This is a genomic window from Shimia abyssi, assembly GCF_003014475.1.
In the GTDB taxonomy this organism is placed as follows: Bacteria; Pseudomonadota; Alphaproteobacteria; order Rhodobacterales; family Rhodobacteraceae; genus Shimia; species Shimia abyssi.
The window spans coordinates 111086-168315 of the sequence record NZ_PYGJ01000003.1; the positions used below are offsets into that span (position 1 = coordinate 111086).

Consider the following 57230-nt stretch of genomic DNA (forward strand, 5'->3'; position numbering starts at 1 on the left):
GAAAGGAAATAGTATGGCGATCTCAGATGAGAACAAGCATATCGAATGAAGCTTGGATCCGTCGTTTCTGGACTTCTTGATCAGCTCGCAGCCCCCCCGGAGCTCTTGATAGTATGGTTCAGGGACACATCAATGATCGTGAAAAATATGCCTAATACGAGCTGGGCAAGGCAGACGCGGCATCCTTGCCTTCAACTATCGACGCTCACTCGGATTCAAGCCAGAATGGAAAAGAGCGGAATGCTGCCCCTTAACAAAATGCCGATCCCCAACGTGGGATAGAAAGATGGAAATCCTTCACTTCGAAAAAGCGTGTCGCTTTCGTTCGCACAGTCATGCAAAGCAATGGCTCTGGCGTCGATTGGCTGTCGAATTTGATCGGGCGCTCTGAACCCCTGCTGGCTATGACGCGGTTCAACACTCGGCCAAAATCTTGCCGCCAAAACCGGCCAGCACAATGACACTCGGAAAAACTGCTGCGTGGATCAGAGCCACGCCGAATCAGCATCATGCAATTGGGCGAAATCAGGTCAAACCCAAAACACTAGGCCGTATTGCTAATGTTTGGTTCAAACCACTATGACGCAGGTTTTCAAACGGATGGCGAACGCATTAATTGGGGTGTGGATGACGTACGTAAGTTGGTCCGCATTGAGGGCAGTTACACGGTTGCAAATTGGCCTTTAAATTATTGATTTTATTGCTTTATGGAAGGGCTCAAACATCTCATTACCCAACAGAGTTTTCCAAGTGCGTCCCATTTTGGGCGTGCTCTTTGTTGGGGTGGCCGGTTGTTGGGGTGGCCGGGGCGCGGTCGGGATTAGACCTGACCTGTTGAGAACTTGTGGGGCGATATACCAAAGCGTTCGCGGAAGCGTTTGGAGAAGTTACCCGCGCTTTCATAACCGCAGGCTACGGCCACATCGATGACGGGCATATCGGTTTCTGCCAACAGGATTCGCGCGCGGTAAAGGCGCAGATCCTGAAGAAAACGGCGCGGTGTGGTGTTGAGATGAGTGCGAAACAAACGCTCGATCTGGCGGCGGGACACGCCGAGCGTATCGGTAAGCTCGTCCAGATCGATGTCTTCTTCGAGGTTGGTTTCAAAGTGGTGAATGATACTGAGCAGTTTTTCGTTGCGTGTGCCCAGCGTGGCGGAGGTGGAGCTTTGCTGGCGTTCTGTTTCAGACCGCTGCACAGAGTGTAGGCACATATTGAGAATCGCGCGGGCCAGTTCACCACCGTGCCGTTCAAATATCAGCTTGATGAACAGATCAGTTGCCGCAGACCCGCCTCCGCAGGTCATGATCCGCTCATCAATGGCGTAAAGCTGCTCGACCGGGGTGAGATCAGGGAAATGCTGGCGGAAGGGGGGGATGTTCTCCCAATGGAGTGTGAACGTTCGCCCAGACAGAATTCCGGCGCGGGCGAGGGTATATGCGCCTGTGCACAGCCCGCCAACGGTGCGCCCGGTGCGCCATTGCAGGCGAATCCAATCGGCCGTTTTTTGACCCGAGTTCAGTTCGGGTTCGACACCTGAGCAAACAAATATTCGGGCGTTAGGAGGTGTCTCTCCCAGTGGGCTGTCGATGCCGATTTCAATCCCGTTCGAACAGCGCACATTGGCACCGGTTTCGGAGACGGTTGTCCAGCTATAGAGAGTTTGCCCGGTAAGCTGATTTGCCATGCGCAGAGGTTCGATCGCAGAGGTGAACGCCAGCATGGATAGATTGTGTTGTAGGGCAAAAACAATTGGTTCAACCGAATCGACACTGGGAATCGGCACGTGGGCGACGCCTTTGGGGACGATAGGAATTACCATGATGCACGCGTATCCATTGTGGAACTAAGGGCAAAAGAATAGCGAATGAAAAAACCTGCGCAAGCGGTGCAAAAAGCTATTGCACGCCCTGCGGCAAGACGCTATTTGCTGCCCCAACGGGTCGTTAGCTCAGTTGGTAGAGCGCTTCGTTTACACCGAAGATGTCGGGAGTTCGAGCCTCTCACGACCCACCATTTCCCCCGTTAAACGAGATAGCATGTCACGTATAATCTTGTACGCGTTCGACCTTGCAACACAGGCGTATCTATCAATGTGCTTGCCGTTATTAGCGCAAAAAGAAATGGCGACGCAAAGCGCCGCCATTGCAGAATTCTCGGTTGATCCGGTGGATCAGGAAGCAGGTGCGCAGGCGACCGAACCAGTTTCGGTGGTGACCAGTGCGTACCCAACATCGCAGCTTGCGTTGCCGGCTTTGTCAAAGTTCGGCTGCAGGTAAATTGGCGCAGGCTCTTCCTGTTGCGCGCACGCAGCAAGAGTTACACCAGCGATGCACAGAGCAGCATAGATTGGTTTCATGACAGCAAATCCTCGTTCGAAAAAATTGTTTTGCCATCACATTTGATCACACTTTTTTGCATATGCAAAGAGGGGTGTTCCCTACGTCATCCCGGAAGTGGAAAATTGCGAAATTTTCTTTGATCTGTCGGCTTATATCCGCTTGACGTGCCTGATAGCTCGGCATAAACCACGGCTCACGCTGACGGACGTTGTTCGACAGCAGGCAGCGGGCGGTTGTAGCTCAGTTGGTTAGAGTACCGGCCTGTCACGCCGGGGGTCGCGGGTTCGAGCCCCGTCAACCGCGCCATAGCTGCCAATCCCCGGTCCGGGGACCGCAAGGAAACGGATCACGCCGAAAGGCACCAGAAAGAGATGTCGAAAGACATGATGCGCGGTTGTAGCTCAGTTGGTTAGAGTACCGGCCTGTCACGCCGGGGGTCGCGGGTTCGAGCCCCGTCAACCGCGCCACTTTCTCCTCACTTGATCTTTGAAGCAGGCGAAAAAGTGGCGTTTTGGGGCGCTGGTTTTGGGCCGACTGTCTTTGGATTGTCACCCTGGGGTCAATTTTAGGGCCGTTTTTACACATATGCCGGACTTTGGATCGCAGTGATTCCGTTGTTTGGGGCCTAGTATGCCGACGCCGTATTTGTCCGAGCTGAAATATCTGGGTGGGGCCAATCTGGACTTCATCGAGATTGCTGTGGATGCGGGAACGGATGTGTCTGACATCGTTGTGACGGTGTATCGCGCCAATGGCACTGTGCGATCCACAAACGCGTTATTGACGTTAACGTCGACAAACGCGGGACGAGACATCTACGTCATCAATACCGCTACGTCGCCCACGTTCAACGGTTTGTCCAAGTCGGGCGGTGTTTCTCTGAGTGAGAATGGGACTGTGTTTCAGTTTGTGTCGTTTGACGATGCGGCACCGATTGTCGCGACGGCGGGACCCGCGGATGGAATCACGTCTGATCAGATCGGTATGGCGGGCGCGGGAGAATCGCTGGAGACGCTGGATGGCGGCGCCAGTTATCAGGTGCAAACGGACCCAAGCGAAGGAACGATACCCTGTTTTCTTGGCGGCACCTTGATCGAGACAGAAGATGGACCGGTTCCGGTTGAGCGGCTACGCGCAGGGGGGCGGGTGCGTGATGCGTTTGGGGGGTTTTTGCGTGTGCGACAGGTTTTGTCCCGTCAGGTCACGCTGGCGAGCGCAATTTGCAACCCGCGCTTGCGACCGGTTCGGATTGCGGCTGGCGCGCTGGGGCCGGGAGTGCCGGAACGGGATCTATTTGTGTCGCGCCAGCATCGGGTGTTGGTTCAGTCCAAGATTGCAGAGCGCATGTTTGACGCGCCACATGTGTTGATTGCTGCGCATCGGTTTCTCGAGGCAGACGACGTGGATCTGGCGCCTGTGACGCGGGAGTTTCGATATTACCATTTGTTGCTTGAGCGTCATGGTGTGGTGATTGCGGACGGTGCGCCCTGCGAGAGCTTTCTGATTGCGCCCGGGTCGATGGGGGCGATTTCGCGGGATGCTCGTGCAAAGGTGATGAAGGAATTTCCGAAAGCTCGGCACGCGGGGTATTGCGCGAAGAGTGCCGCGATGGTGCCTGACGCGCGGCGGCAAAAGCGGCTGGTCCAGCGGCATTTGAAAAACCGGAAAGCTTTTGTGAATGGCGAGCTGGTGCAGCGGCGGCAGATTGAATGCACGGCGTGATGTCACGGTAATACATAGGTTTGCGGTTCTAGCCGGGTTTCCCTGTTTAAATCGAACACTGTTTTAATCGGATTAAGCCGCGTTTGTTCACGAGTTGAATTTTGGTGCTGGTTTATGGATTTTAACGCAGTCATTCGGCTTTTGGATGGTGCTGTTGAAAGTGTTCGGAAAACCTTGGGACGGTGTTGATGATTTCGTAGGTCCCGTTTGTTGCGTTCGCCCTAATCGCCGAGAATTTGTTTTCGGGTCAGTTTCTACCAGGTACAGGCGTTGCCGCCATTCAAAGAGAGCTGGATTCACGTGCGGGCAACGCTGGTTTATCTGCTTAAGCCCCTTTGGGCGACCTTCCTGAAATTGTTGGTGATCCTGTTGCTTGCGCTCATTCTGCTGATTGCCCTCGGCGACGCGCGATGTGGCGCTGTCGTGCGGTCGACCGGGTTATTCATAACGTTGTGTCTGTTGGTGAGCAGTATTCCGGGGCTTAGGCTGGCAGGAACGCTTTGAGCGCGTCGCTTGTTTCCTTTGGAAACTGATCTATGAAGAAGTGGCCGCCAGGCATGGGTTTGGCGGTCATGTTGGCAAGGCGGGGCGCCCAGGTGGCAGGCACGTCGTACATTTTGCCCATTGCGCCGTCTGCTCCCCAAAGGACCAGCGAAGGGCACGTGATCTGTGTGTGCAGATCGGCGGCGTCCAGTGCAAAATCAAGGTCAATCGTGGCACGATAATCGTCGCACATGGCACGTGTGGTTTCCGGCAATCGCCATGCCGTTTGGTAGGCGGCGAGCTGTGTCGGGTCAAAATCCTGCGCCGTGGCATGGCCCCAACCAGTCAGGCAACTGAGGTAGTACGCATCGGCATCTGACAGGATCATGCGTTCGGGGGCTGGTTCAGGCTGGGCCAGAAAGAACCAGTGATAATAGGCGTGCGCGACATCCTTGCGCAGTTCGTTGAGCAGGTGATGGGTGGGAACGATGTCCATCAGAGTGAGGCTGAGCACGCGGTGGGGGGCATCAAGGGCCACCCGGTGCGCGGTGCGAGCGCCCCGATCATGGCCGACAAGGTGAAAGCGCTCAAAACCCAGATGCGCCATGAGCGCCAGTTGGTCCGCGCCAATCTCGCGGAATGTATAGTTTTCAATGCCGCGTGGTTTTGAGCTGTCGCCATAGCCACGCAGATCGGCAAGGACCAGTGAGAATTGTCCCTTGAGAATATCTGCAACATGTTTCCAGAGCGCGTGGGTCTGTGGATACCCATGTAACATAAGCACAGGGGGACCATCGCCCAAGATGCGGTAAGCGATAATCTGGCCGTTGACTTCGGCAAATGCGACGTCTGATTGGTCGAACATGGGCTCTCTGATAGGCGTGGTATGCAGGGACAATCGCCCCTGCAGGTTGATTATGATTAACGCGTCAATGCGTCCAGAATGCGCGCCCAGCTTCGCGTGCCTTTGTGAAAGCTTTCGACATCGTATTTTTCGTTGGGCGAGTGAATCTGGTCGTCGTCGCGGCCAAAGCCGATCAGCATGGCGTCAACACCAAGGATATCCTTGAAGTAGCCCGCAATAGGGATCGACCCACCGCAGCCGACATAGGCAGCAGGGCGCGGCCATTCGTTGGTCAGCGCTTTGCGCGCCTTTTCAAAGGCTGGATCGTCGATCGACATCTGCGAGGCGGGTGCGCCCTTTTCGGTGCGATATTCGACGCTGAACCCGTCTGGCAGGTTCTCTTCGAGGTAAGTGCGGAAAGCTTCGCGGATCTTGTCGGGGTCTTGTTGACCGACGAGGCGGAAGGAGACCTTGGCCGAGGCCTGACTGGGCAGGACGGTTTTAAAGCCGTCGCCGGTATAGCCGCCCCAGATGCCGTTTACATCACAGGTCGGGCGCGACCAGATTTGTTCGAGCGGGGTGCGATCCTGTTCACCAGCGGCGCCGGTCAGGCCGACATCACCGAGGAATTTGCCGTGGTCAAAGCCCAGCCCCTGCCATTGGGCGCGCACGTCGTCGGGCAATTCGGGGACGTCATCATAGAAACCGGGCAGGGTGACTGCGCCGGTATCGTCGTGCAGACCCGCGAGGATTTTGTTCAGAACCCGGATCGGGTTCATCGCGATGCCACCATACATGCCCGAGTGCAGATCGCGGTCGGGACCGGTGATGGTGAAATCTTCGCCCAAGAGACCACGCAGCATTGTGGTAATGGCGGGCACCGCGCTTTCAAAGAGGCCGGTGTCACAGATCAGGGCGATGTCGGTGGTCAGTTCTTCGGTATTTTCTTGCATGAAGGGCACGAGGGAGGGGGAGCCGGATTCTTCTTCACCTTCGAAAAAGAAGGTGATCTTGCAGGGCAAGACGCCATATTCGGCTTTCCACGCGCGGCAAGCTTCGACAAAGGTCATCAGCTGGCCCTTGTCATCTGAGGAGCCGCGCCCGCGGATTACCTGACCCGCGGCCGTGTCTTCCAGTGCGGGATCAAACGGGTCGCGATCCCAGAGATCAAGCGGGTCAACGGGTTGCACATCATAGTGCCCGTAAAACAGCAGATGCGGGCCACTGGCCTCGGCGGGGCCGTCAATGTGGCCAACAACCATCGGATGGCCCGGCGTCTGGCGTTTTTCTGCGGTCACGCCAAGGCTTTGCAGATCGGCCACCAGCCAATCGGCGGCTGTCTGGCAATGATCTGCAAAGGCGGGGTCGGTCGAGATCGAAGGGATTCGCAGCAGGTCGAGCAGGCGGTTGATGGCCTGAGGCATATCCTGGTCAATACGGGCGAGTACGGAATCAAGCGACATTGTGTCTCCTTTGAAGGGTTTACGAAAGCCTATCACCCCGTAAAATGGTGTCCAGAGTACGTAAATGTGTGCGTCAAATTGATTGATATGTGTCAATGTGATGACCCGAGACAATTTGGTATCTGTTCAAGTCAAGATGCATGCGATAGTGAATTTCGAGTGCGAACATGTCTCCAGGGACACTCCGTGCCAGAACAGCGGCGCGGTAGGGAATAACAAGGAAGCGAATACGTGGATTACACGGCCAAACTGGATGTTGCCCTGAACCGTCTTCATGAAGAGGGACGTTACCGCACGTTTATTGATATTGAGCGTGAAAAGGGCAATTTCCCGCACGCGATGTGGACCCGTCCGGATGGGTCAAGGACGCCTGTGACAGTTTGGTGTGGCAACGACTACCTTGGCATGGGCCAGCACCCTGTTGTTCTGAACGCAATGCATGAGGCGCTGGACGCCACGGGTGCGGGCTCTGGCGGGACACGCAATATTTCGGGCACAACCGTGTACCACAAACGTCTTGAGGCCGAGCTGGCCGATTTGCATGGCAAAGAAGCCGCATTGCTGTTCACCAGCGCCTATATCGCGAATGACGCAACACTAAGCACGCTGCCCAAGCTGTTTCCCGGACTCATTATCTATTCGGACGCGCTCAACCACGCGTCAATGATTGAGGGTGTGCGCCGCAACGGCGGTGCCAAGAGGATTTTCCGCCATAACGATGTGGCGCATCTGCGCGAATTGCTGGAGGCTGATGATCCGGCCGCGCCCAAGCTAATCGCGTTTGAATCTGTCTATTCGATGGACGGCGATATTGGCCCCATTGAAGCGATTTGTGATCTGGCCGACGAATTTGGCGCGCTGACCTATATTGACGAAGTACACGCGGTGGGCATGTACGGCCCGCGCGGCGGCGGTGTGACGGAACGTGATGGACTTGCGCATCGTATCGACATTATCAATGGCACGCTGGCCAAGGCGTTTGGCGTGATGGGCGGCTATATCGCCGCGTCCGAGAAAATGTGTGACGCGGTGCGTTCTTATGCGCCAGGGTTCATCTTTACCACGTCATTGCCGCCCGCCGTGGCGGCAGGGGCTGCGGCCTCGGTTGCGCATCTTAAGACTGATCAGTCACTGCGCGACCGCCAACAGGAACAGGCCAAAGTTCTCAAGCTGCGGTTAAAGGGCATGGGCCTGCCGATCATCGATCACGGCACCCATATCGTGCCGGTGATAGTTGGCAATCCTGTGCATACCAAGGTGCTGAGCGACATGCTGTTGGATGACCACGGTATTTACGTACAGCCGATCAATTTCCCAACTGTTCCACGCGGTACAGAGCGTCTGCGCTTTACCCCATCGCCTGTGCATGGGCCGGGCGAAATGGACAAGCTTGTCTGCGCAATGGATGTGCTTTGGAGCCATTGTGCGCTGAATCGTGCCGAATTAGCAGGCTAAACACGCCCCAGGCTGTAAGAATCGTTGCGATATGGTATCTTGCCACTAACAAAGGGACCGATCCGAATCGTGGGCCCAACATGTAGGGCACGATAGCGGGTTGGCAGAGCGATGGGGCGTTAGGCATGATTGGGCGCAAGACACAGCGCGAATCTGAAGTGGTTGAAGTCGAACCCAAGGGGTTTGACGATTTCGAATTGCGTCTTGGGGACACGATGCGAGGCGAGCGGGCCACTCTTGGTAAATCGCTTTTGGACGTGCAACGCGAACTGCGAATACGCGCGTCTTATATCTCTGCCATAGAAAATTCCGATCCGACTGCCTTTGAAACGCCTGGCTTTATTGCAGGGTATGTTCGATCCTATGCGCGCTATCTGGGAATGGATCCGGAAGAGGCATATGACCTGTTTTGCGAAGAGAGTGGCTTTGTCACCGCGCATGGCATGTCTGCCGAGGCGTCGACCATTCGCAAGTCTGAGCCGGTAGCGCCGGTTATGGGGCAGGACCCGTTTGCCTCGCCCAATATGCCGTTCACCCCGGTACACGAATCCATCCTGTCGCGGATCGAACCGCGCGCAATCGGCTCATCTCTGGTATTGGTCGCACTGATCGCAGCGATTGGCTATGGCGGGTGGAGTGTTTTGAACGAAATTCAACGCGTGACGTTGGCGCCGGTCGAGCAAAAGCCCGTTGTGCTGTCGGATCTTGATCCGGTCGCTGCTGCGACACAGGTAAGTGATGTCGAGGCGCCGGCGGATGGGGTGACACGTTCGGCTGGCGTATTTACGCCGCCACAGGACAGTCTTGATCGTCTTTACCGTCCTCAGGCGCTGGATGTTCCCGTGCTTGTGTCGCGTGATGCGCCAATCTCGCAATTGGACCCGGACAGTGTGGGTGTTTTCACGCCCGATGCGCCTTTGTTGATCGCTGCGCAATCCACGCCGGATGCGCCCATAGCCGCTCAGCCCAAAGTGGTTGAAGATGACGCGCCGGAGTTGGTTCTGATGGCGGTGCGTCCGGCTTGGGTGCGTGTACGTGCGGCGGATGGCTCGGTTCTGTTCGAAAAGATTTTGGATGCAGGCGAAGAATACGTTCTGCCCGCAACTGAGGCACCGCCGACACTGCGTGCGGGGATGTCGGGTTCACTGTATTTCAAGCTGAATGGTGAATTGTTTGGACCGGCGGGCACCGGCACCAACACGATCCGCGATCTGGCGCTGGACAATGAAGCGCTTAAGGAAAACTATGCGGTGGCCAACATGGACACCGATCCTGAATTGGCCCGTATCGTGGCTCTGGCCGCGGCCGCGGACGTGGTTGTGACGGAAGAGTAAGCACCTTTCCTCTCGAATACAGCTCTGGCGCATTGCTCCTGTCACATCGATTGCTTAGATAAGCGCTGAACCATTTGGTAGGGGGCGCGCAGCATGTCCATCAATCACATCCGACCCTGGCGCAATATTGAGCGTCGCAAGTCCCGTCAGATCATGGTGGGTAATGTCCCCGTGGGCGGGGATGCTCCGATTGCAGTACAGACCATGACCAATACCGACAGTGGCGATGTCAAGGCAACGCTGGGACAGGTGCTGGCAGCGGCAGAGGCTGGTGCGGATATAGTGCGTATCTCGGTGCCTGATCAGGCGGCCACAGCCGCACTGCGCGAGATCACACGCGAAAGCCCGGTGCCCATCGTGACGGATATTCATTTCCACTACAAACGCGCAATAGAGGCGGCCGAGGCGGGCGCGGCTTGCCTGCGGATCAATCCGGGCAACATTGGTGATCAAAAGCGCGTGCAAGAGGTGATCAAGGCGGCGCGCGATCATGGCTGTTCGATCCGGATTGGCGTGAATGCCGGCAGTCTTGAGAAACACTTGTTGGAAAAATACGGCGAGCCATGTCCGGATGCGATGGTCGAAAGTGGGCTTGAGCATATCAAGATCCTGCAGGACAATGATTTTCACGACTTCAAGATCAGCGTGAAAGCGTCAGATGTGTTTATGTCTGCCGCCGCTTATCAGATGTTGGCAGATGCGACCGATGCGCCCATTCACCTCGGGATCACCGAGGCGGGGGGCTTTGTCAGTGGCACGATCAAATCGGCCATTGGTCTGGGGCAACTGCTGTGGATGGGCATTGGCGACACGCTGCGCGTTTCGCTGAGTGCGGACCCGGTTGAAGAAGTCAAAGTTGGCTTTGAGATCCTCAAATCATTGGGCCTGCGTCATCGTGGCGTGAATATCATCAGCTGCCCGAGCTGCGCACGTCAGGGGTTTGATGTGATTAAGACGGTGGAAACACTCGAAGAACGGCTGGCCCATATTCACACCCCCATGAGCCTCTCGATTATTGGCTGCGTGGTCAATGGCCCGGGTGAGGCGCTGATGACGGATGTCGGGTTTACCGGCGGCGGTGCAGGAGCCGGTATGGTTTATCTGGCCGGCAAACAAAGCCACAAACTCAGCAATGAGGCGATGGTGGATCACATTGTCGAACAGGTCGAGAAAAAAGCCGCAGACATCGAAGCCCAGATGGAAGCCGAGAAAGCCGCCGCCGAGATCGCGGCGTCCTGAGGGCCTGCTCCTCAAGCCCTTGCGGGCTTTCTTCGCAGTTTCTCAATGTTCCTAAATACCCTGGGGAGTCGCCGCGCGCGGCGACGGGGCCGCGCCCCTTCAGGCTCAGCTTTGCTGAGCCACGCCCAACGCTTTGAGGCGCAGCTTGCTGCGCTTCAAAGGGGCGGGAGCATCTCCTGCCATTACAGACCGACGCCGGTGCCCTGCAGTACGCCGTGCTCCATGGCATAGCGGGTCAGACCAGCGGTAGAAGATATGCCCAATTTGCGTTTGATGTTCTTGCGGTGGGTTTCCACCGTGCGCACAGAGATATTGAGCTCCAGCGCCACTTCCTTGTTTGATTTACCCTGCGCCAGTTGCAACAAGACGGTCTGTTCGCGCCCTGTCAATTGTTCGCGGGCGCTACCTTCGGGTGGTTCCAGTGATCCTTGTGCGCCGGTGCACAAATAGCGCTGGCCGCGCATCACAGCGTCGATCGCGGTTTTGATCTCGTCGGTTTGCACATCTTTGAGGATATACCCCATCGCGCCATGGCTGAGGGCGGTGGAAATGTATTCGGGGCTGTCGTGCATCGACAGCACGAGGATTCGAAGGTCAGGATCACGCTCCAGCAGCATTTCGGTTGCCGTCAGCCCGCCGATATCGGGCATGTTCAGATCCATCAGGATCACGTCAGGCTTCAAGTCGGGCAGTCTGTCGATGGCTTCGCGCCCGTTGGTGAGGGTGCCGACAACTTCGATGTCGTCAAAGCTCTCCAGCACGGATTGAATGCCCTCGGCGACCATTGGATGGTCGTCGACGATGGCGACTTTCACGGATTCGCTCATGCACTTGCCTTTCTGGGTTTTTCGGGGCTTCCCTCTTGCGGGGGCAGCATATGGGTCAGGGGGACTTCGGCCACAATCACGGTGCCACTGCGGCTGGAAATAATGCGCATATGCCCATCGAGCTGCTCGACACGTTCCTGCATGTTGCGCAAACCGAGACCGCTGCGCGCTGTGCCGCTTTGGTCCATGGGGATGCCTTGGCCATTGTCTGAAATGCGCAAGGTGGCGCCGCGTTTATGGCCGCGCACGTCGATTGAGACTTCGGTGGCGTTCGCGTGGCGCTCGATATTGGTCAGCGCCTCTTGAGCGATGCGATAGAGGGCGATTTTCGCGTTTTGATCCAGTCGATTTCGAAACACAACTGTTTGAAAATCTGTAATAATTCCGGTTCGGGCGGCAAAATCATCGGCGAGGGCCTTGATAGCTGGACCCAGACCAAGATCGTCCAACACACCGGGGCGCAGGTCGCGGCTGATGCGGCGGACTTCCTGAATGGCGCCGGACAGGTGATCGATGCCTTTGTCCAGCATTTCAGGCGCGCGGTCGTCCTCGTTCTGGAACCGGCGTCGCGCAGTGTCGAGCGCGTATCGCACACCAACCAAAAGCTGGCTGATGCCGTCATGCAATTCGCGCGCGACACGCCCGCGTTCTTCCTCTTGGGCGTCGAATACACGCTGAGTAAGGGCTTTGAGCTTGGCGTCGGCCAGCCGACGCTCGCGCACGGTAATCACCATACCTGAGAGGAACACCAGCAACAGTGCGGTAACGGTGATACCAAGAATATAGAGCGAAGTCCGCTGTACGCGCGCCTCGACTTCGGCGCGGGCCATGGCAACGGTGTCCAGCACGTCATCAATAAAAATCCCGGTACCCACAACCCAGCGCCAATCCTGCAAGCCAATCGAATAGGTCACCATACGCGCCGTTTCGCGGGTGCTGGGTTTGGTCCAATCAAAACTGTGATAGCCACCGCCGGATTTTGCGACATCGATCAGTGTGTCGGTGATGGGGGTTTCGTTCAGATCGGTCAGGCCACGCCAGTTTTTTCCAATTAGGTAAGTCTGCCGCGGGCTGACGAGGTTGTTACCGTCATAGTCGAACACAAAGAAATAGCCGTCCTGACCATAGAGCATCGAGGACAGGAGTTGTGTCACTTCCAGCTTGGCAGCCTCATCATCAGGTGACGCGCGGCCATAGATGTTTACAAAGGCAGTTCGAGCGATCGAAAGGTAGTTTTTCAGCTCGGCCTTTTTCGCCTCGATCAGTTGATTTTCGAGCGCGCGGATTTCGCGCTCTGCCAATTGCCGCGACTGGCTTGCCACCAAAACGGAAATTGCGGCCACAGCCAGAATCAAAGGAACCGTGGCGAGCAGGAACAGTTTTTGCCCATATGACAGGCGCATCTGCGAGAAAAAGGAGCGCATAGATGATTCGTTACGTCGGATTGCGTTCGAATCATAGGGAAACTTGGCGGAAACGGGTGGAAAAACCGGCGTTCTACGCACTTCTACGGATCAAATTGGTTAGTTTATTTAAGTGGTTTGGGGGTATCTACGCAGTTGTAGGTATTCCATGAAATCGGTGAGGCGGCTACGGTTCGGGCACTTAAACGATCCGTCCGGGGGAAAATACCCCCTCGGGCTGAACAATTCTGGGAGGAATACCTTACATGGATCGTCGTTCATTTTTGAAAACTACCGCGCTGGGTGGCTCGGCCGCTGCAGCGACCACACTGGCCGCACCGGCTTATGCGCAGGGCAAACGTACCCTGACCATGGTGACGTCGTGGGGCCGTGGCCTTGCTGGTGTTTTTGACGCAGCGCAAAAGACTGCGGATAACATCACAGCCATCACCGACGGTCAGCTGACCATCGACGTGAAAGCCGCAGGCGAGCTTGTTGGCGCGTTTGAAGTCTTTGACGCGGTGACTGCTGGTCAGGCCGACATGTATCACGCGGCTGACTATTACTTTGTGAACCAGCATCCTGGTTTTGCGTTCTTTACCGGCGTTCCGTTTGGCATGACGGCGACCGAGTTGAACAACTGGTATTACCATGGCAACGGCATGGCGCTGCATGACGAACTGGGTGAAATCTTTGGTCTGAAGTCCTTCCTGGCGGGTAACACCGGTACGCAGGCGGGTGGTTGGTTCCGCAAGGAAATCACTGGCCCCGAAGATTTCAACGGCCTGAAGTTCCGTATGCCCGGTCTGGGCGGCAAAGTGCTGGGCAATATGGGTGCATCAGTTCAGAACCTTCCGGGTTCGGAAGTGTATCAGGCGCTGGCATCTGGTGCGATTGACGGCACCGAGTGGATCGGCCCTTGGGCAGATGAAAAGGCTGGTTTCCAGGAAATCACCAAGTTCTACTACACCGCCGGTATGCACGAGCCTGCCGCGGGTCTGTCTGCTGCCATGAACCGCGAAGTGTTCGACAGCCTGACACCATCACAGCAGGCTGCGGTTGAAATCGCTTCTGGTCACGCAAACGTCTGGAACCTGAGCCAGTATCTGATGAACAACGGTGCGGCGCTCGAGCGTCTTAAGGCCGGTGGCGTTAAGGTTCTGGAATTCCCTGACTCGGTCTGGGATGCAATGTACGAAGCTTCGGGTGCTGTATACGCCGAGTTCATGGGCGATGACATCTTCAAGAAGATCTACGACGATTATCAGGCGTCGATGACCGCATCGTCCGGTTGGCTGACACAGTCCATTGGTGCGTACCGCGCACAGCGCGACCGTGTTCTGGGCTAAATCATAGCTGATTAGAGTACAGCGGGGCCCCCCGACGGACGTTCGGGGGGCCCTTTGCAAAAGCGGTACCGTGAGTGGTCGTTTTTGCGGATAAAAAAGGGGATTTGGGGCAATGCTTGACGCTCTTGCCTGGCTCTTTTCCAACATCGGACAAGCCTTTATCAATGCAGGGTATGCGATCACGCATCCCGGGCTATGGCTGAGTTGGATCGGGGGCCTTGAGACGACCGAGGACAAACAGGCGCTGATGCGGTTTGTCTATTATGGCGGGTCGGTAGAATTTTTCTTTGTGATCTTCACGGGGTTCCTGATTGTCACGGCCGTGGGCCTGTGGCGTAACAGTTTTATGTGGGGCTGTGTTCGGGTGCTGGAAGGGTTTGCCAACACGGTGGGCCGCTTTTTCGCGTGGGCCGGGCTGTTGATGGTGCTACAGCAAATCGTGATCGTCTTTATGCAGCGGATCTTTACCGTTGCCGAGATATCGCTGATCTGGAACGTGGATTTTCTGACCAAAGATGTGAGTTGGTGGGCGGAAGAGCTAAAGCTTTATAACGCCATGATAGTGTGTCTGTGCGCGACCTATACATTCGTTCAGGGCGGGCATGTGCGGGTCGATCTGGTCTATTCGACCATCAGCCACCGGGCCAAACGTGTCATCGACATGTTTGGATCGCTGGTTTTCATGATGCCGGCGGCAGTGCTGACATGGATGTATGGCTGGTATTTCATGTGGCGCCATCTGGTCACGCCGAAAGTGTCGGCGTCCGACAAGGTCGAGCTGCTGATGAAAAAGGCTCGCATTCTGAAATGGAACGTGGAGACCATCGGGTTCTCGCCAAACGGGTTTAACGGGTATTTCCTGTTCAAACTTCTGCTGGTGGCTTTTGCAGCCATGGTTTTCCTTCAGGCTATCGCATTCTTTTACCGCTCGTTCCTTGAGTGGAAAGAAGGCCCGGACAGTGTCGGCAAGTATCTTGACCGCGACAGTCTGGGCGAGGGCGAAGAAGCCTACGAAGGCACGCACTAAGGTAAGGGACAGAAACAATGTTATTTGGACTTGATGGGGTCGAAATCGGCCTGATTATCGTCTTTCTCTGTCTCTTCGGAGGCATTCTGTCAGGCTTTCCAGTGGCGTTTGCCATTGGCGGGGCGGGGGTGATTTCATTCGGGATCATCGCGGCACTGGACAGCGCTGGCATTCTTATTCACCAAGCGATCGATACCAGTTCAGCGATGTATGCGGACCTGATTTCGCAAGGGATTAAGTCAGACACGATTTCGGTATTCCGGTATCCTGATTTGCCCAGGATCGAGGAAGCCGTGTTCCCCGGTGGCTGGGAACAGGCGATGGATCGCAATCTGTCGTTCATTGTGAACCGTATGAACGAACGTGTATTGGCCGGTCAGTCGATTGAAACGCTGTTGGCAGTTGTGATGTTTGTTCTGATGGGCATCACGCTGGAACGTTCAAAGATTGCAAACGACCTGTTGACCACGATGGCGCGTGTCTTTGGACCGTTGCCAGGTGGTTTGGCGGTGTCGGTTGTGGTTGTGGGTGCGTTTCTGGCGGCATCGACCGGGATTGTGGGCGCAACTGTTGTGACCATGGGGCTGCTGAGCCTGCCGACGATGTTGCGCAATGGGTATTCGCCACAGTTGGCGACCGGCGTGATTGCCGCGTCGGGCACGTTGGGGCAGATCATTCCTCCCTCTATCGTGATCGTTCTGTTGGGCACACTGGCCGGAGATCTTTATTCTGCTGCACAGGAGACCCGTGCACAGGTGGCCGGGTGTTCGGATGCGCTGACCTATTTGGGTGAGCCTGCGGTTGTTTCCGTGGGAACGTTGTTCCAGGCGGCACTGTTGCCGGGGATTATGCTGGCCATTCTTTATGGGCTTTATGCCTTTGGCTATGCGTTGGTGAACCCGTCCAAAGCGCCGGCGGTAGAGCTTGGCGCGTCGAATGGCGAGCCGATCACTAAAGGTGAGGCGCTGACATGGTTTGCGGTTGTGCCTGCGGGTCTGATCGCGGGTGTGATCCTGCTGGGACAGGTTGGTGTCATTGGCAATCAGGCCATTGTTGTCGACAGTTTCTCGGACGCGGGTAAAACCGCGAGCTTGCGTACCAAGGTCAGTGAGGAGTGTCAGGCCTCGATGATCGATTTGCACGGTGAAGAGGCGTGGTCAGTCGCGCTCTCTGAGCAGGCCGAGATCGATGCTGCTGGTGGTGTGAGCGAAGCGCGCGAGCTGACGCCTGAAGAGCGGCAGGCGGCGTTTGCCCAGAAAGTGGCGGATGCGGCACCAATCGGGTCGGGTATCGCGGCGGGCTTCCTGTTGTTGTCGCTGATTTTGACAACGGCGCGTGGCGTTTCGCCAAGCGCAAACACGACTCCGTTGTTGATCGGTGGGGCCGGCGTGCTTTTGGCGATATTGGTCGACATCGTGTTGATCACGCCGACTACAACGCCGGGTTGGACCGTGGTCCTGATCGCGGTGCCGTTGCTCATGACCTTGTATGGGTGTCGCTATGCGGCGGGCCTGCTTGGGAAAAACGAGCTATTGCGCGTGGTGTTCCCACCGCTGGTGCTGATCATCGCCGTTCTGGGATCCATCCTTGGCGGGATCACCAACCCGACGCCCGCAGCGGCGCTGGGGGCGGGTGGTGCCATTATGCTGGCGGCTTATCGCAAGTTGCAGGATCAGGAGAAATCTGGCGCGATCATTATCTGGTCAACCTTTGCGATTATCGTGATGATCCTTGTGGGCATCAACTTTGATCTGCGGGTAAACCAGCAGGAGGTTGCGGTAGAGAACTGGATCGCCTTTGCGGTTGCCAAGGGAACCTATCTGTTTGCAATGTTTGGCATTCTCTATGGATGCTGGGTGTTGTTTCGCGGCAAGGTTCTGTCTCCTATTGTGCGCGAAACCGCCAAGGTGACGTCGATGGTGTTTACCATCCTGATTGGGTCGCAATTGCTCAATCTGGTGGTGATTTCGTTTGGTGGAGAGCATTACATCCAAGGGTTCCTGAAGTCGTTTGATAACGAATTCACGGTGTTCCTGATTGTGATGCTGGTGCTGTTTGTCCTGGGCTTTGTGCTCGACTTTCTGGAGATCATTTACATTGTGATCCCTATTGTTGGGCCGGTCATTTACGGCGGTACGTTTGATCCCAAATGGGTGACGATCATGATCGCGGTGAACTTGCAGACATCGTTCCTGACGCCGCCATTTGGGTTTGCGTTGTTCTACCTGCGCGGTGTTGCACCAAAGGAAGTGACAACAGGTCATATCTATCAGGGGGTCATACCGTTTGTGTTGATCCAGGTTGTAGGTTTGGGGCTGTTGTGGACCTTCCCGCAGGTGGTAACGATCTTGCCAGCGTTGATTGGACACTAATTCTTTGGTGTCTGACCCCTTGAGCGAGGGGAGAGACGGGGGCCTGTTTGGGCCCCCGTTTTTTTTGTGTGGTGTTGGTGGGCGTGCTCATTGGCCCGTACGGGCCGCTTCGCAGCTGGGCCAGTGCTCAGTTGAGCTGGAGGAGATCCCAGCGGTTGCCAAACGGGTCCTGCCAGACGGCTACAGAGCCGTAAGGTTCATGGCGAGGGAGTTCTTCGAACATCACGCCTTTGGCGCGCATGGCGTTGTAATCACGTTCAAAACTATCAGTGTGCAGGAATAGCCCCACACGACCGCCAAACTGATTGCCAACTGCGTTGATCTGGGTCTCTCCATCCGCGCGGGCCAATAGGATATTGGTTTGTGCATCAATGTCCGGCGCGATCAGTACCCAGCGTTTGCCATCCTCAAGCGGTATATCTGCGCGCAACTCAAAGCCAAGCGTGTCCACATAAAAGGCAAGCGCGGCGTCATAATCGGGCACCACAATCGAGAAGGCGTGAAGATGACGCGTCATGCCGCGTTATTTCGGTGCGCGCATATCCGGCAGGGAGATATTGGCAACCTGCTCGGCGATTGGGTCCGTAGACAGCGGATGCAACTCTGCGTCGAAATCGGATTGTTTTTTCATAGTTTGCCAATGACCCCCGGCAAACACCTCAAGCCCGGCAAAGCTTGCCTTGTAACCCATTTTGGGGCTGCCGGGCACCCAATAGCCAAGATAGACATATGGCAGGCCAGCCTCTCGGGCGATGGCGATGTGATCCAGGATCAGGAAAGTGCCAAGGCTGTTGCGGGTCAGGTCCGGTTCAAAGAAGGAGTAGACCATCGACAGCCCATCGTGAAGCATGTCTGTGAGGCTGACGGCGGTCAGGTCCTGAGTTTCGCCATTGGTGTATTCGACAACGCGGCTGCGGATCGGGGTTTCTTCGATCATGGCGGCGAATTCGAACACATCCATATCGGCCATTCCGCCATCCGCGTGGCGGGTATCAAGGTAGCGGCGGAACAGGTCAAACTGATCCTCTGTCGCCCAAGGCGAGGTGGCGCGGCGTTGCAGGTGAGCATTGCGGCGCAGCACACGTTTTTGGCTTTTGCTGGGTTCAAACCGGGATACGTCAATCCGTGCGGACAAGCAGGCTTTGCAATCCGTGCAGGACGGGCGATAGAGTACGTTCTGAGACCGGCGAAACCCCTGATGAGACAGCGCGTCATTCAGCGCCGTCGCATTGTCGCCCTGTAGCGCGGTGAACAGTTTTCTCTCCATCCGGCCCTCAAGATAGGGGCAGGGTTGGGGGGCCGTCACATAAAACTGGGGTGCAATGGGCAGGGTGTGGCGCATGGAATCCGGTAACTTGTTCGATCTACACGATAACAACAGGATTTTTGTGCGCCAACCCCCAGAAGTGCGGCAAATGCATTTCCGGGGGCGGTGTTTGGCTGTTCTTTGCCCGCAACGCGATGCTTAGCTGCGCGCACTGCGGTTGATTGCAACGGTACCCAGCACATGGTCTGTTAAGCCCTGCCCACGAGACGACACGAGCATCAAGATGATCGAAAGCAATTGCAGCGGGGCGACAGCGACCGAAACATAAAAGCCAATTGTGTGCAAAAGCGCGGTTGCAAAGTCAAACCGCTCGCCAGTGGGACGGCGCATTTCGATCGACATCAGGCGCATACCCCATGTGGACGACCCGTTCGCCAAGGTGGCGACGCGGTAAATGAACCCGACAACGGCCATGAGCAGAGGAAAAAAGAAAATGCCGGTAAAGGCCGTAAAAGGCAGGACAACCACACAGACCACAGCGATCAGCAGGATGTCGACAAACCATGCGAGCAAACGTTTGGTTGTGACATCGGCGTAAAATTCGGCCTGGGTATCAGGGTCGGGCAGGACAAAGCTGCGAAAGGACATTGGGTCTCTCATAATGGATTGAAACAGATGGGCCGGAGCAGGGAGGAACCGCTCCGGCCGGGGACGAGGAAACCTGGGAGGGATCAGGCGTCTTCAGTGTGTTCCTGGGTCGCTTTTTTGCTGCGTTCGTCCATGAACTCGTCAAATTCAGACTTGTCTTTGGCGGCGCGCAGACGTTCGAGGAATTCCTCAAAGCTTTTCTGTTCGTCTTCAAGACGGCGCAGCGTGTCTTCGCGGTATGCGTCAAAAGCCGAATTGCCCGTGGGTGTCATGACATGCATGTGACGCTTGAACGAACGACTGCGGCAGGCGGTTTTCTTGAACATGTCTTTGCTCCAGCGATTTGTGTAGGTGATGTAAAGCACGAGGGCCAAGCCGACGGGCCAGAAGAAAATGAAGCCAAGGATCATGGCAACAATCCAGGCGCCTTTGCCCTTGCTGTCCATCCAGTTTTCGGCGCGCGAAAACCATCCCATATGGGCAGTGTCGTGGGTTGCGGCGAGAGGTGTCATGTTGGTCTCCGTTTTTTGGCGTTTACTGTTAATGTAAAACTCGTTTACATCACCAAGATTGGCATTTGTCGTGCTTGGCGCAAGGGTAAATGTGAATGTTTTTTACATTATTCCTTTAAGTATTTGTTTTTATTTGGTAATTTTTGCAAAATTATTGAATGAAATCGGCGTTCTGGGCATTGATCAGTCGGCAAAGCACCTGCGGAGGGCTTGGAAATACGTGATTTGGCGTGCCTGCCGCGCACCACACGACATCAAATTCAAGCAGTTTTGGGTCAAAAAACGCGCGAATAGGCGAGAGATGCCCAATCGGGCTTACACCGCCAATGGCAAAGCCAGTCTGGGTGCGCACCAATTCTGCATCAGCCTTCCCTAATGGTTCGCCAGCAATTGCGGAGGCTTTGGTGGTGTCCACTTGATTGCCCCCGGCGGTGAGAAACAGGATCGCCTCGCGACTGGTTTGCCCGGCAAAGATGATTGATTTGGCGATTTGATCCAAAGAACACCCAACAGCATCGGCCGCCATCTGTGCTGTGCGGGCACCATTGGTTTCGCGTATGTCTATTCCAATCTCGGCAGCTTCAAGCGCAGCGCGCACTCGTTTCAGACTTTTGCTCATACTCTAACCCTCTTCCATCAAAAGAACGTCGCACAATTTGGATTGTAAAGCTCTTACCTAGGCCAAAACCGCCATGGTTTCCTTTCGCAAACAATATCCCGGGGTGGGCACAGCTTGCCTGTGGCCAAGGGGCAGAGCCCCTCACTTTAAACAATCCCTGCGCGACGTAGGCGCTCCGCTGGATCACGGTTGCGACAGGAACAGGCGTTGACGTTCGCGCGTGGTGCGAACACATTCGGGCCATGAATTTTACGACACGTATCACCCGACTCCCCCATGCATTTGATCCTGACCGCGGCGTTGAGGCGCGCGAGGCTGTGCCCGACCTGAAAGGCGATGAGGCCAAACTGGTCGAAGGGGCAGGTGGGTCGAGCCCATTTTTGAAATCTCTGATCGAGAAAGAACGGGACTGGTTGCCCGGTGCCATTGAGGACCCGGAAACAGCGGTCAGCGACCTGTTTGAGGTTTTAAAAGAGGTTGCACCCGACAAATTGCCCAGTGCGTTGCGGATGGGCAAACGGCGGGTGGCGTTGATTTCGGCGTTGGCCGATCTGGCTGGGGCGTGGGAGTTGGAAAAAGTGACCGGTACGCTCACCGATTTTGCCGATCTGGCCAGCCAGTTGGCGATGCAGGCGACCATAGGAAATGAGATCCGGCGCGGCAAGCTGCCCGGCGCGACCGAGGATGACATTCCAACCGGTGGGGGCATGGTCACGCTGGCTATGGGCAAGATGGGCGCGCATGAGCTGAACTATAGCTCAGATATCGACCTGATCTGCCTGTTTGATGAGACGCGTTTTGCCCCGGACGACTATCACGACGCGCGCGCCAGCTTCATCCGCGCCACGCGGCGTATGGCGGCGATGTTAAATGATATCACCGGCGAGGGTTATGTATTTCGCACTGATCTGAGACTGCGTCCTGATCCCGGTGTCACCCCAGTGTGCATGGCGATGGAAGCGGCAGAGCGATATTACGAAAGCCTTGGCCGCACATGGGAGCGGGCGGCTTATATTAAGGCGCGCCCGTCAGCGGGTGACTTGGCGGCGGGTCAGCGGTTTTTGGATGCGTTGACCCCGTTTGTGTGGCGCAAACATCTGGATTTCGCGGCCATTCAGGATGCCCATGATATGCGTCTGCGTATTCGTGAACATAAGGGTTTGGGCGGCGAGATATCCTTGGCCGGACATAATATGAAACTGGGCCGTGGCGGCATTCGAGAGATCGAGTTCTTTACCCAGACGCGGCAATTGATTGCGGGCGGGCGTGACCCCTATCTGCGGGACCGCCACACCGTGCCTGCGCTGCGAAAGCTGGCTTCCAAGGGATGGGTGCCCCAGGAGGCAGCGGAAACGCTGGCCGATCACTATCGGTTCCATCGCGAAGTTGAACACCGCATTCAGATGGTGAATGACGCGCAGACCCACCAATTACCAAAGTCTGATGAAGGGATGCAGCGCATTGCCTGTTTGATGGGACGTGATCTGGGTGGGTTGCAGGACGAGCTGCGTGACCGGTTAAGCGAAGTCCACACTTTGACCGAAGGGTTCTTTGCGCCCGAAGAGCGTGGCGCTATAGAGACACACGCGTTTGACGAGGATATCTTGCGGCGCTGGCAGACATATCCTGCACTACGTTCGGAGCGCGCTGTTGAGATATTTAAGCGGTTGCGGCCGGAAATCCTGAAACGGCTGTCCAATTCCGCGCGACCAGATGAGGCGCTGGTGGCGTTGGATGGCTTCCTCAAAGGGCTACCCGCCGGTGTGCAGTTGTTTTCGATGTTTGAGGCCAATCCGCAATTGGTGGATTTGTTGATTGATGTTGTCGGCACCGCGCCCGAACTGGCCCGGCATTTGTCACGCAACTCTGGTGTCTTTGACGCGGTTATCGGGGGTGCGTTTTTCTCGGACTGGCCGGGAACGGATGCGTTGGTTGCGGAATTGGCGGATGTGTTGGCGCGGGAGGGCGATGATTATGAGAGCAAGCTTGATACCGCGCGTCGCTGGGCCAAGGAGTGGCATTTCCGGATCGGTGTGCACCATCTGCGCGGGTTGATCTCAGCGGAGCAGGCGGGGGCGCAATATGCGGATCTGGCTAATGCCTGTGTTACGGGGCTTTGGCCGGTTGTGGGCGCAAACTTTGCGCTGAAACACGGACCGGCGCCGGGGCGAGGGGCGATTGTGCTGGGTATGGGGTCGTTAGGGGCGGGCCGGCTAAATGCCGCGTCTGATCTGGACCTGATTGTGATTTACGATGCGGATGGTGTCGATTTTTCCGAAGGGCGCCGCCCATTGGCGGCACGGGCCTATTACGCGCGATTGACGCAGGCGATGGTCACGGCGCTGAGCGCGCCGATGGCGCAGGGGCGGCTATATGAGGTGGATATGCGGTTGCGACCTTCGGGGACGCAAGGGCCCGTGGCGACGTCTGTTGCGTCGTTCCGAAATTATCAGGCGAACGAAGCCTGGACGTGGGAGCATCTGGCGCTGACGCGGGCGCGCGCGATTGCCGGAGAGGCGACATTGATGGCCGAAGTGGAGGAGTTTCGCGTAGAAATACTGTCTAAGCCACGGGATCAGGGCGCGTTATGCGCCGATGTACAGGAGATGCGCGCGCGGATTGCTGCGGCCAAACCGCCCAAGAGTGGCTGGGATGCCAAGATTGGTGCTGGTCGGATGCAAGACGTGGAACTGGTCTCGCAGACCGGTGCGTTGATGGCGGCGCAGCCCAAGCGTGGGGTTATTGAAGGTATCCAAGCCGGTGTCGTTATCGGCTGGCTGGATGCCGCGGGGGCGACAGCGCTTTGCGAGGCGTATGGGCTTTTCTGGAAAGTGCAAGTGGCCTCGAAGCTTTTGACGGGCGAAGCGATTGACCCTGCCGCCATTGGCGCGGGTGGAGAGGCATTCTTGTTGCGGGAGACCGGGGCGGAATCGCTGGAGGGGCTGGAGCGGCAAATGCAGGAGTGCGCGACGCATGCGGCTCAGGTAATTGATCACGCGCTATCAACCGATGGCGGTCTAGGAGACTAAGGGAATGCGGGACGGTTTGGACCCAAAAGGGCTTATTCGCGAAAGCTTTTGCATTGACGGTATTACAGATGCGGAATGTCGGTCGATTTTTTTGGACTGGGCGCTTTCGTTGCCGGACGGGACCGACCAGCGCGCAGCGCTTGCGCAATTGGTGGAGCGCTACGAGAGCGAGAACAAGGACCATCCGATGCAAGTGATTCTGCGCGATGGATTGGTTCAGATGCAGGCCCCGCGACGGCGTGGCGGCTGGCGGAGCCGACCGCGTAGCTGAAGGAACTCTTGCAATTGAATGCTGCTCCTAAGGTTGCAACGCCCGGTACGGGCTTGGTCCATAATAGTCGACCATGAGCGTTTGAAAGCCCTAAAATTCAATTAAAACTGGCTGAATTCCCCTGAAATGAACCGCCCGTGTCGCAATCTCGCCCCAATTCGCGAGCAATTTCATCTCACACAGTAGAGGGCAGAAGCCCCGAGGAGATGGACATGAAGCATGTTCGAATGATTGCAGCACTGACGCTTGGCCTGGGGATTTCGGCGTGTGCATCCGTGGACACCGCGACACGGAACGCGCCTTTTGAGAGTACACCTTCTGAAATCGCGGCGCCTGCGCCGTCGTTTCATCTTGCTGAAATGAACGTAAGCGTGCCGACCACGTTGAAAGTTTCGGAAGCAAACCGCTTTCTGCCAAATGCTGATATCGTCTGGCGCGGTGAGGCCTATGGCAACCGCTATGATCAGGTGAAATCGATTTTTGAAGACAGCGTCGCCCTTGGTGGTGGTACGTTGGACGGCGTATTGCCGGTAAATGTCGAGATCGTCGTCACCAAGTTCCACGCATTGACCGAAAAGACACGCTATAGTGTTGGCGGCGTGCACGGGATTGAGTTTGTGATGACCACCCGCGACCCGCTGACTGGCGCGGTCCTACGCGGTCCGAAACACATTGTTGCTGATCTGGTCGGCTATGGTGGCTCTAAGGCGCTTCAGGCCGAGGCGCGCGGGTTGACCCAGAAATATCGGATCACGCAGCATCTTGCGCGCGTTGTGCGCGACGAGATGAGCCTACCCGAAGGGTTCCTGCCTCCGCCCAATGGCGTGACGGCGCGGGTTGTTCCACTGTCACCGGTACAGCCGCTCTGAGGACAAGGGCCAAGGGCCTTTTCACCAGAGACTGAAAGCTTTAGGAGGGCGGCATGAATATGTCGTCCTCTTTGCCTGTGATCCGCCTGAAACCCAAAGCTAACGCGCGTGCCATTCGTCATGGTGCGCCTTGGGTTTATGATAATGAACTGGTCACAGACCGCCGCACCAAGGGATTGACCCCCGGTGCGCTTGCTGTTCTGGAAGATGCCGATCGTCATCCGCTGGCGATAGTGGGCGTTAATCCGTTGTCACGGATCTTTGCCCGTGTGTTGGATCGCAATCTGGATGCTACAATTGATCAGGCGTGGTTTGCGGCCAAGTTTACACGCGCGCAAGAGATGCGCGACCGGCTGTTTGGCGCGCCTTTTTACCGGCTGATCCATGCCGAGGCCGATGGGTTGCCGGGGGTTGTTGTCGACCGGTTTGGCGACGCGGTTGTGATCCAGCCAAATGCGGCCTGGGCCGAGGCGCTGCTCGAGCCGATGGTGGCAGCACTGGTCGAAGTGACGGGCGTGTCTTGTGTGATCAAAAACGGTTCAGGGCGCGCGCGCGGTCTTGAAGGGTTGGACGAAGAGAGCGTGGTATTGGTGGGCGACGCGCCGGAGGCGCCGGTTCCGGTGGCGATGAATGGTGCAACCTATATGGCGGATCTGACCGGCGGGCAAAAAACCGGGTTGTTTTACGATCAGCGGCCAAACCATGCCTTTGCCGCCAGTCTGTCAAGGGACGCGCGGGTGCTGGATGTGTTTAGTCACGTTGGCGGGTTTTCTCTGGCAGCACTGGCCGGCGGCGCGACGTCAGCGGTGGCCGTGGATGGATCAGCGGCGGCGTTGTCGCTGGCTGAGGCTGGTGCAAGGGCTGCCGGAGTGGAAGCGAGGTTTGAGACACGCAAGGGTGATGCGTTTGATGTGTTGACCGCGCTTAATGAAGAAGGGTCAAAGTTTGATGTGGTGATCTGTGATCCGCCCGCATTTGCGCCGTCCAAGCCCGCGTTGGAAAAAGGGTTGCGCGCCTATGAGCGGGTGGCGCGGTTGGCAGCTCCGCTGGTGGCTGAGGGCGGGTATCTGGGCCTGTGTTCCTGTTCACATGCGGCGGATTTGGCTAAGTTCCGCACCGCGTCGGTACGCGGGATCGGGCGCGCAGGACGGGCGGCGCAATTGATCCACACCGGGTTTGCTGGGCCGGACCATCCATTGATGCCGCAGCTGGCCGAGAGTGGTTATCTTAAATCGTTGTTTTTCCGCCTGTGATGCGAGCGCTGCTGGACACATGTGTGATCTACCCCACGGTGATGCGTGAGGTATTGCTGGGCGTGGCCAAGACAGGGGCGTTTCAGCCGATTTGGTCGGCGCGTATCCTGGAAGAATGGGCGCGGGCGGCGCGCAAGATCGGACCAACCGGTGAGGCGCAGGCGCGCGGAGAGATTGCGCTGGTGCGCGCGGCGTGGCCCAAAGCAGAGGTAACGTGGAAACCGTCGCTGGAGGCGCGTTTATGGCTGCCTGATGCCGACGATTGCCATGTGCTGGCGGCGGCCATTGCCGGATCGGCGGATGTAATCGTGACGATGAATGCCAAGGATTTTCCGCGCAATGTGTTGGCGGAAGAAGGACTGGAGCGGGTTGATCCGGATGCATTGTTGCGCCGCTGTTGGGACAGTGCGCCGGAGGCGGTTGAGGCCGTTTGTGACGCCGTGCGTCAAGAGGCAGAGCAGCTTTCGGGCAAGGATTGGGCGATGCGGGCCTTGTTGAAGAAGGCACGTTTGCCAAAATTGGCGAAGGCGGTTGGGTGAGAGTGCTTCTCAAGTTCTTAGGGGCTTTCCCGATGAAATGGAAAGGATGAAGATGTCTGAGTATCTGTTTGAACCTGAACAGGTTTTTGGAATTGAGTTTGTGGGAGAGGCGGCGATCTATCCGATTCGTCGGATATTTTGTGTTGGACGGAACTATGTAGCTCACGCGGCCGAGATGGGTGGCGAAGTGGATCGCGAGGCGCCGTGGTATTTCACCAAATCCCCGGCAAATGCCGTGTTAAGCGGTGCTGAGGTAGCGTATCCGCCCGGGACGTCGAACTATCACCACGAGATGGAGTTGGCGTTTTCGTTGGGCGCGGACGTGTTTCGCGCCACCAAGGATGAGGCGCGAGCAGCGATTTTTGGATATGGCTGTGCGCTGGATATGACGCGTCGTGATCGGCAACAGGATGGCAAGGATCACCGCCGCCCGTGGGATCTGGGCAAAGATGTAGAGAACGCCGCCGTGTTTGCCCCGATGACGCGGGTCGAGGGGGTTGAGCTGGCGGAGCAGCGGATTTGGTTATCCGTTGATGGCGAGATCCGGCAAGATGCGGATCTGGGTGAAATGGTTTGGAGCCCGGTTGAGATCATCGAGCATTTGTCGCGGTATTATCATCTTGGCCCCGGAGATGTTGTGATGACCGGAACACCGGCGGGCGTGGGCGCGGTGGAACCTGGGCAAGTGATCACAGGGGGCATCGATGGATTGACGCCGATTTCACTGCAACTTGTTTCCCCCGAGTAACTGGCGCAAAGCCCTGTTTGTGAGGGGCTTTTTGCCAATCGAATTCGCGACGTGTTGATTGGTTTTTTCTAAGTCGCCCTTGCGTCGGGCGTAAAAGGCGGCATTCTCCCTGCGAAAGAGTATGGGGGAGTGTGCAATGGGGATCAGGTTTTTCTCGGATAAGGACAGACCGGTTCACATGGGGCCTTACCCGCTGGAGCGGTTGGCGCGTGGCGCGATGCCAGATCTGGGGGCTGTGCCCGGTGATGCGCCGTTAACCTTTGCGCGCCCTGAAAGCCCCGAAAGCATCGTGAATGCGATGGGTGAATTTCAGGCGATGATGGATGCCATTCGCGACGGGCTGGTCAACAAGGTGCAATCCGAGGTGCCAGTAGATCCGACCGAGCGGGCCGATCACCTTAAGGCGTTTGGATATTTCAACGATACATCGATGGTGGGAATTGGGCCGGTGCCATCTGAGGCGATACTGGACGAGCCCCGTCGTAATCCCGACATTGAGCGGCTATCTCATGCCCTAAAAACGAGGCAAACCAAGACCTTGGCCAGCGGAATTGATGTGATCATGGCCGAGTTGAAGGAAAGCATGGAGGCGCCACCAAGCGGAATTGACGGACAGAACAACGCGATTGTTTTTCTTGTGGAACATTGGCGTGATCCGGAACGCGGCGAGCCGGGCAGTGATTGGATTTTGGATGCGCAAGATCACCGCGCCTGTTTGCGTAGCACTGAAACCGCGGTGGTGATTGCCAACTACATTCGCTTGTTGGGGTTCAACGCCAAGGCCCATACGGCCACGTCAAGTGATGTGGATATGAACCGGCTGGGTGTCGCTGCCGGACTGCTGAGCGCCGACGAAGGCGGGCCAGTCGCGCCGTGGCTGGGCACGCGGTATGGGCTGGCTGTGGTGACGACGGATATGGAGCTGACCCATGACGCGCCGCTAAAGCAGATGGCAGAGCAGCCGTGGTTCAAAACGCAGGGGCCAGCGTGGTGGATGGGTAAGGGGTTTGCCAAATCTGCGCTCAACCAAGACCCGTTTCGAAACCGTGATTATGTCAATGGTGCACATCCGTTCGAGCGGCTGAAACGGGTCGAAGAGACGACAACCTTTATCGATGAGGCGCGTGTGGCACGGGTGCCCAAACGCGCGGATATGTTTGCGCGAGCACAGTTCGGTGACATGGGTAAGGCGCTTCAGGATGGGGCCAAGGGCGGATATTATGCCCGAAAAGCCGCGCCGAGTTTTGCGCAGCGTCGGGCGCTGGGGGCGTTTGTTTTGTTGCAAGATGGCGAGTCCGCGAAAGTGGAAAAGCCAACGGATTCAGAGCGTAACGCGGCGAACCTAAAAGCGGCGACTTACTTTCTGGGCGTAGATGCAGTGGGGCTGAGCCGGTGTCCGGATTGGGCGTGGTATAGCCATGACGCGACTGGTGCGGAGATCAAGCCGCCGCATGATCAAGCGGTGAGCATGATCATTGATCAGGGCTATGAAACCATGGAGGGCGCAAGCGGGGATGACTGGATTTCCGTGGCACAATCGATGCGGGCCTATTTGCGGTTTTCGTTGCTTGGCGGAGTGATCGCGCAGCAGATCCGCAACCTGGGTTACAAGGCCAAAGCGCATACTGTGATGGATGGCGAAGTGTTGCAGCCGCCGCTTTTGTTGCTGAGCGGTTTGGGCGAAGTCAGTCGGATTGGTGAGGTGATCCTGAACCCTTATCTGGGGCCGCGGCTGAAATCCGGGGCAGTGACCACGGATATGCCGATGGAGCACGATCAACCTATTGATTTTGGTTTGCAAAATTTCTGTGAGAACTGCAACAAATGCGCGCGTGAATGCCCGAGTGGGGCGATTACAGCTGGGCCGAAGCGCATGTTCAATGGCTATGAAATTTGGAAATCGGATAGCCAGAAGTGTGCGACCTATCGCATTACCACGCCGGGTGGGGCGATGTGTGGGCGATGCATGAAGACTTGCCCGTGGAACCTTGAAGGGTTGTTTGCCGAAGCACCGTTCCGTTGGACCGCTATGCATGTTCCATCTTTGGCCGAGCCGCTGGCAAAGCTGGACGATATGGTTGGAAATGGCGGGTTGAACGATGTCAAAAAATGGTGGTGGGATATCGAGCTGGAGGCAGACGGGGCCTATCGACCAAGTAAACACCCGCTTAACCGACGGGACTTGCAGCGGGATTTGGATCTGAAATACGAGGATCAGACACTAGCGGTTTATCCGGCACCGTTGGCACCGCATCCGTGGCCGTACCCGTTCAATATGGATCGCGAAGCGGGGATTCAAGCATATGAATCAATGGTTTCTGCGGAAGAATACAGACGGCGGATCGCGGACGGTGATCTGTCGGTGGTGCATCGCTATCAAAACGAAGGCGACGCGCCGGTGGTGCGCGTCGAGGTGTCCAAGGTTGAGAAGATGACGGCGGATGTGACCAAGTTTGAGTTTTCGACTTTGGACGGTGCGCCTTTGCCGGAATGGACAGCTGGTGCGCATCTTGATGTGCTGGTCGCGCCAGAATTCCTGCGCCAATATTCGATGTCAGGTGATCCAAAGGATCGCGAGAAGTACCAGATTGGCGTGTTGCGCGAAGATGAGGGTCGCGGTGGGTCGCAGTTGATGCATCGTATCTTTAGCGAAGGGCGCAAGGTATTCATATCGAAGCCGATCAACCATTTTGAGCTGGTCGAAAGCGCAACCAAAACGTTCCTGATGGGCGGTGGCATTGGGATCACGCCAATGATCGCCTTTGCGCACCGCTTGCACGATATGGGCGCAGAGTTTGAGCTGCATTACTCAGCCAGCCGCAAGGACGGGGCCGGGTATCTGGATGATTTGGCCTGTGTGCCGTGGGCCGACAAAGTGCGCTTTCATTTCTCGGATCAGGGGACGCGGGCGGATTTGGACGCGGTGTTGGCGGGATATGCCGAAGGGTGGCATGTGTATACCTGTGGGCCAGATCGGTTTATGGACGGCGTCATGGAAGCGGCAGAGCGTCAAGGCTTTCCAGAAGAGGCGCGGCATCTGGAATATTTTAGCGTGCCGGAACAGCCGGAATATGAGAACCACGACTTTACCTTGCGCTTGAAGGATGGTCGGGAACTACTTGTTCCGGCAACCAAAATTGCAACTGATGTGCTGATCGAAAATGGTGTCCATGTGGATGTGAAATGTTCGGATGGAATTTGCGGCGTCTGTAAATGCGGGCTGGTTTCGGGCGAGGTGGAGCATCGGGATTTCGTATTGTCCAACAAACAACGCGAGACGTCTGTGATCCTGTGTCAGAGCCGGGCGACGGAGCCGGATGGTGTGATCGAAGTGGATTTGTAAGTGCGGACTAAAGCGCGCCGGTTCTGGCGATTTCGACAATGGATGTGAGAACCGCATCAGCCGCGACAGAGGCGAGTATCATGCCCATGACACGGCTGATGATCGCGGCACCTGAATGACCAATCAGGCGAATAATCGGATCGGCCAGCAGCATGAAGACACAGGCCACCGCAAGGACAGAGCCCATGATCGCAGCGGTGATGGCCTGATCAAGGATTGCCACCTCGTTGTTGTCGGTCAGCATTACGATGGCCAGCATCGCACCGGGCGAGGCTAGTGACGGCACGGCAAGGGGGAAGATGGCGGGTAAGGGCTTGTCGCCTTGTTTTTCGGCAGTGTCTGTCGCGTGGAGATCGGTTTCGGATTTCGCTTCGCCAAAGATCATGGTGAGAGCAAACAGGAACAGGATGATGCCACCTGCGACCTGAAAGGACAGCAGGCTAATGCCGAGCGCGTCGATCAAGATCTGCCCAAGTACGAGGAAAAACAAAAGAATACAGGCGCTGACGATGCTGGCCATAAACGCTGCGTTGCGTCGTTGGGTGGCCGTCATAGCAGCGGTCACGGCGATAAATACGGGGATTGTTCCAATTGGGTCGATCACGACCCACAGGGTGACAAAGCGGTCCAAAATATCCATTGCCCCACTCGATCACGGTTTGCTATCGCTGTCATCTGTTTAGTTTGCGCGCGATCTTTGATCTACAGGGCAATCTTCGCGGAGACGGCTTGTGCGATAATGCGTTCTTCGTCTGTTGGGATGACATGGGCGGCAAGCCGGCTTGCGTGGGTCGTAATGCGCGCTTCGGAGATATTGTTGGCGTCTGTGTCCAGTTGCGCGCCGAGCCATGCGCAACCGTCGACGATGCGCGCGCGGATCTTGGCGCTGTTTTCGCCAATGCCGCCAGTAAAGACCAAAGCATCGAGTCCGCCCATCGTGGCCGCAAGTGCGCCGATTTTCTTGCAGGCCTGATAGACAAAGAGGTCAACAGCCTCGGCCGCGGCGGGGGCATCGGATGCGAGCAGATCGCGCATGTCCGAGCTGATGCCGGAGACCCCCATGAGGCCAGAATTGCGGCTAAGCATGTCTTCGACCTCGGCCACGGACATGCCAAGATCGCGGAGCATGTAAAAAATCACGCCCGGGTCAAGTTCGCCACAGCGACGGCCCATGACAAGACCATCTAGCGCGGTGAAACCCATGGTGGTTGCGGTGCTTTGACGGTTTTTAAGCGCACACATGGAGGCGCCATTGCCTAAATGGGCGATTATGACACGCCCATCAGGGTTATCGAGGTGATTTTCGAGCTGCGTTGAGACGTAGTGATAGCTGAGGCCGTGAAATCCATAGCGCAGCACGCCACCGTCAGTGAGGCTTTGCGGGATGGCAAAGAGCTGGGCAAGGCGGGATTGGGTGCGGTGAAATGCTGTGTCGAAACAGGCGATCTGGGGAATGTTGGGCCAGCCACGCGCGACGGCATGGATGCCCGCGAGGTTGTGGGGCTGATGGCCGGGAGCGAGCGGGGCAAGGGCCTCAAGGCGGGGTATGATGTCAGGCGTGACGTGGGTGGGGCCGGTGAAGTCTTGCCCGCCATGTACAACCCGGTGCCCGGCGGCCACGATGGTATGTGTGGGAAAGCTCGCGCTTAGGTGTTGTGTCAGCCAGTCGAGGATGTCGCCATGGGTGGCGTCTGCGGAGACGGGCAGGGATTGGGTTGCGCCATCGGCAGAGTGGGCGGGGCCAAGGCCGATGCGGTCAATCTGGCCCTGAGTGATGCGCGGGAGGTCGGGGCCGGTGCCATATAGCGCGTATTTGATCGAGGAACTGCCAGCGTTCAGCACAAGGAGAGCGTTGCTCACATCAGGTCCTTTCCGAGACGTTCGTGTACGAGGAGCTGGGCGAGAGCGGCTGAGACGAGACGTGACAGTGTACCGTCAGCGCGGCTGGTGAGCATGATGGGCACGCGTGCGCCCAGCACCAGACCGGCAGAGGACGCGCCAGCGAGATACATCAGCTGCTTGGCGATCATGTTTCCGGCCTCAAGATCAGGAGCGATCAGGATGTCAGCGTCGCCTGCAACATCCGATTTGATGCCTTTGGCCTCGGCGGCTTTTTTGGACACGGCGTTGTCAAAGGCGAGGGGGCCGTCGAGCAAGCCACCGGTGATTTGGCCACGATCTGCCATCTTGCACAGGGCTGCGGCCTCGACCGTGGAGGGGATTTTGGGGTAGATGGTTTCAAGCGCCGACAGGATAGCAACCTTTGGCGCGTCCACCCCAATGGCATGGGCCAATTCGATGGCGTTTTGCACGATGTCGGCCTTGGTCATCAAGTCGGGGAAGATGTTGATAGCCGCATCTGAGATCAGGAGCGGTTTGGGGTATCGCGGTACGTCGAGCACAAAGACATGGGTCATGCGGCGTTCGGTGCGCAGCCCGTTGGTTTTGTGAACCACAGCTGACATGACTTCGTCTGTATGAAGTGCGCCTTTCATCAGCGCTTGGGCGCGGCCTTTGTGCACGAGGCCAACGGCAAGTGCTGCGCTGTCATGTGAATGTTGCGAGGGGAGAATTTCGAGCCCATCCAGCGATAGGGCTGCATCTATCGCTGCGGCGTGAATGCGATCTGGTGGGCCGACGAGAATTGGCGTGATCAGCCCCTTGTCCCGTGCAGCGATGGCGCCGGTCAGCGAGTTGGTGTCGCAAGGATGGACTACAGCCGTGACGATGGGATCAAGTGGGGCGGTCGCCTCGAGCATCTTTGGGAAGCTGTTTACGTGCGTATTGGGGTCGTCCAAGAGCGGATTCCTTGCGTTGGATAGTGCCGTGCAGCGTTATCCTGACAAGAGAGCGTGTCAACCGGGTGACATGCCATTGGCCGCGCGATTATTTGAACGGAGCGAAGTTGCCCCAGTCACGTTGGGAAAACAACAGTGGCGATCCAGAGTTCAGCGCAACATTGGTGACCTGTCCGACGACAATTGTGTGATCTCCACCGTCATGGGCGGCGTACTGACGGCATTCAAACCGCGCAAGGCAGTCATCCAAGAGCGGAACGCCGTTTAGATCCGGCGACCAATTCACCGTTTCAAACCCATCGCTGCGTCGTGCAAATTCGAGCGCGAGATCCTTTTGATCGTCCCGCAGGACGTGGATTGCAAAATACTGGGCAGCGGCGAAAAACGGGTAGCGCTGCGAATTTTTCGCGGGGCACCAAAGAACAAGTGGCGGATCGAGCGAGATTGACGAGAAAGAATTGGCTGTCATGCCAATTGGCCCGGTAGGTGACGGGATCGTCACAATCGTGACGCCGGTTGCAAAACACCCCAGCGCGTCTCTGTAAAGACGCTGGTTGTCCGCCGTTGGATCAAATTCGGGGGCCATATTCATGCGTGTCCTGCGTCTCTTTGCTGCGCCGCGTACCTGTCGATCAAATGCGGTTTATTGGCTCATCTTGCAAGGGTCTGATGGGCAGCTGACCACAGATTGTGGGCGTTGAGACGCAGAAACCGAGAAGAAAGGGTGTCATTTTGGTGCCCACGATCCCGAATAGTGTGCTTGGCAGCGTCGTTTGAGGCGACAATTGCGGTCAAGATATTCGGGCGTCAGGGGGTAATCAAAGTGACACCGGGGATGCGTTCAATCTGAAACACATCTTCGTCGTATGCTTCGGTCAATGTGTCGATCAGGTCTTCGGACCAGCCAGGGATATCGAGCTCTTCCTCAAGTTCCTCTTCAAGTGCGAATTTGTCGAGAAATGCCGCCACGACGCGGCGCTTTTGCATCTCGGTCATGCCGGGATGGCTGTCAACATAGTCTTTGAAGCGCGACAGACCTTCTTGGGACATGATGTTCTTTAGAAGGTCGTTTCCACCTTCAAGCACCACGGTCGGGTCAAGACCCGCCATTTCGCGCATGACCTCTTCCCAGATCAGGGGGGTATCCTCGTTGCACCAGACCGTTACGGGCGCATTGGGCAGGGTTTGGCGAATGCGCATCACAAGTTCGGACCAGCGTAGCGACAGTGGCACGGTACCACCAGTTAGTTCGTCTAGCGATTCCTCGGGCGTGCCGTCCAAAAGAGCCGGCAGGAAAGTGGCGGGGTCGCGGATGGCGAGAAATATTTCGATGTCTTCGCTGTGCAGCAGTTCGACAAGCTGCTGAAGGCGTTCGCTCGCACGTGGGTAGAACTGGCCTTGGCGGATGGCCTGTTTGGGGACACCAAAGAAGTGGCTGTTGGACAGGACCATGCGATCCGGTGATCCGCCGCGCGACAGGTCGTCGAGCAACGCTTCTCGGGTGCCCGGCGGCAGCGAGGAATCTTTGGCCTGATTGAGTAGATCGCGCAGGGGGCGGCGATAAAAACTGGGCGGCGGCACCTCTATCCCACGGGCGCGCAGCATCTCGGTATTTTTTCCGAGGCTTCGGATCAGCCTGTCATCGTCTGTGAACTGTGCCCCGACATGAAGTGCAACCTGCATGATTTTCTTGCTATTCCGCTTGTTTTTGATGGGGTCATTATATCTTGGTTTCTGGACAGTGAAACCAGATTCAGGCAATTGAGATGACATGAGACAGAATGAGTCCAGTTTGCGCGCGCCTGCGCCTCGCCGCCTGAGCATCAGCCCGTGGTCAATTGGCGCGTTGGTGATCGCAACTGTCGTGGTTGCGCCCATTCTGGCGGTGTTCTGGATGGCGTTTCATCCCACCGATAATATCTGGCCGCATCTTTTGTCGACGACATTGCCGCGGTATTTGCGCAATACCCTAGTGCTGATGATCTCGGTCGGGGTGTTTGCTGCATCGATTGGCGCGGTCACGGCGTGGCTGGTGACCCGGTACCGGTTCCCCGGTTCAGGCTGGATTCAGTGGGCTTTGTTGTTGCCATTGGCGATCCCTGCCTACGTCGGAGCCTATGCGCTGGTGGATTTTCTGGAATACGCTGGACCTGTGCAGACAGGATTGCGCAGTCTGTTTGGATGGCAAACGTCGCGCGATTATTGGTTCCCGGAAATCCGGTCGATGGGGGCAGCGGTGATTGTGCTGTCGGCCGCGCTGTTCCCTTATGTTTACATTCTGGCGCGCGCGGCCTTTCGCGAACAGTCGGCAGGCGGTGAGGATGTTGCGCGCTCCTTGGGGGCAGGGGCCTTGCAGCGGTTTTGGCGCGTTGGCCTGCCTATGGCGCGTCCGGCGATTGCAGCAGGCGCAGCCATCGTGATGATGGAAACCGTGAATGATTTTGGCACGGTGGATTATTTTGCGGTGCAAACGCTGACAACCGGCATTTTCAGCGTTTGGTTGGAAAGCAACAACGCAGGCGGGGCCGCGCAGATTGCGACTGTTGTTTTAGTTTTGGTGATCTTTCTGGTCACTCTAGAGAAGACCAGCCGCCGAAAAATTCAGTTCTTTAGCCTGACCACCCGACACCGCCCACCAGCGCGTGTGCAATTACACGGGGTCTGGGCATGGTGCGCGACGCTGGCTTGCGTGGTCCCATTTGGCGTGGGGTTCGTGTTGCCGATCAGCGTGATCCTCAGCCATGCTGTCGATAATGTGCCTAGCTGGAGCGATCCTGCCTTGATCCGCGCATTGTGGAACACGGTACGGGTTGGCGGCATGGCGGCCGTGGTCACGGTGCTGGCGGGTGTGTTTCTGGTCTATGGCGTGCGATTGTCTGGGCGGGTGTTGCCACGGCTGTTGCTGCCGTTAACGACAATCGGATACGCGGCGCCGGGTGCCGTTCTGGCGGTAGGGATATTGATCCCATTGGCCGTGTTGGACCATCGACTGGCCGACGCCATTGAGGCCGTGACCGGTGGGCGGGCTGCGTTGATTTTGACCGGGTCAAGTTTCGCGTTGGTGCTGGCGTATTGCGTACGGTTCTTTGCCATAGCGCAGGGTGCGGCGGACGGTGCAATGGGGCGGGTTTCACCCAGCCTTGGCATGGCTGCTCGGTCGCTCGGGCGGAGCAAGGGGCAAGTGTTGCTGGAAATTTACTATCCGATGATCCGGACTACCATCGGCTCAGCGTTGTTGCTGGTGTTTGTTGATTGCGTCAAGGAACTGCCCGCGACAATGCTGTTACGACCGTTTAATTTCGATACACTTGCCACCCGCGTCCATGACCAGGCAAGCTTGGAGAACCTGGGAGATGCAAGCCCTGGCGCGGTTATGATCGTGCTGGTTGGTCTGGTTGCAGTGGGGTTGTTGGCGCGCGCGAACCAGTAAGTTTCAGGCGCGCCATGTTGTTGCGCGTGAATTAAAAAAGAATGTAAGTTTTGCGCAGAAATTGGTTTGCAACCGGAACAATGAGTGAGTAATAAACCCACGTCGCCGGTTCGGATTCGCAGTGTAACACTCTGAAGTGACCTAGCCGCGAAAATGATGCTGTCAAGGCGTCGTGCCCCTATAGCTCAGCTGGTAGAGCAACTGATTTGTAATCAGTAGGTCCGCGGTTCGAGTCCGTGTGGGGGCACCATTTTCTCAATCATCGAAGTCCAGTGACATCCGATTTAGCCTTGTTTATAAGGCTCTTGTCGAGATCGTTCGTCCAATCCGGTTCTACTGCATCCGGCTGCGTACCCCCAAATTGGGGGTATATTTGGGGGTACGATGAAATTTCGAAAATGAGCGTACCCCCAGAATGCCTCTTAGCGACATAAAGATTCGAAACCTCAAACGAAAAGAAAGACCGTACAAGGTGAGTGACTCTGAAGGTTTGTTCATTCTAGTAAAAGTGAGCGGATCGAAGTCGTGGCGCTTCAAGTACCGGATCGACGGCAAGGAAAAACTGCTGGTGATTGGTGCCTAGCCCTCTGTCAGCCTATCTCAAGCCCGACAAGCCCGTGATGCAGCCAAGGCGCAGCTTGCTAAGGGCATTGATCCAAACGCGGTCAAACAGGAAAACAAACAAATCAGAATGGAGGCACTTGGGCAGACATTCGAAAAAATTGGAGAAATGTTTCTGGAGAAACAGCGCAAAGAGGGCAGAACGAAAGCCACGCTCGACAAGACGTCTTACCACCTCAAACTCGCAAGCCGCGACTTTGGACGTTGTCCCATTACAGAGATCACCGCTCCTATGATTTTGAAGACGCTTCGCAAAGTTGAGGCCAAGGGAAACTACGAAACAGCCCACCGCCTGCGCGCTCGCATTGGTTCTGTCTTTCGCTACGCGGTCGCTAGCGGCATTGCTGAAACTGATCCGACCTATGCCTTACGTGATGCGCTGATCCGCCCTACCCGCGTCCACCGGGCCGCAATCACTGATCCAAAGGCGCTGGGTACGTTGATGAACGAGATCGACAGTTTTGAAGGACAGGCGACTACACGAATTGCACTCAAGCTATTGGCGATGCTTGCCCAGCGCCCCGGCGAGATACGCCATGCGATGTGGCCTGAAATCGACTTTGCTAACAGAGTTTGGACCATCCCCGCCGAAAAGATGAAAATGAGACGCGATCACGTTGTACCGCTGCCTACGCAAGCGATTGAGTTGCTGGACGAGTTGCGCCGCATGAATGGGAATGGTGACTATCTGTTCCCGTCTTTGCGCACATGGAAACGCCCGATGTCAGAGAACACCTTGAACGCCGCATTGCGCCGATTGGGTTATTCTGGTACTGAAATGACCGCCCACGGGTTTCGCGCCTCATTCTCAACATTGGCCAACGAAAGCGGCCTTTGGCACCCAGACGCGATTGAACGTGCCCTGGCGCACGTTGATAAGAATGAAGTGCGGCGCGCATACGCTCGGGGCGATCATTGGGATGAACGGGTGAGGCTTGTTGATTGGTGGGCTGGATATTTGGACGAATTGAAGGCAAGCTAAGTCCAGAGAAGTACGATGACGGCGAATAATGACCCCATCAGATCAAATTGATCGGAAGACACATTCGGAGCGGCTACTCAAAGAAAAGCTGGGCAATTTACCCGATTGGAAAATTCCCATAGTCATCAAAACCGTTGGCCCGTTTGAACCGGAGAATTTCGAGGTCATATTCAGGCGTAGAAACGAAGTTGTTGAAGCGTGCCGACAAAAACTAGCTGACTATACCGATCAGCAATTTATTGAGCTGGTTTCAAGTGATCCGCTTGCTCCAAACACGATTGAGGAAGATTGGAAGCGGTTCAAAGAATCTCAAATCATTAAAATGACTCATGCTGATCCGGCTTGGTATGCTGGTGGTTTCGGGCACCCCGACTATATCGCCGACTTCGAATATTGGTCTCAATCGCCCTTCTACACGAATCATGAAGCTCTGCTTCTTTCGCTCGGCGTTGAACCCAAACATTTCACTGAACTACAGCTCGACAAAATGCGAGATAGAGCTAACAAAGGCATCGATTTATGGCCATCACTGCAGTTCATGCTTCGTCGGCGTGAGCAGTTTGATCGTCAATTCCCCAGAAGAATCAAAAATGGCCGGATCAATCCAAAGGATTTGTTCGCATGGTTTGATTTAATCGGATTGGACGTACCAACGGCGTTCACGTCGAAGTATGTCCAACCCGTCAAGGATCAACATGGCGATCCAGTAGAGCCACTAGCGAAGAAGCCGCATAAACGGGAGCTGGATACGATCGTGCAACTGTTCACTGTTATGGCCATTGAGTACTACGGCTACCGTCCTAGCGACGCTCGCAGTCCTACACCCAAGGAAATTGTCGATGCAGCGGCCAAGATCGGCATTAGCATAGGCGATGACACCGTACGCAAATACCTTCGATTGGGAGCTAGCTTCATTCCTGAAGACTGGGAGCCTGACGAAAGTTAATCGGTTAACGATCAAATTCGATTTAATCCTGCTAAAACAACGGAGAGTGTTGTTGGGTTAGCAGTTCTGTCAATCCCGTACACAGAGGAAACGTTGATGCAGGTTTTGTTCAATCTTCACAAAACGAGGTTGAACACCAATGCACTCTACTACATTCCCAAAAACGGGTTTTGTGCGCCTTGCACAAATTCTTGCGCCGCACGGCCCAATCCCCGTTTCCAAGTCCACATGGTGGGCAGGCGTTAAAGAAGGCCGTTTTCCGCAACCCCAGAAACTCGGTCCTCGCACAACAGTCTGGAAGGTCGCTGACATCCGCGCCTTGTTCGAGGGTGATCAAGATGGCTAAACGCGTGAACCCAATGGCCGTGAAAACTAACACCACGTATGACGTCTTTGAAGCGGCGCGTGAATTGAACGTCACCCCTGCCACAATTCGCAATTGGATCAAGGACGGCATGGAGGCCATGACGTCATCTAAGCCGTACCTGATCTTGGGTTCGGCAATCCGCGAATATCTCCGCTCAAAAAAAGCCGCTGCACGTCGCCCCTTGAAAGACGAGCAGTTGTTCTGCCCGTCCTGCCGCACTGGGCGCAAACCTGTTGGAATGAAGGTCACATTGTCTGCAGTCTCGCCAAAAACAGACATCCTAAAAGGTGTTTGCCAGCGCTGCGACGGCACCGCCACGCGAATGATCTCGCACGAACAGCACCAAACATTCGCGTCAATATTCCGGATCAGCGCAGAGCCAAACAGCAAAGACTAACTGATACCATCACACCTCCCCTAAACTGACACTTCCCTAAAGGACAAAACTGATGAGAAAAGTGAACGAAGAAAACGAACGCATCAAGCGCCGCTATCTCAAGTATTTGAAGACGGCAAAGCGCAAGGACCCCAGCACGGTTCAGAAGGCCTCCGATGGCATTCTGCGCTTTGAAGCGAGCACCAATTACGCCAGCTTCAAAAAGTTCCGCATCGAACAGGTTATCAAGTTTCGAGAGCGCTTGGATGAAGAGATTAGCAAGAAGACGAGCAAGCCACTTTCCAAATCCACAATCTCAAGCATTCTCGCCGCCAATAAAAGTTTTGTCTGCTGGCTGGCTGATCAGACTGGCTACAAGCAGCGCATTCGCCATTCCGATGCCGATTACTTCAACATGGATGCCAAGGGGCAGCGGATTGCAAGTGCTGTCCGGGAAACCCCATATCCTTCAATGGAGATGGCTCGCCACGCGTTCAACTTCATGCCGGAAAGCACGGAAGTCGAAAAACGCAACAAAGCTCTCTTTGCATTCTTCATGTTGACCGGCGCGCGCGACGGGGCGGTCGCCTCTCTTCGCATCAAGCATATCAATATGATCGACGGGTGCGTGTATCAGGATGCGCGTGAGGTGCGCACAAAGAACGCAAAGACATTCACCACATTTTTCCTGCCTGTCGATGAAGACTACTTGACATGCTTCACTGGGTGGTTGAGCCACCTCAAGCAGGATCGTCTGTTCGGCCCAGATGATCCCCTTTTCCCGCCGATAGAAATCAAGGCCATCGACGGCGCGTTCAAAGTGAGCGGCTTGAAGCGCGAGGTCTATAAGAACGCCAACGCCATGCGTAAAACGATCCGGGACGCCTTCACCCGCGCAGACCTACCGCCTTTCACACCTCATGCTTTCCGCAAAACACTGGTGAAATGGGCAGACATACACTACCCAACCCGCGAAGCGTTCAAAGCGTTTTCGCAGAACATTGGCCATAGCAGTGTTGTTACCTCGATCAGCGCCTATTGCCCGGTTTCAATCGAACGTCAGGCCGAGCTGATCAAGAAACGTCGCAGTTCGTAGTCTGGCGTTGTTGCTGACGCCAACTGAAACTAGTTTGAGACCAAAGAGCAGGGATTTCGATGTTTGAGAATGCCTTCAAAAGCATTGACCGCGAGATGCGCAACGAGGATGGGCTAGGGGCGGAACCTTAAACAGGCTAAACCTCTATGGCTGCGTTTACCAAGAGCCGACTTTCGGCAAAATTGGGCTGTGACAGAGTTAAAAACAAAACCTGTCGGTCGGTCACGGCCCAGACCGGACCTTGGACGGGCGGTCGGGATGCTGCAGTCGCAGCCCGCTTAGCGGCCATTCTCGGCGATAGCGAAACCTCGAGTTTTGCGAATGGAATAGGTGCGGACGGAGCGGGCATTGAACTCTAGTTGCGCAATGGTGCTGTATCTCCCAAAGCGGGCTTCTAAGGGGTATGTAACGACAGCTAGTTGCGCGAAATGACTACCATTGACGGCGAATTAGTCCAGTGTAGCCAACTTTATCATATGAGCTGTCACTTGATCCGTTGGATCGAGATCACAGATATTGTTGAACAGTTCAGAAGCGCCTTCTTGGTTGCCAGCCTCAAACATTTGGACGGCCTCGTCGAATTGCCCCAAAGTTGCCAAACGAGACGACTTTGACGCTTCGGGCAGAGCGTCGAGCACCTCATACACTGCGCAAAGTTCTTCACGACCTTTGATCTGCACCGCTGGAATGCGGCGAAGCTTTGCATCGTCTCCAATGGCCTTCGCCACGTCCTCCGAAACGATCATCGGGGTGTCGAATTGTCGTGTCAGGCCTTCCAGCCGGGCGCAAAAGTTCACCGGATCGCCAATGACGTCACATTTTAGTCGTTCGCTGTTGCCGACGGTCCCCAATACGAGATCCCCGGTGTGAACAGCCAATCCCATCTGAATGTTGGGTTGATTGCTTTCCGATTGCTCTCTTTCCAACAGCTTGTGATGCGCCTTGATGCCAGCAAGTACTGCATCCGCTGGCGGACCCGGAAACAGGGCCAAGATCCCGTCCCCTTCAAGCCCGGCGATGAATCCCCCGGCTGCGCGAAACTCCGTGTCGAGGATGTTGATGTATTCGTTCAACAGATCAAAGGCCGGTCTCGACCCAAGGCTTTCTGCGTGTTTGGAAAAAGACCTCATGTCGGCAAACACAACCTGCATATTGGCCTCTACAGCGTGGCCTTCTCGCACTTCGACCAGTCTTTCTTTGCCGAGCGCGCTCAGAAACTCACCCGGAACAAACCGCAGGCTGGCTTCGTGCGCTTCCCTCAACTCTTGCTCTTTTTGCTTAAGGTTCCTTGCGCGTCCCCACGCGCGTATGGCTTCGCGAACGGTGAGTTTTAGATCGCCTTCGCCCCAAGGTTTACCGATGTATCTATAGAGGTTGGCCCGGTTCACCGCGGCGCCTACCGAGTCAGCCGTTGCCTGACCTGTCAAAAGAACGTTTAGGGTTTCGGGGCACAGTTCGTGCACCTTTTCCAGGAACTCCTCGCCGCGCATTCCGGGCATCAACTGGTCGGAAATTACAACGGGAACAAGCACATTCTCTTCGATGAGGTCGCGGAGAACTTCTAACCCTTCTTCGCCCGACTCCGCGATTTCGATCTCGATACCTGTGAGATTGTTGCGAAGTTGTTCCTGAAGGCTTGTCAGAATAATTTTCTCGTCGTCCACGCAAAGCACGGTCGGGGTACCTGCCAAGCCACTTATGATGCGTGCCACCTCATCCATTGGCATTCACCTCCGTATCCGGCTGGGTTGGCTCAGTTGGCAGGTGAACAGAGAATTTTGTGTTGCCCGGAGTGCTTTCAACCGTAATGGAACCGCCGTGCCGCCGCACGATGTCCGCACTGATTGAAAGCCCAAGACCGGTGCCTTCACCAACCTGCTTGGTGGTGAAGAGCGGCTCAAAAACCCGGTCCTTGACCTCTGGAGATATGCCCGCGCCGGTGTCTTCAACGCTGACAATGATCTCGTCAGTGTCTCGTTTCAGTCTGATGGTCAATGAGCCCTGGTAGTCCATTGCCTGAAGAGCGTTGTGGACCAGGTTCGTCCAGACTTGGTTTAGAGCGTCGTGATCTGCAACAAGTGTATTGTCTTCCGCAAAGTCACGATTAACCTGAACACCGCGCTTTATCAGGTTGTGATACAGGGTGAGCACGTTCTCCATGTTTTCTTCGACAGAGCCCGAAACCCACTGGCCGATATTCCCGGGATGCGCATAATTTTTAAGTGCAAAAACGATTTTTGAGGACCGATCAGCTGCCAGTTTGATCGTCTCACAATTTCTGTTCAGGCTCGCAAAGGCACGCAATTGCGAAAAGATCAAAGGCCAGCGATCGCTCTGAACGATGCCCAACTGCTCAGGCTTTAAACTATGAACGCCAATTTCTGTAAGTTCACCGGCTAATTTGCGAGGATTGGCAAGTCCAAGAGCCTCAAGTTGGGCGCTCAGCTCTTTTCTGATCTTGCGCTCTTCCCGTGTTGTGAGGTCGGCGAGAGGCGTCTCAATTGTTCGCAACATACTGGTTATGCCTGCGATTTCCTCTTCGTCATCTATCCGGGTAAGCTCTGGCATTCCCAAAAGAATATTCTTCGTGGATCGGCACATATTGTCATTTGACGCCCGAATTGCGCCGAGCGGCGTATTCAATTCATGCGCAACACCCGCCACCAATTCACCGATTGCGGCCATTTTCTCGCTCTGGACCAACGCCTTTCTCGATCGGTCCAACTGAATATTCCTGCGTGCAAGCTGTATGCTCATCTGACGTCTCAAATGCATGAATATGCTGATCAGGGCAAAGATGGCGGCGGAGACGGCCAGAAAATTCATCGTAAAGAGAAATAGAGGCAGCCTGAGCAAAGCCTCGTCTTCAAACAGATGCAACGGAGGCGGATTGCGCAGTTCGATGAACACAGAGGCCACGGTCAGGAACACAAAGAAAAAGGACCATCTGATCGATTGAGTGCGGTCATTAAAGGATTGCATCGCACTAAGGCATAGCATCGACCATAACATCGTTCCTCCAGACGCGACCAACCCACCGAGCGACCACTGGAAGACGAATGGTAAAAGAATGCTAATAAGAATCTGAACGTTTCTTGCGAGCGAAAAATTCTTGGATCGCTGAAGAACCAGCAAATTTACCGCCGTTATCAATACGTATGCGAACGGTACTGAGCTTTGCAGATGCAGACCAAGAAACGTCGCGACTGACCCCCAGAGAATACCTCCGCCAGACATGACGATTCCGGTGGCAATCAGAAAGCGATGTTGGAGCCGATCTTCGTCTGTGCTGTTGGGTCGGTCCGCAATGGAACCGATACGATCAATAAGGCCAGCCAATTTACCGCAGTCCTCCAATGGAAACGACATTCCTGCGTCTCAGACTGCAACATGCTGAACTCTGCGTCCACCTAAGTTGGCACGTATCTTTGCGGCTCGGGAAGTGTGAGCAGCGCACTGTGGCTTGTGGGTTCCGCTTTCTTTGCATTGCCGACGCTGGTGCATGTTGCAGCAGTTTGCGCATTGGGCTCTTCGCCGTCATCTGATTCTTTTAGTCAGAATTTCTGAGGATGAATGGCCGCTTCTAGTAAATGCGAACGTTCACTTCGCGGCTGCAGAGAATGGCTGGTTCCCGCCCATCGGTGACAAGGGCAAGTGGGGGGCTCAATGCTGAACTTGGTGCCATGTGCATCCAACAGCAGACACGCACCCAGGCGGAATTTGAATGCAGGCGAGCGACGAGTGCGAAAGACGGTGTCCGGGCTTTCGCCGTGCCCGCACCTCGACGCGCTTGCGTTGAGCCGTCACGTAATTGACAAAATTCGGCCTCAGATTCGCTTGATGTCCGCCACATGAGTCACTGGAGGCCAATTGGGCCGACGATAAACATTTTGGAGAAAACATGAAACATCTAGCTGCCGCTGCACTCATCATTCTGCCAACACTTACGTTTGCTGCCCCTCAGAATAACAATACCCCTGCCGACACAATTCATCCAAATATTCACAGCAAAGTAGGCAGGGGAGACGGAACCAACGCCAACCCGAACGGTGCCAACCAAAATGGCGGAAACATCCACGGTATTGCCAACAACCCCGGAAAGAGCGGAAGCAATCCAAATGATGATGGCGTAAAAGGTCAAGCCAACGAACTCGAAACCATGCATGGCGGAATTGGCGATTACAACAAGAACGCCGATTAAGAAGGTTCCACTGTGCTCAATAATTGAAGCTAGCCTTAGCAATCACATTGCAGCTTGTTCATAGATTGTCAGGGTTGCGCTCCGTTGTTGTTTTTCCGGCACGTACCCACGGGTGGACTCGATCAGGGCCTCAGAAGGGGCCTTGATTGAGTCTATATTGCTCTTATCAGACGGATGGAAACCTAAGATTTTGGTTTCATTACCCCTTGCATCTTCCTTTGATTTATTGCGAGAAACGGTCTCCGGGCATTAACCGGCATTCAAGCTTCCGACTTTGGCCTCAATCTCGCCACATTCTCGCCATATAGTGGCGCACAGGCGAATTCGTTCGCCTTTCCACCGGTGACTTCCAACAAAATCCGGGGATGAGCAGCAGACAACAGCCCACCAAAAAACAGGGCGGATACAGGCTAATGGCAACAATCTCATTGACACTCCAACATGTTAACGGTGATCCGTATACATCTGGCGGCAACATCAACATAACAACTGGCACTACATCAGGTGCCATATTCAACGAAGATTCTGGCTCAGTGTCCTTAAGTACCGTTTTGACAAACGACACGGTTACGATTGGAGGCTACACCTACGAATACCAATATCTTGGTTCAGGCGATGTAAGAGGCGATGCCAGCCAACCCGCCGCTTTTGTACGAATAGATTTTGCCCCTTCAGGGTCCACAATTCCAGTTGGCTCGACTTTTGCAATCGATCTGAGTGGTCAACCCGGCGATTCTGACTACCCCAACCTTAAGAACGGGAACACAAAACTAAAAACATCCGAGCTAAACTCATCGTCCACGACTCAATTCCCTGGGGTCCCGTGCTTTACAGCCGGTACATATATCAGAACCCGCGTGGGACCAAAGCTTGTAGAAGATATTGAAGTTGGAGACGAAGTTTGGACGCTTGATCGCAACTTCCAAATGGTGCGTTGGGCAGGAAGTGTCGAAGTCGACGCTGGAGGGCATTTGGCTCCAATTGAATTTGTATCGGGGGTCATTGGGAATCGTAACCCGCTTCGGGTGTCACCGCAGCATCGAGTTCTGGTAACTGGCTGGCGCGCAGAGTTGTATTGCGGAGTTGAACAAGTCCTTGTAGCAGCGAGCCATCTCATTTCAGGAAACAAGGTCAGACGCGTTCCCGGGGGGCGTGTTCGGTATGTTCATCTTCGTTTTGACAGACATGAGATCGTAGAATCTGACGGAGCTTTCTCAGAAAGTCTCTATATCGGAACTGAGAGCCTTCGGACGCTACCTAGCGCCTCCGTACTGGAGTTGTTGGAACTATTCCCAAAGCTTGGACAGAAGGCTAACCTTGAACCGGTGGCCCGTCAGATGGCAAAGCGGCACGAAGCCACATTGATGGCAGCGGCATAAGCCTCGCACAGCAGACCCAGGCACATAACGCAGCGAAGGTCCTTTGTCCGCCCTTTGTGACGGATGCCACACCATTCATCAATGAGCAGATTGGGCTCAGAGCCCGAATTAGCCGCGCATGGCACGAAGGTCCGCTGTTGGAAACAGGCCAAACTTTGCAAAGCCCGTTAACTGCGCATTGCCGACTTTGAAGACCGGCGCAGCGTGGATGCCTGGGCCTTCCGAGCCGTGAATGGCCGCGTTTCTGAAACTAGCTCAACGTCCGAGCAGGTGCAGAGAATTCGCACTTTCCGCCCATTATCTTGAAAAACTCCAGTTTTGCATAAAAACAGTGAAAAATTACCCATAGAGAGGTAGTCGAGATTTTTGGCCAAGGGGTCGATCAAGACACCGGTTTGGTAATGTAAGGAGATGTCATGGCCTGCTACTGTGCCAGTAGCGCCAACATTGTTCATTCAACGGAAGTTGGCGGAAAAATGGGGGGAGCCGGATTTTCGAGTTTTGCAACACAATCTGCCCATATAGACACTCAAGCCCACTTGTGTGCCCCATGACCCGTAAAGTCGCCCCTGACAAATAGAATTGGGGGTACGATTGGGGGTATGCAAGAAATGTGCAAAAAGTTTATTTATATTTATCAGATGCATGACGCTCAAATGTGGGGGCGTGTGGGCACCACTTATTTCATAAAAATCAACGACTTGTTCTCTAATGGTGGGCGGCGGCTCCCATGCATTTAGTTCGTGTCAGTTTATTGTCAGTGTTCTGAGAGTCTCGTTTCACACTCAAGCCCTGCTGTCCCATTGCGGCTGTACGACTTCACTACGACTTTAGGTAACTTGAATTGTTTTATCACCGAAAATTCGTGCATTGGCTCGCGCGGGTTTTTTGGCAGGTGAGCGCTTTTCATTCTTGATGTTTGACAACGAGGAGGAATCAGTTAAAAAAAGTAACTAAGGTTACAAAGGTTACATAACCATGCCATTATCTAACGCAGAGAAGCAGGCTCGCTTTCGGCAGAAGGAAGAGTTTAAGCGCGATGTAGAAGCGGTTCGTCACGAGTTGAAGGTGAACATCAACTCGAACTTTTCCGCACCCGATGCTCCAAGCAAGGCGCTCGAGAAGCTGGTAGACTTGGAGAACCTTCCCCCAAGTTGGACCCAAAACGATTTAGAAGCGGCGTATCGGCGACTAAACCACATTCGGTTCTCAGCTTTTGACAATGAGAACGAAATCGACGTCGCAGTTTTTGACGGCCTCGAACAAAAAGGTCATTTTCGGAGAAAAGCCCCATTTGATCAGCGTAAAGCGGAACTGGATGAAGAAGTGGCTGCAGCTAAGGCATTGGCCGCACATCTCATTGGGGCAATCGAACTAACTACTCTCAACGAAGCCAGCCGAAGTGCAGCTGCGGTCGAAACGTTGAGGCATGTCGGGAAGGCTGCAGCTGATTCTCCTGACCTAGAAATGACTGACCCAACTACGATGAGCCTATTGTCTACGCCGTCCTACTACAGTTTGCCTGATTGGTTTCTGGGGTCTTTGGCGTCTCTTTTGGCGAAAAGGTTTGAGCATGGGGACCGAGCGAAACTCGCGGAAATGTTGGTCAACGATGTTTCAGTAAGCGGGATATGAGGATTCGGTTTGATGCACGAAAAGTGGATTTGGCTGAGCGAGCAACAAGGGGTTGGAACATGACCGAAGTATCGACTGAAGACTACGACCGAGAAGAAGAGTGCAATTATCGAGGTGAAAGCTACCGAGTGCGCGATAACGGGGCCGTTTTGCGGGGCAAGAGAGAAGGCAAAAGAAAGCGGCCTCTAGATGAATCCTGGACATTTGGGAAACCGTGCAAATTCAAGGGGTACCCACTGATTTCTTCCGTACCCGTGCATCGTATTGTGGCTACAGCATTCCATGGTAAGCAGCCCGCGGGGAACTACGTGGTCGATCATGAAGACACTAACCGAAACAACAATCGACCGGAAAACCTTCGTTGGGTGACGCGCCTAGAAAATTTGTTGAAAAACCCGATCACTGCAAAGCGAATTGAGAGCGCGTATGGAAGTTTAGAGGCATTTTTGGAAGACCCCAGTCGGGCATTGCCCGGTAAACTTACGCCAGATTTTGAATGGATGAGGACGGTCACACCAGAGGAAGCAAAAGCCAGTAAAGAAAGACTGCTTGCTTGGGCGCATAAAGACGGATTGCCTTCGGGCGGAACGCTGGGGGAATGGGTGTTTCGGTCAATCCCTACAGTCGTTGAGGAGTTGGAACCAAAAGAGGAACTTGTGCAGTCGAAAACGCATGGAGCTATGCAACGAAATTGGCGTACTCCTTCGAAATTCCCCAGTTGTCCTGATGCAGTTACGGATGAAGCACTCGCAGAGTATTGCGCGAACTTGAAGCCAGACGAAGTTTTCGGGGTTGCTCACTATGGGCAGTCAATTGTTGTGCAGGCGGCCATATCGGAGGCGAAGGACGCATTGGTCGTCCACTGCAAGCATGACGAAAATGCGGTCAAGGACTGGTCTGTAGCGAAAGTCTCAATTGAGAAGGGCGTCTTTGTCCATGAAAGTTTGGGGACATTCTTCACACTAGAAGGAGCCGAAAAAGTCTTCACCATTGAGAGAGGGCTACAATGGGATGGTGGAGACACTTTCGACGATTACTGTTAGTGCCAAAGTTCCTCTAGGTTCACGTCGCTGCTGTCAGGCTCCTGATGCTTGGGCAGCTTGTCAATCTGCAACAACATTGGAACATCAAACGTGGTTCCCGTAACTACGCAGGCACCTTGTGGAAGGTTTGGTATCTGGCCTCGCGAAATTCTGTCTAAAGTCGAAATAGTGTTTTCCAGCAATGCCAAGTCTCGATCATTCACGAGCCTATGAATGAAATAGTTGTGAAGCTGGGAAACAATAGTCGGTGAAATGTCGGCAGGTCTTTGGCTTGAAATAGTAATATAGATGCCAAATTTTCGCCCTTCCTTAATTATTTCTTCGAACAACTCCAGCCTATAGTCTTTCCAACTCTCAGCTTCCCTATTGGATTGCTGAGACAAAATATTGTGCGCTTCGTCAATTACGATATGCATCGTTTTATTCGGGGGAGACTGCACAGAAGTTTTATGCAACTCATAGTAATGCTTAGCAATCAAGATAGGGATCGTTTTCTTTATGTCCTGCTTGCATTCGCGGAGCGAGATAACAGTTACGGTGTTATCAACATGGTCGTCGTTAGCCACCCCGAGTACCTTAGAAAAATCGGTCATCATCGCATCTATTCGACGCATTAAAGGTTGAATGTGTTCGTATTGGACCGATCCATAAAGCAGGTCGGAAATTAGTTTGAGTTCTGCGCGAACTTGAAGTTCTCTGAAGCCGTTAATCTCCGCAAAATCTATGGCGTCCACAAGTTCCCTGAAAAACGCATTGTATGTAGCGTCATCAACATTGAAGTAGTTGCCGTGATAATAAAAGGCGGAGTTATTTCGGTGGTAGCCAACATTATGAATGGCGGATTTAAGTTCCGCACTTAGGTCAAGGTGAGTGCTTAGCGACTTGAGGAGTTCGAGTGCTTCAGGATTTGGATGTTCTGATCGAAGAGTCTTTGCGAACATCGCCTTGGCGAAGTCGCTCAGACCATCCGCTTCAGCTTCATATGTTTTTCGCCCTTCGACTATCCTTCTCAAGAATGGCTTTTGAGTATTTGTAGTGGCGTGAAACAAGATACCGAGTGTTTCGGCATCCCAAAACTCATCTTCCGTCAGCATGAACTTATCTGCTTCACCAGTTCTCGTACTTAGGCGGATGACTGATTTGTGCTCCTCACCCGTCAATTGTTCTCCGGTGTATTCGCCATTGAAATCGAGAAACACGAACTTGCTCCGTTGGGCAACTTTTTCGATTTTGTTCTCGAATAATACGGTAAAAAGTTTGGTTAATGTGTTTGACTTTCCGCTGCCCGTATTGCCGAAGATTCCAAGGTGCGAATTAAAAACTTTTTGCCACGGTAGAGACACATCAAGTTCTTCCTTCAACAGTTTTCCGATTACAAACTGACTGTTGGTATCTCCGTCAAAGATACTACCGACGCTGCTTTCCGATAGGAGATGTGCTTTGTCCCCGATTTTCGGTAGAAACTTGATGCCGTCTCGAAACTCACCATCTTCAAAGTATCCGATCGGCTTGGCTTTTAGTTTTCTTATGTACTTTGGCTGAGGACCAGATTTATCGGCTGTCTTCTCATCAAGATACTCACCTTCGATAACGCAAATGATTTGACGAAATCCGTGCTCAATCGAGACAAACTCTCGAATTGAAATGCCATTGTATTTGTCGCCATTAAAGAAGTGCGTTTCCACATTTGAGTTTTCAAACGCACGAATTTCAATTTCAACGCCTACAACCGCGATAACTTCCCCAACTGATATTGTCATGGCTTCTCGCCCGTGCTGCTCGGGACCGCTGAAAAAACCTTTTCGTTAAACGCGTTAAAGTCGAGGTCTTCCTCCAGTGAAATCAGTTCAAGGTTGCTGAAACCGCGGAACTTGCTTTGCATTTCAGCCAAGTTGTCCTCTTTGAAACAACAGATGAAGACCTGCAGTTCTGGGTTGGAAAGGGAGCGCTTTACCAGGTTAAGAATGTGTTCATCTGCAAAAGAAAAGCCAAACACAATGAATAACCGCCAACCCGAGTAAGTCCGCTTCCACCTTCACCCCTGCCGTTGCCGTCTCTCAAACTGGTACCAGATGTCCATACGGCCTTTCTGTCGGGCGTCGGCCAGGAACAGCTTCTTGCGGGCGTCGTGTGTTTCAAGGTGTGTGTACAACTTGCCGGAATATTTGGGCCAATCGATGGCCATGCCCATCTTCACCATTTCGGCAGATAGGTCGCGACCATCGGGCAGATAGCACTTGGCGACGGTCCTGCCGTGGTGGTCAACGTCTGTTACATGCGCACGGATTGTCTGGCCCTTGCAGAGCTTGTGCAGCGCCCACTTGGCCTTTTGCCCGTAGGGGTGGTTTAGTTCGGGGGCGTCGATGCCAAACAGCCTTACCTGTGTTTTCTGGATCGTTATGGTGTCGCCATCGATAATCCAAGCAGCGCCGGACAAGACCTGCGGCTCAGGCAGGTGTGTGGCGTGCTTGTCGTCAAAGCGCGATACGCGGCTAGGCTTCCTTTTTGCCGCCGTTCTGGGCTTCCGTACCGACGGTTCCCGTCGCCGTGGCCTGTAGGGTTCGATCACGTCATTGCGCCGCGCCGCCACAACAATCAGGCGGATGGCTCCGGCCAGTACAATCAATCCAAATATGACTTCCAAAACAACGACCCTTTCCTGCTTCAAATTCAATGCAGACGTGGGCAATGTTCAGGTCAGATGCTTTTGAGAAGGAGCCAACCTTTGGCGACTCTCGGCCAAAGACTGTTTTCTGCGTTCTGCTGGCGATGCCTGCCTGCCAGAACTTGTGCAACTGGAGCGAACGCTGTTGGGTCACCCGCTCCAGTAATCAAGAAATCCGCCAAAATCCGAGACGCTGTGCGCGCCACACAGCGCCGTTAGAAGACTGCTATAGGGCCGGGGTAGGGTAAAGATTAGAGCCGCCCTGCGGCTTTACAGGGCGGCTCTTTTTCGTAATTTTTACAAGCTGTTATGCGGTTATAGCCTCTATGCGGCCTCTTCAGATGCCTCATCGTCAAACGACTTGTAGAAGTCATCGACAATGGCGTCGTCAAAAGGATCCGGCAGCTGGTCGTCAGGCAGCGCCAAAATCGCAGGACCGATTTCATCGTAGATTTTCATCGCGCCTTTTAAGGGCAGATAGCGATAAGTCTCTTGGACGCTGTGGGTGTACTTCCAGCGATCAAAACGCTTGTAGATGTTCTCCGGACCCTTTTCGACCTTGCGGCCAGACGGCGCGACAAACCCATATCTGCTGCAAGCAGTCATAATAGCCGCCGGGTTGTCAGGCATCCGATCCAAGGCAGATCCAGGCAAACGTCACGACATCGACATGTATGCGGACGGTCATAAGGTTCAAGGGGCGCCGAAATTGCCGCTCAATATGTTGGACGCATTGCGCGCATATGACAGAGACAATGTTCTTAAGGCAGAGATGGGAGAGGAGTTTTCATCAGCCTTTTTGAAGATGAAACGCCAAGAATGGAATTCGTTTGTTTCGCATTTCTCTCGATGGGAGAAAGAGCACACTTTGGACATTTAGTTGTAGAAAATTGACGCAGTCTTCAAATTGAGGTCTTTCTAGAACTTTAATTGTGATCGGCCCCACTTAAATGCTCCAGTTTGAATGTTAGTGCATGATTGGCCTAGGTTCCATTGGGACCATGGTTTCCGGGGCCGGTGGGCGGTAGCCCAAGGCACTATGTGGTCGTTTGGTGTTGTAGTGTTTCCCGCTGACCGACAGGCGAATGCACGCAATCGTTGAGAGGTTCCATTGTTCAATCAGGATTTTCGCTTCTCGCGAGCTGTAGAAGACCTCTCCGTTCAGCAGCTCGTCTCGGAAGCATGCGTTGAAGTTTTCGTTCTCGACCAAAAAGTCGGGCGCATGGGCAAAACGGTGCAATGATCTCTGCGACGCTATCGGCTTTGATGGTGACAATGTGCGTGCCCGGGTCGTTCAAGTTTTGGAAGGCGACAGCACAGCGTTTGCCACATATGACGGGCGGCGCGAACTGACCCAAGTCGAGCAAGCCCGCGAGCTTTGGGACCATGAGAAATCCCGGCCTATCGGGATACAAAAGCGTTGGCCGCGAAAGAAGGCGTCCCACTTGAGATTGTTGCTGAAGAATGACACAAGGAAAACGCCCCTATAAAATGATGATGCTCCCGGATGCAAAACGGGAGCATTACACGCGAGATATCGTGCTTGGGTGCAGCCGATGTTCCAAACGGCCAAAGACCTCGACATGTCGGGCTCATCGGTTGCGCGGTACACTTCACAAATGCCCGAAGCGGCAACGAATTGAACGCTTTATGAACCATGGTGTTCAACGGCTTCTTTTGACTGAACATTACAACTGGTTTCGGGCGGCCGTTTCCTGTGGTCAGGCCTTTAGCGGATACGTTGAAGCTGGAGCGTATATAGCCCAACCCTTATTGAAATGCTGCGCAACTGGTCGCCAGTTGGAGCCTGCCGCGCGTAGACCAGTTTGACCTTCATGTTGCGGAAATTGAAAGGCGGCACATGTCCGGGGCCGTCGATGACGCTGTAAGACATCATGCAGGTACGTGTCTCACCTAGAAGTTCGCTGTCGGTGTTTTCTAGCAAGATAACCCGTCGCCCGTCGAAAATGCGCAACCGCTCCAGGCAGTCGGTGTGTCGCGCTACTTTTCCAAAGGCGTCAATCATGTCGGTTGTCACCGGTTGGACAAGGCCAGGTGGCACATATTTTTTGGACGTAAATGGTGGGGAAACGTCTATTCCGGTGGGCTTCTCAGCGTCAAATGTGATGCGAATGTCGCGCGTTTTTTTGGCCGAGACGTTGCGCACGTGATAGAGATTCGTGCCGTGCCCTTGGCGGCTTCGAATGCCGGTGAAAACGCCATCAAAGACGCCAAGTGGCGTTGAGTCCAGCCGGGCTATAAGCACTTGTCGAAGACCTTGCGCCGCGGGTGATTCAGAATAGGTGATAACGCCAAGTTCCCGACCGAACAATTGGGCCGAGAAGGCTTGTGTTTGTGCTGCGGATGGCTTTGCACAACAAAATACCCATATTGCCAGAACGAACACGCATGTCAGTACGTTTGTACCGCGCCTTTTTCGCACTCCGGTACCCGGGTTTTGATGTCGCCTCATAGTGTCGAAAATAGGTCAGCCGGCCTTTGCGCCGGCTTTAGTTGGCGCTGTTAGCTCGGGCGGGGGAGGGGGCCAGACACGGGTGCGGTCCTGTTCGCTGAGTTGTGCGATTTGACTAGTCATTTCGACTCGCACATCATTCTTGAACTTGTAGAGGTGTTCATAGAGCCCCATCATAGAGATGTACCCTTTGACAGCTGGCTTGTTGTGTCGAAACAGGCTGAACAGTCCGCGCCAGAATGCGACCCGCGATGATCGAATAACCCCTTGATTCATAAGGACTTTGAGGAAAGCGAAAACTTGGACCGAGTTGCGGGGCAAAGAAGATGGCGGCATACCTTTTGTCGGAAAAATGCCGTCTTTGGTTGCCATGTTGTGATGGAACGCCCTCTCAATGAACCGCTTGGGATCGTAGAGCTCTTGATAAATCGATGCTTGTTCCCGCGCCAATTCACTAAGCGGACGTGTTGGCACGAAATTTGTCAGGCTGCTAGAGTTCAAATCGGCATCCGCGTCATCTTCTAGAAGACGCCCCTCTGCGCGGAGGCGATCCGTCAACGCGGTTTTCGGGAGCGCCTGTAACAGACTTACTGTGACGATCGGAATCTGGGCTTCTTCGACAAATTCCAGAATTCGTTTGTCAGCCCCGGATTTCTCGCCATCAAATCCGATAATGAAACCGCCCATGATCTTGAGGCCGCTTGCGTTGATCGTCTTGACGCGATCAATCAGTGAGCCGCGTACGTTTTGTTTTTTCTTGATGTGAACAAGGCTCTCTTCGTCGGGTGACTCAATGCCCACGAAAACGGTCACGAAGTTTGCCAATCGCATTTGCTTCATCAATTCGGGGGCTTCGGCAAGATCGACAGAGGCCTCGGTTGTGAATGTAAAGGGGAAGTTATGCTCACGCTGCCAGTCAATCACTTCCTCCAACATTGGTTTCACAGTGAGACGGTTGCCGATGAAATTGTCATCCACCATGAAAACGCCGCCGCGCCATCCTGTTGCATAAATCTGATCTAGCTCAGCCCGAATTTGAGCGGGTGTTTTGGTGCGAGGTCTACGGCCAAACAGCGTGATGATATCGCAGAACTCGCAGAGAAACGGACACCCACGTGAAAACTGGATCGACATTGTATTGTAGTTTTTGACGTCGATCAGATCATATCGTGGTAACGGGCTGGTTGTCATATCTGCCTTTTGCCCATTTGCGGTAAAGGTGCCTGAGGTTTCGCCGCGCTCCAGAGCTTCGAGGAACATCGGGATGGTCAACTCGCCTTCATCAAGAACCGCAAAGTCAGCGCCAGCCTCAAGAACTTCGTTAGGCAAAGACATTGCGTAGGGTCCTCCTACGACTACAGTCTTACCGCGTTGCTTGCCTTGTCTGATCAAGTCCAGCATGTCCGAACGTTGTACAATCATCCCTGTGAGCACGACCATTTCAGCCCAAGCCCAGTCGTCCTCTGACACGTCTTCGAACTCGCGATCTATCAATCGAAATTCCCATTCCTGCGGCAGTAAGGCCGCGACAGTCAAAAGACCAAGCGGTGGTAAGAACGACTTAACGCCCAGCAGTTTGAGCGCGCCTTCAAATGACCAGAACGAGGGTGGAAAATCCGGGTTTATCAACAGAACTTTCATAATGTGCGATCTCGTTTTTGGGGTAAGAATGTGGGGCGGTCAGCTAAATATGTGTGAGTAAAACATATTTAGCCTTGTTTGTCTCGCTCAGCCGCAATGGAGGTCAGAATTTCATCAGGTGGCATAGGTGCCCAGCCGAGCTCTTCGAAACTGCGCGAAGCATCAGTCAGCACGATTTTGTCGTAAAGGAAGGTGATGCGTTCATTATTGAGCGCAAGATTTTGCCCGGTAAGGCGCCCGATTGGATCCATGACCGCTGCGAGAGCACGGACAAACCACTCGGGGAGTTGAATTGGCGGGCGGCGACCGGACAGGGCCCCGAGCTTTGCAAAAATCTCGCCCATGGTTATTTCGCCGGCAGCCGCCATATAGCGTGTGCCCGGTGTACCGAACTCTGCCGTGCGAAGGAATAGGTCGGCCAAATCCCGAACGTGAACCATTTGAAGTGGGCGATCTTGTGCAGGCCAAACCGGGAGCCGGCCGTTCATATACGTGCGCAGAGCACGTCCAAAATGCGGGTCATCTGGCCCAAAGATCCCTGGAGGGAGCACCGAGTAGGTTGCAAAACCCGGCTGATTGCGGGCAAGGACAAAAGCTTCGGCAGCAGTTTTTGTTTCGT

At 54.8% G+C, this 57230-nt stretch carries 50 protein-coding genes, 4 tRNA genes and 3 pseudogenes (1 of these 57 cut by a window edge); 32 read left to right on the top strand and 25 right to left on the bottom strand.

Annotation, left to right across the window (positions count from 1 at the left end):
- Positions 1-820: 820 nt before the first annotated feature.
- Complete coding sequence (locus CLV88_RS07140) at positions 821-1822, bottom strand: GlxA family transcriptional regulator (protein WP_106607710.1); 1002 nt, start codon at positions 1820-1822, stop codon at positions 821-823.
- Positions 1823-1940: 118 nt separating this feature from the next.
- On the opposite strand from CLV88_RS07140, the gene CLV88_RS07145 reads away from it, so the two are divergent.
- The 6 genes from CLV88_RS07145 to CLV88_RS07170 all read left to right on the top strand — a co-directional run bounded on the left by CLV88_RS07145 (position 1941) and on the right by CLV88_RS07170 (position 4568).
- Positions 1941-2016: transfer RNA gene (locus CLV88_RS07145), tRNA-Val, on the top strand.
- A 23-nt stretch (positions 2017-2039) separates the two neighbouring features.
- On the top strand, positions 2040-2279 hold the full coding sequence (locus CLV88_RS22990) for a hypothetical protein (RefSeq protein ID WP_165798829.1): 240 nt from the start codon (positions 2040-2042) through the stop codon (positions 2277-2279).
- Positions 2280-2571: 292 nt separating this feature from the next.
- Positions 2572-2648 (top strand) — tRNA-Asp (locus CLV88_RS07155).
- Between the two features lie 84 nt (positions 2649-2732).
- Positions 2733-2809 (top strand) — tRNA-Asp (locus CLV88_RS07160).
- Between the two features lie 163 nt (positions 2810-2972).
- Positions 2973-4064 carry a Hint domain-containing protein gene (locus CLV88_RS07165; RefSeq protein ID WP_106607712.1) on the top strand — a complete coding sequence of 364 codons (1092 nt, stop codon included), beginning with the start codon at positions 2973-2975 and terminating at the stop codon, positions 4062-4064.
- A 270-nt stretch (positions 4065-4334) separates the two neighbouring features.
- Positions 4335-4568: a hypothetical protein gene (locus CLV88_RS07170; protein WP_165798830.1), complete on the top strand. Its 234-nt coding sequence runs from the start codon at positions 4335-4337 to the stop codon at positions 4566-4568.
- On the opposite strand, the gene CLV88_RS07175 is transcribed toward CLV88_RS07170, so the two are convergent.
- Both CLV88_RS07175 and CLV88_RS07180 read right to left on the bottom strand, forming a co-directional pair.
- Positions 4546-5412, bottom strand: a complete 867-nt coding sequence (locus tag CLV88_RS07175) for an alpha/beta fold hydrolase (protein WP_106607714.1) — start codon at positions 5410-5412, stop codon at positions 4546-4548. The two genes, CLV88_RS07170 and CLV88_RS07175, sit on opposite strands and share 23 nt — an antisense overlap.
- A gap of 56 nt (positions 5413-5468) precedes the next feature.
- The gene (locus tag CLV88_RS07180; RefSeq protein ID WP_106607715.1) at positions 5469-6854 is read right to left on the bottom strand and encodes a M20/M25/M40 family metallo-hydrolase; all 1386 of its coding nucleotides are present in this window, start codon (positions 6852-6854) and stop codon (positions 5469-5471) included.
- A gap of 231 nt (positions 6855-7085) precedes the next feature.
- Here CLV88_RS07180 and hemA point away from each other — a divergent pair, with 231 nt between their 5' ends.
- From hemA to ispG, 3 genes are all read left to right on the top strand, one after another.
- A complete protein-coding gene (gene hemA, locus CLV88_RS07185) occupies positions 7086-8309 on the top strand; it encodes a 5-aminolevulinate synthase (RefSeq protein WP_106607716.1) in 1224 nt (407 codons plus the stop codon).
- 125 nt (positions 8310-8434) lie between these two features.
- Positions 8435-9643, top strand: a complete 1209-nt coding sequence (locus CLV88_RS07190; protein ID WP_106607717.1) for a helix-turn-helix domain-containing protein — start codon at positions 8435-8437, stop codon at positions 9641-9643.
- Between the two features lie 93 nt (positions 9644-9736).
- Positions 9737-10882 (top strand): flavodoxin-dependent (E)-4-hydroxy-3-methylbut-2-enyl-diphosphate synthase, encoded by a 1146-nt coding sequence (gene ispG, locus CLV88_RS07195; protein WP_106607718.1) that lies wholly within the window; start codon positions 9737-9739, stop codon positions 10880-10882.
- 182 nt (positions 10883-11064) lie between these two features.
- On the opposite strand, the gene CLV88_RS07200 is transcribed toward ispG, so the two are convergent.
- Entirely contained in the window at positions 11065-11709 is a 645-nt protein-coding gene (locus tag CLV88_RS07200; RefSeq protein WP_106607719.1) for a response regulator transcription factor, read from the bottom strand.
- Entirely contained in the window at positions 11706-13133 is a 1428-nt protein-coding gene (locus CLV88_RS07205; protein WP_106607720.1) for a cache domain-containing protein, read from the bottom strand. The genes CLV88_RS07200 and CLV88_RS07205 overlap by 4 nt, the downstream gene beginning before the upstream one ends.
- A gap of 245 nt (positions 13134-13378) precedes the next feature.
- On the opposite strand from CLV88_RS07205, the gene CLV88_RS07210 reads away from it, so the two are divergent.
- The 3 genes from CLV88_RS07210 to CLV88_RS07220 all read left to right on the top strand — a co-directional run bounded on the left by CLV88_RS07210 (position 13379) and on the right by CLV88_RS07220 (position 17860).
- Positions 13379-14461, top strand: coding sequence for a TRAP transporter substrate-binding protein (locus tag CLV88_RS07210; RefSeq protein WP_106607721.1), 1083 nt, complete (start codon positions 13379-13381; stop codon positions 14459-14461).
- Positions 14462-14573: 112 nt separating this feature from the next.
- Entirely contained in the window at positions 14574-15488 is a 915-nt protein-coding gene (locus tag CLV88_RS07215) for a TRAP transporter small permease subunit (RefSeq protein WP_106607722.1), read from the top strand.
- Positions 15489-15505: 17 nt separating this feature from the next.
- Positions 15506-17860, top strand: a complete 2355-nt coding sequence (locus tag CLV88_RS07220; RefSeq protein ID WP_106607723.1) for a TRAP transporter large permease — start codon at positions 15506-15508, stop codon at positions 17858-17860.
- A gap of 127 nt (positions 17861-17987) precedes the next feature.
- On the opposite strand, the gene CLV88_RS07225 is transcribed toward CLV88_RS07220, so the two are convergent.
- The 5 genes from CLV88_RS07225 to CLV88_RS07245 form a co-directional block, all read right to left on the bottom strand.
- The gene (locus tag CLV88_RS07225; RefSeq protein ID WP_106607724.1) at positions 17988-18377 is read right to left on the bottom strand and encodes a VOC family protein; all 390 of its coding nucleotides are present in this window, start codon (positions 18375-18377) and stop codon (positions 17988-17990) included.
- A gap of 6 nt (positions 18378-18383) precedes the next feature.
- Positions 18384-19202: an arginyltransferase gene (locus tag CLV88_RS07230; protein WP_106607725.1), complete on the bottom strand. Its 819-nt coding sequence runs from the start codon at positions 19200-19202 to the stop codon at positions 18384-18386.
- Between the two features lie 123 nt (positions 19203-19325).
- Positions 19326-19775: an RDD family protein gene (locus CLV88_RS07235; RefSeq protein WP_106607726.1), complete on the bottom strand. Its 450-nt coding sequence runs from the start codon at positions 19773-19775 to the stop codon at positions 19326-19328.
- Positions 19776-19858: 83 nt separating this feature from the next.
- On the bottom strand, positions 19859-20287 hold the full coding sequence (locus CLV88_RS07240) for a DUF2852 domain-containing protein (RefSeq protein WP_106607727.1): 429 nt from the start codon (positions 20285-20287) through the stop codon (positions 19859-19861).
- A 151-nt stretch (positions 20288-20438) separates the two neighbouring features.
- On the bottom strand, positions 20439-20906 hold the full coding sequence (locus CLV88_RS07245; RefSeq protein WP_106607728.1) for a YbaK/EbsC family protein: 468 nt from the start codon (positions 20904-20906) through the stop codon (positions 20439-20441).
- A gap of 242 nt (positions 20907-21148) precedes the next feature.
- On the opposite strand from CLV88_RS07245, the gene CLV88_RS07250 reads away from it, so the two are divergent.
- The 7 genes from CLV88_RS07250 to CLV88_RS07280 all read left to right on the top strand — a co-directional run bounded on the left by CLV88_RS07250 (position 21149) and on the right by CLV88_RS07280 (position 30958).
- Positions 21149-23935: a [protein-PII] uridylyltransferase family protein gene (locus tag CLV88_RS07250; RefSeq protein WP_106607729.1), complete on the top strand. Its 2787-nt coding sequence runs from the start codon at positions 21149-21151 to the stop codon at positions 23933-23935.
- Between the two features lie 4 nt (positions 23936-23939).
- Positions 23940-24206, top strand: coding sequence for a hypothetical protein (locus CLV88_RS07255; protein WP_106607730.1), 267 nt, complete (start codon positions 23940-23942; stop codon positions 24204-24206).
- Positions 24207-24418: 212 nt separating this feature from the next.
- On the top strand, positions 24419-25075 hold the full coding sequence (locus CLV88_RS07260) for a DUF6778 family protein (protein ID WP_106607731.1): 657 nt from the start codon (positions 24419-24421) through the stop codon (positions 25073-25075).
- Between the two features lie 53 nt (positions 25076-25128).
- A complete protein-coding gene (locus CLV88_RS07265) occupies positions 25129-26328 on the top strand; it encodes an RSP_2647 family RNA methyltransferase (RefSeq protein ID WP_106607732.1) in 1200 nt (399 codons plus the stop codon).
- Positions 26328-26867, top strand: a complete 540-nt coding sequence (locus CLV88_RS07270; protein ID WP_106607733.1) for an RSP_2648 family PIN domain-containing protein — start codon at positions 26328-26330, stop codon at positions 26865-26867. Before CLV88_RS07265 ends, CLV88_RS07270 begins: the two co-directional genes overlap by 1 nt.
- 52 nt (positions 26868-26919) lie before the next feature.
- Complete coding sequence (locus CLV88_RS07275; protein WP_106607942.1) at positions 26920-27615, top strand: fumarylacetoacetate hydrolase family protein; 696 nt, start codon at positions 26920-26922, stop codon at positions 27613-27615.
- A 136-nt stretch (positions 27616-27751) separates the two neighbouring features.
- Positions 27752-30958, top strand: a complete 3207-nt coding sequence (locus CLV88_RS07280; RefSeq protein ID WP_106607734.1) for a reductive dehalogenase — start codon at positions 27752-27754, stop codon at positions 30956-30958.
- Positions 30959-30965: 7 nt separating this feature from the next.
- Here CLV88_RS07280 and CLV88_RS07285 read toward each other — a convergent pair whose 3' ends face one another.
- From CLV88_RS07285 to CLV88_RS07305, 5 genes are all read right to left on the bottom strand, one after another.
- Positions 30966-31598 carry a MarC family protein gene (locus CLV88_RS07285; RefSeq protein ID WP_106607735.1) on the bottom strand — a complete coding sequence of 211 codons (633 nt, stop codon included), beginning with the start codon at positions 31596-31598 and terminating at the stop codon, positions 30966-30968.
- A 62-nt stretch (positions 31599-31660) separates the two neighbouring features.
- Positions 31661-32818, bottom strand: coding sequence for an acetate/propionate family kinase (locus CLV88_RS07290; protein WP_106607736.1), 1158 nt, complete (start codon positions 32816-32818; stop codon positions 31661-31663).
- Positions 32815-33756 carry a bifunctional enoyl-CoA hydratase/phosphate acetyltransferase gene (locus CLV88_RS07295; protein WP_243403592.1) on the bottom strand — a complete coding sequence of 314 codons (942 nt, stop codon included), beginning with the start codon at positions 33754-33756 and terminating at the stop codon, positions 32815-32817. Before CLV88_RS07295 ends, CLV88_RS07290 begins: the two co-directional genes overlap by 4 nt.
- An 88-nt stretch (positions 33757-33844) precedes the next feature.
- The gene (locus tag CLV88_RS07300; protein ID WP_341477148.1) at positions 33845-34348 is read right to left on the bottom strand and encodes a flavin reductase family protein; all 504 of its coding nucleotides are present in this window, start codon (positions 34346-34348) and stop codon (positions 33845-33847) included.
- Between the two features lie 215 nt (positions 34349-34563).
- A complete protein-coding gene (locus tag CLV88_RS07305; RefSeq protein ID WP_106607944.1) occupies positions 34564-35439 on the bottom strand; it encodes a hypothetical protein in 876 nt (291 codons plus the stop codon).
- Between the two features lie 88 nt (positions 35440-35527).
- Between CLV88_RS07305 and CLV88_RS07310 the strand changes: the two genes are divergently transcribed.
- The 8 genes and pseudogenes from CLV88_RS07310 (at position 35528) to CLV88_RS07340 (ending at position 41574) form a co-directional block, all read left to right on the top strand.
- Entirely contained in the window at positions 35528-37186 is a 1659-nt protein-coding gene (locus tag CLV88_RS07310; protein WP_106607738.1) for an ABC transporter permease, read from the top strand.
- A gap of 174 nt (positions 37187-37360) precedes the next feature.
- Positions 37361-37436: transfer RNA gene (locus CLV88_RS07315), tRNA-Thr, on the top strand.
- Positions 37437-37601: 165 nt separating this feature from the next.
- Positions 37602-37850: pseudogene (locus CLV88_RS23300) on the top strand (Arm DNA-binding domain-containing protein); the annotation flags it as partial.
- 27 nt (positions 37851-37877) lie between these two features.
- Entirely contained in the window at positions 37878-38789 is a 912-nt protein-coding gene (locus CLV88_RS07320; protein ID WP_243403594.1) for a tyrosine-type recombinase/integrase, read from the top strand.
- 28 nt (positions 38790-38817) lie between these two features.
- Positions 38818-39735, top strand: coding sequence for a hypothetical protein (locus CLV88_RS07325; RefSeq protein WP_106607739.1), 918 nt, complete (start codon positions 38818-38820; stop codon positions 39733-39735).
- A gap of 139 nt (positions 39736-39874) precedes the next feature.
- Positions 39875-40081 (top strand): helix-turn-helix transcriptional regulator, encoded by a 207-nt coding sequence (locus tag CLV88_RS07330; RefSeq protein ID WP_106607740.1) that lies wholly within the window; start codon positions 39875-39877, stop codon positions 40079-40081.
- The gene (locus CLV88_RS07335) at positions 40074-40499 is read left to right on the top strand and encodes a helix-turn-helix domain-containing protein (RefSeq protein ID WP_133169922.1); all 426 of its coding nucleotides are present in this window, start codon (positions 40074-40076) and stop codon (positions 40497-40499) included. Before CLV88_RS07330 ends, CLV88_RS07335 begins: the two co-directional genes overlap by 8 nt.
- Before the next feature lie 52 nt (positions 40500-40551).
- On the top strand, positions 40552-41574 hold the full coding sequence (locus CLV88_RS07340) for a site-specific integrase (RefSeq protein ID WP_106607742.1): 1023 nt from the start codon (positions 40552-40554) through the stop codon (positions 41572-41574).
- Positions 41575-42023: 449 nt separating this feature from the next.
- Here the strand turns inward: CLV88_RS07340 and CLV88_RS07345 are convergent, their stop codons facing one another.
- Positions 42024-43295, bottom strand: coding sequence for a response regulator (locus CLV88_RS07345; RefSeq protein ID WP_165798831.1), 1272 nt, complete (start codon positions 43293-43295; stop codon positions 42024-42026).
- Positions 43288-44943, bottom strand: a complete 1656-nt coding sequence (locus CLV88_RS07350; protein ID WP_106607744.1) for a sensor histidine kinase — start codon at positions 44941-44943, stop codon at positions 43288-43290. Before CLV88_RS07350 ends, CLV88_RS07345 begins: the two co-directional genes overlap by 8 nt.
- Before the next feature lie 532 nt (positions 44944-45475).
- Here CLV88_RS07350 and CLV88_RS07355 point away from each other — a divergent pair.
- The 4 genes from CLV88_RS07355 (at position 45476) to CLV88_RS07370 (ending at position 49832) form a co-directional block, all read left to right on the top strand.
- Positions 45476-45775, top strand: a complete 300-nt coding sequence (locus tag CLV88_RS07355) for a hypothetical protein (RefSeq protein WP_106607745.1) — start codon at positions 45476-45478, stop codon at positions 45773-45775.
- Positions 45776-46188: 413 nt separating this feature from the next.
- Positions 46189-47154: a Hint domain-containing protein gene (locus CLV88_RS07360; RefSeq protein WP_165798832.1), complete on the top strand. Its 966-nt coding sequence runs from the start codon at positions 46189-46191 to the stop codon at positions 47152-47154.
- A gap of 978 nt (positions 47155-48132) precedes the next feature.
- Positions 48133-48789 carry a hypothetical protein gene (locus CLV88_RS07365; RefSeq protein WP_106607747.1) on the top strand — a complete coding sequence of 219 codons (657 nt, stop codon included), beginning with the start codon at positions 48133-48135 and terminating at the stop codon, positions 48787-48789.
- 59 nt (positions 48790-48848) lie between these two features.
- Positions 48849-49832 (top strand): HNH endonuclease signature motif containing protein, encoded by a 984-nt coding sequence (locus tag CLV88_RS07370; RefSeq protein WP_106607945.1) that lies wholly within the window; start codon positions 48849-48851, stop codon positions 49830-49832.
- On the opposite strand, the gene CLV88_RS07375 is transcribed toward CLV88_RS07370, so the two are convergent.
- The 4 genes from CLV88_RS07375 to CLV88_RS22995 form a co-directional block, all read right to left on the bottom strand.
- Positions 49829-51592: an ATP-binding protein gene (locus CLV88_RS07375; protein ID WP_106607748.1), complete on the bottom strand. Its 1764-nt coding sequence runs from the start codon at positions 51590-51592 to the stop codon at positions 49829-49831. The two genes, CLV88_RS07370 and CLV88_RS07375, sit on opposite strands and share 4 nt — an antisense overlap.
- Positions 51589-51828, bottom strand: a complete 240-nt coding sequence (locus tag CLV88_RS07380) for a hypothetical protein (RefSeq protein ID WP_106607749.1) — start codon at positions 51826-51828, stop codon at positions 51589-51591. Before CLV88_RS07380 ends, CLV88_RS07375 begins: the two co-directional genes overlap by 4 nt.
- A gap of 39 nt (positions 51829-51867) precedes the next feature.
- Complete coding sequence (locus CLV88_RS07385; protein WP_243403595.1) at positions 51868-52476, bottom strand: thermonuclease family protein; 609 nt, start codon at positions 52474-52476, stop codon at positions 51868-51870.
- Positions 52477-52821: 345 nt separating this feature from the next.
- Positions 52822-53103 carry a hypothetical protein gene (locus tag CLV88_RS22995; protein ID WP_165798822.1) on the bottom strand — a complete coding sequence of 94 codons (282 nt, stop codon included), beginning with the start codon at positions 53101-53103 and terminating at the stop codon, positions 52822-52824.
- On the opposite strand from CLV88_RS22995, the pseudogene CLV88_RS07390 reads away from it, so the two are divergent.
- A pseudogene (locus tag CLV88_RS07390) lies at positions 53057-53377 on the top strand (type III glutamate--ammonia ligase); the annotation flags it as partial. The gene CLV88_RS22995 and the pseudogene CLV88_RS07390 overlap by 47 nt on opposite strands.
- 87 nt (positions 53378-53464) lie before the next feature.
- Here CLV88_RS07390 and CLV88_RS07395 read toward each other — a convergent pair.
- The 4 genes and pseudogenes from CLV88_RS07395 to CLV88_RS07410 form a co-directional block, all read right to left on the bottom strand.
- Positions 53465-53695, bottom strand: a pseudogene (locus CLV88_RS07395) (integrase core domain-containing protein); the annotation flags it as partial.
- A gap of 531 nt (positions 53696-54226) precedes the next feature.
- On the bottom strand, positions 54227-54763 hold the full coding sequence (locus CLV88_RS07400) for a hypothetical protein (protein WP_133169923.1): 537 nt from the start codon (positions 54761-54763) through the stop codon (positions 54227-54229).
- 222 nt (positions 54764-54985) lie between these two features.
- Positions 54986-56611, bottom strand: coding sequence for a B12-binding domain-containing radical SAM protein (locus CLV88_RS07405; protein WP_106607751.1), 1626 nt, complete (start codon positions 56609-56611; stop codon positions 54986-54988).
- A 68-nt stretch (positions 56612-56679) separates the two neighbouring features.
- Positions 56680-57230, bottom strand: partial view of an NAD-dependent epimerase/dehydratase family protein gene (locus CLV88_RS07410; RefSeq protein ID WP_106607752.1) — the 3' portion only. It continues 442 nt past the right edge of the window; only the last 551 of its 993 coding nucleotides appear in the window; its start codon lies off the right edge, out of view; the stop codon is at positions 56680-56682.

What these genes read in the sequence shown, in the direction of transcription:
- CLV88_RS07140 (WP_106607710.1), bottom strand. Translation starts at nt 1,822, where the DNA reads ATGGTAATTCCTATCGTCCCCAAAGGCGTCGCCCACGTGCCGATTCCC.
- CLV88_RS22990 (WP_165798829.1), top strand. Translation starts at nt 2,040, where the DNA reads ATGTCACGTATAATCTTGTACGCGTTCGACCTTGCAACACAGGCGTAT.
- CLV88_RS07165 (WP_106607712.1), top strand. Translation starts at nt 2,973, where the DNA reads ATGCCGACGCCGTATTTGTCCGAGCTGAAATATCTGGGTGGGGCCAAT.
- CLV88_RS07175 (WP_106607714.1), bottom strand. Translation starts at nt 5,412, where the DNA reads ATGTTCGACCAATCAGACGTCGCATTTGCCGAAGTCAACGGCCAGATT.
- CLV88_RS07180 (WP_106607715.1), bottom strand. Translation starts at nt 6,854, where the DNA reads ATGTCGCTTGATTCCGTACTCGCCCGTATTGACCAGGATATGCCTCAG.
- CLV88_RS07190 (WP_106607717.1), top strand. Translation starts at nt 8,435, where the DNA reads ATGATTGGGCGCAAGACACAGCGCGAATCTGAAGTGGTTGAAGTCGAA.
- ispG (WP_106607718.1), top strand. Translation starts at nt 9,737, where the DNA reads ATGTCCATCAATCACATCCGACCCTGGCGCAATATTGAGCGTCGCAAG.
- CLV88_RS07200 (WP_106607719.1), bottom strand. Translation starts at nt 11,709, where the DNA reads ATGAGCGAATCCGTGAAAGTCGCCATCGTCGACGACCATCCAATGGTC.
- CLV88_RS07205 (WP_106607720.1), bottom strand. Translation starts at nt 13,133, where the DNA reads ATGCGCTCCTTTTTCTCGCAGATGCGCCTGTCATATGGGCAAAAACTG.
- CLV88_RS07210 (WP_106607721.1), top strand. Translation starts at nt 13,379, where the DNA reads ATGGATCGTCGTTCATTTTTGAAAACTACCGCGCTGGGTGGCTCGGCC.
- CLV88_RS07215 (WP_106607722.1), top strand. Translation starts at nt 14,574, where the DNA reads ATGCTTGACGCTCTTGCCTGGCTCTTTTCCAACATCGGACAAGCCTTT.
- CLV88_RS07220 (WP_106607723.1), top strand. Translation starts at nt 15,506, where the DNA reads ATGTTATTTGGACTTGATGGGGTCGAAATCGGCCTGATTATCGTCTTT.
- CLV88_RS07225 (WP_106607724.1), bottom strand. Translation starts at nt 18,377, where the DNA reads ATGACGCGTCATCTTCACGCCTTCTCGATTGTGGTGCCCGATTATGAC.
- CLV88_RS07230 (WP_106607725.1), bottom strand. Translation starts at nt 19,202, where the DNA reads ATGCGCCACACCCTGCCCATTGCACCCCAGTTTTATGTGACGGCCCCC.
- CLV88_RS07235 (WP_106607726.1), bottom strand. Translation starts at nt 19,775, where the DNA reads ATGTCCTTTCGCAGCTTTGTCCTGCCCGACCCTGATACCCAGGCCGAA.
- CLV88_RS07240 (WP_106607727.1), bottom strand. Translation starts at nt 20,287, where the DNA reads ATGACACCTCTCGCCGCAACCCACGACACTGCCCATATGGGATGGTTT.
- CLV88_RS07245 (WP_106607728.1), bottom strand. Translation starts at nt 20,906, where the DNA reads ATGAGCAAAAGTCTGAAACGAGTGCGCGCTGCGCTTGAAGCTGCCGAG.
- CLV88_RS07250 (WP_106607729.1), top strand. Translation starts at nt 21,149, where the DNA reads ATGAATTTTACGACACGTATCACCCGACTCCCCCATGCATTTGATCCT.
- CLV88_RS07255 (WP_106607730.1), top strand. Translation starts at nt 23,940, where the DNA reads ATGCGGGACGGTTTGGACCCAAAAGGGCTTATTCGCGAAAGCTTTTGC.
- CLV88_RS07260 (WP_106607731.1), top strand. Translation starts at nt 24,419, where the DNA reads ATGAAGCATGTTCGAATGATTGCAGCACTGACGCTTGGCCTGGGGATT.
- CLV88_RS07265 (WP_106607732.1), top strand. Translation starts at nt 25,129, where the DNA reads ATGAATATGTCGTCCTCTTTGCCTGTGATCCGCCTGAAACCCAAAGCT.
- CLV88_RS07270 (WP_106607733.1), top strand. Translation starts at nt 26,328, where the DNA reads ATGCGAGCGCTGCTGGACACATGTGTGATCTACCCCACGGTGATGCGT.
- CLV88_RS07275 (WP_106607942.1), top strand. Translation starts at nt 26,920, where the DNA reads ATGTCTGAGTATCTGTTTGAACCTGAACAGGTTTTTGGAATTGAGTTT.
- CLV88_RS07280 (WP_106607734.1), top strand. Translation starts at nt 27,752, where the DNA reads ATGGGGATCAGGTTTTTCTCGGATAAGGACAGACCGGTTCACATGGGG.
- CLV88_RS07285 (WP_106607735.1), bottom strand. Translation starts at nt 31,598, where the DNA reads ATGGATATTTTGGACCGCTTTGTCACCCTGTGGGTCGTGATCGACCCA.
- CLV88_RS07300 (WP_341477148.1), bottom strand. Translation starts at nt 34,348, where the DNA reads ATGAATATGGCCCCCGAATTTGATCCAACGGCGGACAACCAGCGTCTT.
- CLV88_RS07305 (WP_106607944.1), bottom strand. Translation starts at nt 35,439, where the DNA reads ATGCAGGTTGCACTTCATGTCGGGGCACAGTTCACAGACGATGACAGG.
- CLV88_RS07310 (WP_106607738.1), top strand. Translation starts at nt 35,528, where the DNA reads ATGAGACAGAATGAGTCCAGTTTGCGCGCGCCTGCGCCTCGCCGCCTG.
- CLV88_RS07320 (WP_243403594.1), top strand. Translation starts at nt 37,878, where the DNA reads ATGGAGGCACTTGGGCAGACATTCGAAAAAATTGGAGAAATGTTTCTG.
- CLV88_RS07325 (WP_106607739.1), top strand. Translation starts at nt 38,818, where the DNA reads ATGACCCCATCAGATCAAATTGATCGGAAGACACATTCGGAGCGGCTA.
- CLV88_RS07330 (WP_106607740.1), top strand. Translation starts at nt 39,875, where the DNA reads ATGCACTCTACTACATTCCCAAAAACGGGTTTTGTGCGCCTTGCACAA.
- CLV88_RS07335 (WP_133169922.1), top strand. Translation starts at nt 40,074, where the DNA reads ATGGCTAAACGCGTGAACCCAATGGCCGTGAAAACTAACACCACGTAT.
- CLV88_RS07340 (WP_106607742.1), top strand. Translation starts at nt 40,552, where the DNA reads ATGAGAAAAGTGAACGAAGAAAACGAACGCATCAAGCGCCGCTATCTC.
- CLV88_RS07345 (WP_165798831.1), bottom strand. Translation starts at nt 43,295, where the DNA reads ATGGATGAGGTGGCACGCATCATAAGTGGCTTGGCAGGTACCCCGACC.
- CLV88_RS07350 (WP_106607744.1), bottom strand. Translation starts at nt 44,943, where the DNA reads ATGTCGTTTCCATTGGAGGACTGCGGTAAATTGGCTGGCCTTATTGAT.
- CLV88_RS07355 (WP_106607745.1), top strand. Translation starts at nt 45,476, where the DNA reads ATGAAACATCTAGCTGCCGCTGCACTCATCATTCTGCCAACACTTACG.
- CLV88_RS07360 (WP_165798832.1), top strand. Translation starts at nt 46,189, where the DNA reads ATGGCAACAATCTCATTGACACTCCAACATGTTAACGGTGATCCGTAT.
- CLV88_RS07365 (WP_106607747.1), top strand. Translation starts at nt 48,133, where the DNA reads ATGCCATTATCTAACGCAGAGAAGCAGGCTCGCTTTCGGCAGAAGGAA.
- CLV88_RS07370 (WP_106607945.1), top strand. Translation starts at nt 48,849, where the DNA reads ATGACCGAAGTATCGACTGAAGACTACGACCGAGAAGAAGAGTGCAAT.
- CLV88_RS07375 (WP_106607748.1), bottom strand. Translation starts at nt 51,592, where the DNA reads ATGACAATATCAGTTGGGGAAGTTATCGCGGTTGTAGGCGTTGAAATT.
- CLV88_RS22995 (WP_165798822.1), bottom strand. Translation starts at nt 53,103, where the DNA reads ATGACTGCTTGCAGCAGATATGGGTTTGTCGCGCCGTCTGGCCGCAAG.
- CLV88_RS07405 (WP_106607751.1), bottom strand. Translation starts at nt 56,611, where the DNA reads ATGAAAGTTCTGTTGATAAACCCGGATTTTCCACCCTCGTTCTGGTCA.